The sequence below is a fragment of the Vibrio ishigakensis genome (genome assembly GCF_024347675.1).
GTDB classification, from domain to species: Bacteria; Pseudomonadota; Gammaproteobacteria; order Enterobacterales; family Vibrionaceae; genus Vibrio; species Vibrio ishigakensis.
In genome coordinates, this window is record NZ_AP024882.1 from 1,611,657 (window position 1) to 1,669,327 (window position 57,671).

General features: G+C 46.6%; 54 protein-coding genes and 1 riboswitch (1 of these 55 only partly in view). Of the genes, 18 read left to right on the plus strand and 36 right to left on the minus strand.

Annotated elements, in window-relative coordinates:
- The 4 genes in view from Pcarn_RS21240 to Pcarn_RS21255 are tightly spaced (each overlapping or abutting the next) and all read left to right on the plus strand, a layout consistent with a single transcriptional unit that may run on beyond the window.
- On the plus strand, positions 1-374 hold the 3' end of the coding sequence (locus Pcarn_RS21240) for a FecCD family ABC transporter permease (RefSeq protein ID WP_261836322.1). Its footprint begins 598 nt before the window's first position; 374 of the gene's 972 nt are visible here — the last part of the coding sequence; the start codon falls outside the window, past its left edge; its stop codon occupies positions 372-374.
- The gene (locus tag Pcarn_RS21245; RefSeq protein ID WP_261836323.1) at positions 374-1,339 is read left to right on the plus strand and encodes a FecCD family ABC transporter permease; all 966 of its coding nucleotides are present in this window, start codon (positions 374-376) and stop codon (positions 1,337-1,339) included. Before Pcarn_RS21240 ends, Pcarn_RS21245 begins: the two co-directional genes overlap by 1 nt.
- Positions 1,339-2,133 carry an ABC transporter ATP-binding protein gene (locus tag Pcarn_RS21250; protein WP_261836324.1) on the plus strand — a complete coding sequence of 265 codons (795 nt, stop codon included), beginning with the start codon at positions 1,339-1,341 and terminating at the stop codon, positions 2,131-2,133. The genes Pcarn_RS21245 and Pcarn_RS21250 overlap by 1 nt, the downstream gene beginning before the upstream one ends.
- Complete coding sequence (locus Pcarn_RS21255) at positions 2,133-2,987, plus strand: (2Fe-2S)-binding protein (RefSeq protein ID WP_261836325.1); 855 nt, start codon at positions 2,133-2,135, stop codon at positions 2,985-2,987. The genes Pcarn_RS21250 and Pcarn_RS21255 overlap by 1 nt, the downstream gene beginning before the upstream one ends.
- A gap of 199 nt (positions 2,988-3,186) precedes the next feature.
- Here Pcarn_RS21255 and Pcarn_RS21260 read toward each other — a convergent pair whose 3' ends face one another.
- Positions 3,187-4,617: a coniferyl aldehyde dehydrogenase gene (locus tag Pcarn_RS21260; RefSeq protein WP_261836326.1), complete on the minus strand. Its 1,431-nt coding sequence runs from the start codon at positions 4,615-4,617 to the stop codon at positions 3,187-3,189.
- A 139-nt stretch (positions 4,618-4,756) separates the two neighbouring features.
- On the opposite strand from Pcarn_RS21260, the gene Pcarn_RS21265 reads away from it, so the two are divergent.
- Complete coding sequence (locus Pcarn_RS21265) at positions 4,757-5,110, plus strand: DUF1428 domain-containing protein (protein ID WP_261836327.1); 354 nt, start codon at positions 4,757-4,759, stop codon at positions 5,108-5,110.
- Here Pcarn_RS21265 and Pcarn_RS21270 read toward each other — a convergent pair.
- The 6 genes from Pcarn_RS21270 to Pcarn_RS21295 are packed head-to-tail and all read right to left on the minus strand — an operon-like array spanning position 5,107 to position 11,285.
- Positions 5,107-6,015 carry a LysR substrate-binding domain-containing protein gene (locus Pcarn_RS21270; protein ID WP_261837333.1) on the minus strand — a complete coding sequence of 303 codons (909 nt, stop codon included), beginning with the start codon at positions 6,013-6,015 and terminating at the stop codon, positions 5,107-5,109. The two genes, Pcarn_RS21265 and Pcarn_RS21270, sit on opposite strands and share 4 nt — an antisense overlap.
- A gap of 20 nt (positions 6,016-6,035) precedes the next feature.
- The gene (locus tag Pcarn_RS21275; protein WP_261836328.1) at positions 6,036-7,469 is read right to left on the minus strand and encodes an ABC transporter ATP-binding protein; all 1,434 of its coding nucleotides are present in this window, start codon (positions 7,467-7,469) and stop codon (positions 6,036-6,038) included.
- Positions 7,462-8,250: an ABC transporter permease gene (locus tag Pcarn_RS21280; RefSeq protein WP_261836329.1), complete on the minus strand. Its 789-nt coding sequence runs from the start codon at positions 8,248-8,250 to the stop codon at positions 7,462-7,464. Before Pcarn_RS21280 ends, Pcarn_RS21275 begins: the two co-directional genes overlap by 8 nt.
- Entirely contained in the window at positions 8,247-9,194 is a 948-nt protein-coding gene (locus Pcarn_RS21285; RefSeq protein WP_261836330.1) for an ABC transporter permease, read from the minus strand. Before Pcarn_RS21285 ends, Pcarn_RS21280 begins: the two co-directional genes overlap by 4 nt.
- On the minus strand, positions 9,184-10,710 hold the full coding sequence (locus Pcarn_RS21290) for an ABC transporter substrate-binding protein (protein WP_261836331.1): 1,527 nt from the start codon (positions 10,708-10,710) through the stop codon (positions 9,184-9,186). Before Pcarn_RS21290 ends, Pcarn_RS21285 begins: the two co-directional genes overlap by 11 nt.
- Positions 10,710-11,285: a HupE/UreJ family protein gene (locus tag Pcarn_RS21295; RefSeq protein ID WP_261836332.1), complete on the minus strand. Its 576-nt coding sequence runs from the start codon at positions 11,283-11,285 to the stop codon at positions 10,710-10,712. Before Pcarn_RS21295 ends, Pcarn_RS21290 begins: the two co-directional genes overlap by 1 nt.
- A gap of 225 nt (positions 11,286-11,510) precedes the next feature.
- On the opposite strand from Pcarn_RS21295, the gene Pcarn_RS21300 reads away from it, so the two are divergent.
- The 3 genes from Pcarn_RS21300 to Pcarn_RS21310 are packed head-to-tail and all read left to right on the plus strand — an operon-like array spanning position 11,511 to position 15,758.
- Positions 11,511-12,362 (plus strand): peptidylprolyl isomerase, encoded by an 852-nt coding sequence (locus Pcarn_RS21300; protein WP_261836333.1) that lies wholly within the window; start codon positions 11,511-11,513, stop codon positions 12,360-12,362.
- Position 12,363: 1 nt separating this feature from the next.
- Entirely contained in the window at positions 12,364-13,362 is a 999-nt protein-coding gene (locus tag Pcarn_RS21305) for a HupE/UreJ family protein (protein ID WP_261836334.1), read from the plus strand.
- A gap of 20 nt (positions 13,363-13,382) precedes the next feature.
- Complete coding sequence (locus Pcarn_RS21310; RefSeq protein WP_261836335.1) at positions 13,383-15,758, plus strand: purple acid phosphatase family protein; 2,376 nt, start codon at positions 13,383-13,385, stop codon at positions 15,756-15,758.
- Between the two features lie 61 nt (positions 15,759-15,819).
- On the opposite strand, the gene Pcarn_RS21315 is transcribed toward Pcarn_RS21310, so the two are convergent.
- From Pcarn_RS21315 to Pcarn_RS21325, 3 genes are all read right to left on the minus strand, one after another.
- Positions 15,820-17,085, minus strand: coding sequence for a metal-dependent hydrolase family protein (locus tag Pcarn_RS21315; protein ID WP_261836336.1), 1,266 nt, complete (start codon positions 17,083-17,085; stop codon positions 15,820-15,822).
- 570 nt (positions 17,086-17,655) lie between these two features.
- On the minus strand, positions 17,656-19,254 hold the full coding sequence (locus Pcarn_RS21320) for an isocitrate lyase (protein ID WP_261836337.1): 1,599 nt from the start codon (positions 19,252-19,254) through the stop codon (positions 17,656-17,658).
- A 20-nt stretch (positions 19,255-19,274) separates the two neighbouring features.
- Positions 19,275-21,437 (minus strand): malate synthase G, encoded by a 2,163-nt coding sequence (locus tag Pcarn_RS21325; protein ID WP_261836338.1) that lies wholly within the window; start codon positions 21,435-21,437, stop codon positions 19,275-19,277.
- A 140-nt stretch (positions 21,438-21,577) separates the two neighbouring features.
- Here Pcarn_RS21325 and Pcarn_RS21330 point away from each other — a divergent pair, with 140 nt between their 5' ends.
- Entirely contained in the window at positions 21,578-23,131 is a 1,554-nt protein-coding gene (locus Pcarn_RS21330) for a DUF3612 domain-containing protein (RefSeq protein ID WP_261836339.1), read from the plus strand.
- 23 nt (positions 23,132-23,154) lie between these two features.
- On the opposite strand, the gene Pcarn_RS21335 is transcribed toward Pcarn_RS21330, so the two are convergent.
- The 6 genes from Pcarn_RS21335 to Pcarn_RS21360 form a co-directional block, all read right to left on the minus strand.
- Entirely contained in the window at positions 23,155-23,628 is a 474-nt protein-coding gene (locus tag Pcarn_RS21335) for a Fur family transcriptional regulator (protein WP_261836340.1), read from the minus strand.
- Between the two features lie 128 nt (positions 23,629-23,756).
- Positions 23,757-24,062 (minus strand): DUF2149 domain-containing protein, encoded by a 306-nt coding sequence (locus Pcarn_RS21340; protein ID WP_261836341.1) that lies wholly within the window; start codon positions 24,060-24,062, stop codon positions 23,757-23,759.
- Complete coding sequence (locus Pcarn_RS21345) at positions 24,062-24,538, minus strand: MotA/TolQ/ExbB proton channel family protein (RefSeq protein ID WP_261836342.1); 477 nt, start codon at positions 24,536-24,538, stop codon at positions 24,062-24,064. Before Pcarn_RS21345 ends, Pcarn_RS21340 begins: the two co-directional genes overlap by 1 nt.
- Before the next feature lie 4 nt (positions 24,539-24,542).
- Positions 24,543-28,361, minus strand: coding sequence for a cobaltochelatase subunit CobN (cobN, locus tag Pcarn_RS21350; protein ID WP_261836343.1), 3,819 nt, complete (start codon positions 28,359-28,361; stop codon positions 24,543-24,545).
- 3 nt (positions 28,362-28,364) lie between these two features.
- Positions 28,365-30,287, minus strand: coding sequence for a TonB-dependent receptor domain-containing protein (locus tag Pcarn_RS21355; RefSeq protein ID WP_261836344.1), 1,923 nt, complete (start codon positions 30,285-30,287; stop codon positions 28,365-28,367).
- A gap of 297 nt (positions 30,288-30,584) precedes the next feature.
- The gene (locus Pcarn_RS21360) at positions 30,585-31,814 is read right to left on the minus strand and encodes a hypothetical protein (protein ID WP_261836345.1); all 1,230 of its coding nucleotides are present in this window, start codon (positions 31,812-31,814) and stop codon (positions 30,585-30,587) included.
- Between the two features lie 241 nt (positions 31,815-32,055).
- Between Pcarn_RS21360 and Pcarn_RS21365 the strand changes: the two genes are divergently transcribed.
- The 3 genes from Pcarn_RS21365 (at position 32,056) to Pcarn_RS21375 (ending at position 34,826) form a co-directional block, all read left to right on the plus strand.
- Positions 32,056-33,279 carry a membrane dipeptidase gene (locus Pcarn_RS21365; RefSeq protein WP_261836346.1) on the plus strand — a complete coding sequence of 408 codons (1,224 nt, stop codon included), beginning with the start codon at positions 32,056-32,058 and terminating at the stop codon, positions 33,277-33,279.
- 136 nt (positions 33,280-33,415) lie between these two features.
- On the plus strand, positions 33,416-33,745 hold the full coding sequence (locus Pcarn_RS21370; RefSeq protein ID WP_261836347.1) for a hypothetical protein: 330 nt from the start codon (positions 33,416-33,418) through the stop codon (positions 33,743-33,745).
- Positions 33,746-33,860: 115 nt separating this feature from the next.
- The gene (locus Pcarn_RS21375; RefSeq protein ID WP_261836348.1) at positions 33,861-34,826 is read left to right on the plus strand and encodes an aldo/keto reductase; all 966 of its coding nucleotides are present in this window, start codon (positions 33,861-33,863) and stop codon (positions 34,824-34,826) included.
- 31 nt (positions 34,827-34,857) lie between these two features.
- Here the strand turns inward: Pcarn_RS21375 and Pcarn_RS21380 are convergent, their stop codons facing one another.
- Positions 34,858-35,712, minus strand: coding sequence for a LysR family transcriptional regulator (locus tag Pcarn_RS21380; protein ID WP_261836349.1), 855 nt, complete (start codon positions 35,710-35,712; stop codon positions 34,858-34,860).
- Positions 35,713-35,880: 168 nt separating this feature from the next.
- Between Pcarn_RS21380 and Pcarn_RS21385 the strand changes: the two genes are divergently transcribed.
- From Pcarn_RS21385 to Pcarn_RS21405, 5 genes are all read left to right on the plus strand, one after another.
- On the plus strand, positions 35,881-36,816 hold the full coding sequence (locus Pcarn_RS21385) for an NADH:flavin oxidoreductase (RefSeq protein WP_261836350.1): 936 nt from the start codon (positions 35,881-35,883) through the stop codon (positions 36,814-36,816).
- A 140-nt stretch (positions 36,817-36,956) separates the two neighbouring features.
- Positions 36,957-37,727, plus strand: a complete 771-nt coding sequence (locus tag Pcarn_RS21390; RefSeq protein ID WP_261836351.1) for a glutathione S-transferase family protein — start codon at positions 36,957-36,959, stop codon at positions 37,725-37,727.
- A 72-nt stretch (positions 37,728-37,799) separates the two neighbouring features.
- A complete protein-coding gene (locus Pcarn_RS21395) occupies positions 37,800-38,585 on the plus strand; it encodes an arylamine N-acetyltransferase family protein (protein ID WP_261836352.1) in 786 nt (261 codons plus the stop codon).
- 96 nt (positions 38,586-38,681) lie between these two features.
- Entirely contained in the window at positions 38,682-40,037 is a 1,356-nt protein-coding gene (locus Pcarn_RS21400; RefSeq protein ID WP_261836353.1) for an NfeD family protein, read from the plus strand.
- Between the two features lie 21 nt (positions 40,038-40,058).
- A complete protein-coding gene (locus Pcarn_RS21405; protein ID WP_261837334.1) occupies positions 40,059-40,832 on the plus strand; it encodes a slipin family protein in 774 nt (257 codons plus the stop codon).
- A 34-nt stretch (positions 40,833-40,866) separates the two neighbouring features.
- Here Pcarn_RS21405 and Pcarn_RS21410 read toward each other — a convergent pair whose 3' ends face one another.
- Complete coding sequence (locus Pcarn_RS21410) at positions 40,867-41,037, minus strand: hypothetical protein (RefSeq protein WP_261836354.1); 171 nt, start codon at positions 41,035-41,037, stop codon at positions 40,867-40,869.
- Positions 41,038-41,148: 111 nt separating this feature from the next.
- Complete coding sequence (locus Pcarn_RS21415) at positions 41,149-42,096, minus strand: LysR family transcriptional regulator (RefSeq protein ID WP_261836355.1); 948 nt, start codon at positions 42,094-42,096, stop codon at positions 41,149-41,151.
- Positions 42,097-42,198: 102 nt separating this feature from the next.
- Between Pcarn_RS21415 and Pcarn_RS21420 the strand changes: the two genes are divergently transcribed.
- Positions 42,199-43,371, plus strand: coding sequence for a multidrug effflux MFS transporter (locus Pcarn_RS21420; RefSeq protein WP_261836356.1), 1,173 nt, complete (start codon positions 42,199-42,201; stop codon positions 43,369-43,371).
- 61 nt (positions 43,372-43,432) lie between these two features.
- Here the strand turns inward: Pcarn_RS21420 and thiE are convergent, their stop codons facing one another.
- The 17 genes from thiE to Pcarn_RS21505 form a co-directional block, all read right to left on the minus strand.
- Positions 43,433-44,053, minus strand: coding sequence for a thiamine phosphate synthase (gene thiE, locus Pcarn_RS21425; protein WP_261836357.1), 621 nt, complete (start codon positions 44,051-44,053; stop codon positions 43,433-43,435).
- 14 nt (positions 44,054-44,067) lie between these two features.
- Positions 44,068-44,859, minus strand: coding sequence for a hydroxyethylthiazole kinase (gene thiM / locus Pcarn_RS21430; RefSeq protein ID WP_261836358.1), 792 nt, complete (start codon positions 44,857-44,859; stop codon positions 44,068-44,070).
- 9 nt (positions 44,860-44,868) lie between these two features.
- Complete coding sequence (gene tenA, locus Pcarn_RS21435) at positions 44,869-45,534, minus strand: thiaminase II (protein ID WP_261836359.1); 666 nt, start codon at positions 45,532-45,534, stop codon at positions 44,869-44,871.
- A gap of 12 nt (positions 45,535-45,546) precedes the next feature.
- Positions 45,547-46,491 (minus strand): ABC transporter substrate-binding protein, encoded by a 945-nt coding sequence (locus Pcarn_RS21440; RefSeq protein WP_261836360.1) that lies wholly within the window; start codon positions 46,489-46,491, stop codon positions 45,547-45,549.
- Positions 46,492-46,532: 41 nt separating this feature from the next.
- The gene (locus Pcarn_RS21445; protein ID WP_261836361.1) at positions 46,533-47,471 is read right to left on the minus strand and encodes an ABC transporter substrate-binding protein; all 939 of its coding nucleotides are present in this window, start codon (positions 47,469-47,471) and stop codon (positions 46,533-46,535) included.
- Between the two features lie 33 nt (positions 47,472-47,504).
- The gene (locus Pcarn_RS21450) at positions 47,505-48,293 is read right to left on the minus strand and encodes an ABC transporter permease (protein ID WP_261836362.1); all 789 of its coding nucleotides are present in this window, start codon (positions 48,291-48,293) and stop codon (positions 47,505-47,507) included.
- Positions 48,286-49,035, minus strand: coding sequence for an ABC transporter ATP-binding protein (locus Pcarn_RS21455; protein WP_261836363.1), 750 nt, complete (start codon positions 49,033-49,035; stop codon positions 48,286-48,288). Before Pcarn_RS21455 ends, Pcarn_RS21450 begins: the two co-directional genes overlap by 8 nt.
- The gene (gene thiD, locus Pcarn_RS21460) at positions 49,035-49,850 is read right to left on the minus strand and encodes a bifunctional hydroxymethylpyrimidine kinase/phosphomethylpyrimidine kinase (RefSeq protein ID WP_261836364.1); all 816 of its coding nucleotides are present in this window, start codon (positions 49,848-49,850) and stop codon (positions 49,035-49,037) included. The genes Pcarn_RS21455 and thiD overlap by 1 nt, the downstream gene beginning before the upstream one ends.
- An 88-nt stretch (positions 49,851-49,938) precedes the next feature.
- Positions 49,939-50,045: riboswitch (TPP riboswitch) on the minus strand.
- Between the two features lie 54 nt (positions 50,046-50,099).
- On the minus strand, positions 50,100-50,756 hold the full coding sequence (locus Pcarn_RS21465) for a cupin domain-containing protein (RefSeq protein WP_261836365.1): 657 nt from the start codon (positions 50,754-50,756) through the stop codon (positions 50,100-50,102).
- 31 nt (positions 50,757-50,787) lie between these two features.
- Complete coding sequence (locus Pcarn_RS21470) at positions 50,788-51,342, minus strand: 4Fe-4S binding protein (RefSeq protein ID WP_261836366.1); 555 nt, start codon at positions 51,340-51,342, stop codon at positions 50,788-50,790.
- 8 nt (positions 51,343-51,350) lie between these two features.
- Positions 51,351-51,938 carry a molecular chaperone TorD family protein gene (locus Pcarn_RS21475; RefSeq protein WP_261836367.1) on the minus strand — a complete coding sequence of 196 codons (588 nt, stop codon included), beginning with the start codon at positions 51,936-51,938 and terminating at the stop codon, positions 51,351-51,353.
- A gap of 72 nt (positions 51,939-52,010) precedes the next feature.
- Positions 52,011-52,784 (minus strand): dimethyl sulfoxide reductase anchor subunit family protein, encoded by a 774-nt coding sequence (locus tag Pcarn_RS21480; protein ID WP_261836368.1) that lies wholly within the window; start codon positions 52,782-52,784, stop codon positions 52,011-52,013.
- 3 nt (positions 52,785-52,787) lie between these two features.
- The gene (locus tag Pcarn_RS21485; protein ID WP_261836369.1) at positions 52,788-53,405 is read right to left on the minus strand and encodes a DMSO/selenate family reductase complex B subunit; all 618 of its coding nucleotides are present in this window, start codon (positions 53,403-53,405) and stop codon (positions 52,788-52,790) included.
- Positions 53,406-53,416: 11 nt separating this feature from the next.
- Positions 53,417-55,849: a DMSO/selenate family reductase complex A subunit gene (locus Pcarn_RS21490; RefSeq protein WP_261836370.1), complete on the minus strand. Its 2,433-nt coding sequence runs from the start codon at positions 55,847-55,849 to the stop codon at positions 53,417-53,419.
- Between the two features lie 427 nt (positions 55,850-56,276).
- The gene (locus tag Pcarn_RS21495; RefSeq protein ID WP_261836371.1) at positions 56,277-56,747 is read right to left on the minus strand and encodes a hypothetical protein; all 471 of its coding nucleotides are present in this window, start codon (positions 56,745-56,747) and stop codon (positions 56,277-56,279) included.
- Positions 56,747-57,154, minus strand: coding sequence for a hypothetical protein (locus tag Pcarn_RS21500; protein WP_261836372.1), 408 nt, complete (start codon positions 57,152-57,154; stop codon positions 56,747-56,749). The genes Pcarn_RS21495 and Pcarn_RS21500 overlap by 1 nt, the downstream gene beginning before the upstream one ends.
- Positions 57,155-57,207: 53 nt before the next feature.
- Complete coding sequence (locus Pcarn_RS21505) at positions 57,208-57,660, minus strand: hypothetical protein (protein WP_261836373.1); 453 nt, start codon at positions 57,658-57,660, stop codon at positions 57,208-57,210.
- Positions 57,661-57,671 lie beyond the last annotated feature (11 nt).

Sequence of the window (57,671 nt, forward strand, 5' to 3'; positions counted from 1 at the left end):
TTGCCTTGTTAATCGTGAGCTATCGTCAGCGCTCGTATCTTGAGCTTGACGATGAAGTGGCTAGAGGCTTGGGCATCCCAATAAACAGCTACCGCCTGCTGTTCGGTTTTATCTCAGTAATATTGACTGCCGCTTCTGTTGGCGCTTTCGGTCCTGTTGGCTTTATCGGATTGGTCGCTCCTCACTTAGCACGCATGCTAGGTCTTGGCCTTATCGGCTCAGCGGCAATCGGGGCAAGCCTAGTAATTACCGCAGACCTTCTCGCGCGCACGCTACTTATGCCTCTTGAGCTACCCATCGGAGTCCTAACCGCTATGATTGGCGCCCCTTGGTTTCTGTATCTTATCCTTGGCAAACTATGGATGGCCCGCTAATGGTTCGTAGCCTTCCTTTCTATCTGATCTGCAGCTTAGTGCTCTTTGCTCCATTGGCTTACATCGGAACCTCGCAAGAGCTGATGAGCTCCGGACTCGCGTTTATCGAGCGAGGAACCTATCATCCGTTTTGGTCTTTGAGCTTACCAAGAATCATCCTCGCGTTACTGGCAGGTTTTATGTTGGCTGCGTCGGGTTATCTGTTGCAAACCACATTGAAAAACCCGCTTGCGGACAGCGGTATCTTGGGTGTTAATGCAGGTGCTTCATTGGGCGCGGTTTGCGCGCTACTGTTACCTAGTTGGTTTGGCTGGTCTATTTCAGCGGAGAACGCGCTCATCGCCTTTTCTATGGCAGGCGGCTTACTCAGCTCAGTTCCAATTCTGATCGTAAGCAGATTATCGAGCTCGTCCTTAACCCTGCTTACCGGTGTTGCCGTTACCGCTATTTTGAGCGCCTGCTCTTCAGCACTCATTTTCACTATAGGCCAAGGTCGCACCGATCTTGCTCTACAATGGATGGCCGGTGGCTTGTATGGCCGAGGCTGGGAGCAAGTGCTGTATCTTCTACCTTGGGCTATCTTCGCCCTTGGTTTTATTGCTCTAATGTTTATCCCGTTAAAGTGGGTTCGATATGATGATTCAACCCTCAGAGGGGTGGGCATCAAAGGGCCTCAGCTCAGGGTTATTATTTTGATCGGCACAGCGCTGATCACTGCCCCTGCAGTTTCCGCCATAGGTCCAATAGGCTTTATTGGGCTGGTAATTCCGCATATGGCAAGGCTCATCTGCAAGAATAGTCCTGGTCAATCTCTGGTTCTCACTCTGGTACTAGGCAGTTTGTTTCTTGCCGTATCGGATCTTTTAGCAAGAACGCTACTCTATCCAACAGAGATACCTGCTGGTGTGATTACAGCGTTGTGCGGCGTACCTTTCTTCCTATTTCTACTAAGGAAAAACTCCTGATGAATTCAAATACATTACAGGGCCAAGGCCTAGTATCTGGCTATCAGGACACCATTATTTTAAACGGTGTCGACATCAAGATTCAGGAGGGCAAGGTTACCGCATTCGTAGGTCCAAATGGGTGTGGTAAATCGACATTGATGAAGACCCTTACCGGAGCAATCAAAGCACGCTCGGGAAACGTCAGCTTCAAAGGAAAACCCTTTAGTGATTGGAAACTCAAAGAACTGGCCAAACACATCGCTATCTTGCCTCAGCATCCAACTGCGCCGGAAGGGGTTACCGTTGAACAGCTCGTCGCTTTAGGGCGCGTTGCTCACAAAAAGTGGTATCAAGGTAACAGCTCACGAGATATTGAAGTGATCAAAGAGTCGCTTTCGAGTGTTGGATTAGCCGGATATGAAGACCGCGTTGTGAGCACCCTTTCAGGTGGTGAACGTCAGCGTGTTTGGCTTGCAATGTGTTTAGCACAAGAAGCGCAATGGCTGCTGTTGGATGAACCAACCAGCTATCTTGACCTTGGCCATCAACTAGAGCTTTTAGAGGTGCTACAACAACTAAACAAGAGTCGCAATCTGACCATAGTGTATGTCTTACACGAACTCAGCCAAGCAGCACAGTTCTGTGATGAACTGGTACTGATGAAAAAGGGTAAGATCCTAAAGCAAGGTTCGCCACTTGAGGTGCTTACCGAAGAAACCCTTGAGAGCGTATTTAAAGTTAAAGGCAAAATGGCCAATATCGATGGCTTCACCTATTGTTTGCCACAATCCTATGTTCGAGAGGAGGCATAGTGGAACAGCTTCAACAACAGTTACTGCAATGGCTTGATCTGCCTGCGGATTCCTCAACCCTCACACTGGCTCAGCAGCAGATGCTTCTTAACAAGCATGAACCTTTCTTTCGTCTAGTTATCAGCGATAAGGTCGTTGGAACGGATGCTGAAACTTGGTTTAAAGGCTGTGCTGAAGAAACTTTGCAAGCGTACGCAGATTCCCTGGATACCAAAACCGCCTTTTCCGCCCCTATCTGGCAAAAAGTGTATAACGCTATTCTCTTTACCTCACTAGTAGGTCATCGTTTGGTGTTCAATCGAGTGCCAAAGCTCTCACTTAAAGACGTTGGGTTAACGATTGGAGACGACCACAGGGTTTCGAATGTATCTATCTCAAGCGATAACCTATTCTTTTCGCTCGATGACACCGGAATAAAGGTTGGTTCACAGCAGGAACTAGACCAAAAGCTTGTCGAAGTAATTTTAGAACTGTCTACGCCCTTAACTCAGTTCTACAAGAGCCAAAGAGTAAACCCGCGAGTCTATTGGGGTAACATCCTATATGCCTGCAACCTTGCATTTTCAAAGTTGACTCATCAGCCTATCTCAGAAGATAACAGCCTAGATACCTCCCTTCTGCAAGAGTGGCAAAGTGCTGTATTTGAGCAAGCACTGCCTAAAGGTGGCCAGCTCAATAAAATCAAGGAAGTGAGCTTCAACGGCTTTAAGAAGATCTATGTAAGGCGTGAGACCTGCTGTCTAAAGTACAAGATAGAAGGTAAGGCTAAGTGCACAACCTGTAATCTGCATTCTGAGGAAGAGCAAACAGAGTTGGTGATAAATAAGCTGAAGAAGTTGCTTCAAACTGCTTAAGACTGGCCTCTTACAGCGGGGGTTTATTGTACATCTATACAGAACAAACATTCCCTCACATCGCTCCGTCATCCCGGAATGTCGAAGACATATCCGGGATCTTTAAGAACCTCTGAAGGTTGAAGATCCCGGATATTCGCGAAGCGAATTACGGGATGACGTCTGCTTTTGAAATCTAAATGATTTCAAACACCAGACGTCACTTCACAAACAACTTGCGAATCATCTTCAACGTCAACTTTCTCGCCTTCAACATATAAGTCGCACGTGGAAGCCAAGTTGGGGTCTTAAATACGGTTCTCGCATGACTAAAGGTTAAGAAGCCTTCTTTACCGTGATAGTGACCAAGCCCAGATTCCCCTATTCCACCGAACGGCGCATCTTCCGCGCCTACATGCAAAATAGTATCGTTGACTGCCACGCCGCCGGAGTGGGTGCGTTTTAGGATGAACTCAGTGCTGGCGTCATCTTCTGACATGATATACAGCGCCAGAGGTCTCTCCCGCTGATTGATAAATTCAACCGCATCTTCAAGCTTTTGATAACCGACGATAGGTAGAACAGGGCCGAAGATCTCTTCAGTCATAACCTTGAGTTCAAGGGATGGGTTGATGATTAAATGTGGCAAGATACGTCGATTAGAGTCGCTTAAGCCATATTCACTCACAGGCACCACTTGAGTGCTCTGGTCTTTTTCTGCTTCTTCGATTGCGGCTTTTAATCTCTGATATTGGCCATTGTTGATGATATGGGTGAAATCATTTGGATTCTCACCGTAAAGAGTAATAAAGCGCTTTACAAACAGCTCTGCAAAAGCATCAATCTTGTCTTGCTCTATCAGTACATAATCAGGTGCGACGCAAATCTGACCGGCATTCACACACTTACCAAAGACGATTTGATCTATCACCGTATCTAAATTAGACGATGGCGTGACGACCACCGGCGATTTACCCCCCAACTCGAGAGTGACTGGGACTAGGTTTTTGGCTGCGCTCTGAGCGACCAAACGTCCCACTTGAGTAGAACCGGTAAACAGCAAATGGTCGAATCGAAGACCGGAGAAGATCGAGGCGACACTAGCATCACCTTCAACAAGATAGATGTGCTCCTTCAAAGGCTCGATGATCTTTCCAACCACTTCGTTAGTATGCGGCGTGTACTCGCTCAGTTTCAGCATCACCTTGTTGCCCGCAGCAAACGCTGTTGCTACCGGTGCGAGACTTAAAATAATCGGGAAATTCCAAGGAGAGATAATGCCAACAACGCCAACAGGCTGATATTGCACCTCGACCTTAGACGGAGCCATCAACAGTCCAGATGAACGCTTTGAAGGCTTCATCCATGACTTTAGGTGTTTAAGGGTGTAATTGATATGAGCTACGGTCGGCATGATGTCGGTCATAGCAGAATCAAATTCACTTCGAAGCTCAAAGTCATCGCTAAGGGCTTTAACCAGCGCATCTTGATGCTCAAGCAAAGAGTCTTTCAGTGACAGCAACAGTGCTTTTCGCTCTTCGAGGCTCGGAAACTGATTTTGCTCGTAGCCTGCACGCAACTGATGTAGCGCTTTGTGCAATCGCTGTTCTTCCTGTTCAAGGTCTTTAGTGATGAGATTAAGTTGCGTCATATTCGAATCCGTTCTTTGAGGCTCACTGTTAGCTTACGAAATTTTAAAGTAATCATGCTAACTCTGCGTCACAACTCACTGAAAGTCTTTGTTGTTTGGCTAAGCTTTAAGCACTAAATACAAAAAATAAGGCTAAAACATGCAATACGTCGATGGCTTTCTAGCTGCAGTGCCCACTGACAAAAAACAGGAATACATTGAACATGCCTCTATGGCAGCTGAAGTATTCCGAGACTATGGCGCCATTCGCCTAGTTGAAAATTGGGGTGATGATGTTCCAGACGGAGAAGTAACCTCAATGCCGATGGCAGTCCAATGTAAACCTGGTGAAACCGTGGTGATGTCTTGGATTATATGGCCGTCCAAAGAAGCTAGAGATGCGGGCATAGAGGGCGCGATGAAAGATCCAAGATTAGATCCTGCAAAGAACCCTATGCCCTTTGACGGAAAACGTCTCATCTATGGTGGCTTCGAAACCGTGGTTGACGTTTAGCTCAAGCTCTCCAGTAGCCATTGTTTAAACTGATTTACCTGATACAGGTTCTCACGGTTTTTATTCACGATTAGATAGTGATGACTGTGGCTACTAAAGCTGTTTTTATGGGCGATCACCAGATCGCCCGCCTTTATCGAATCCTCAACCAAAATCCTTTTTGCCAACAACATACCGAGTCCCTGACAGGCGGCCTCCATCGACAGTTGGGTACTATCAAACTCCAGTACCGGTAGCGTATAAGGCATTCCACTGGAATGTACGTTGAACCAATCCCGCCACCCCTCGCTATAGCCCATGGTTGCTATCTTCGGATAACTGGAAATAGTTTCTATAGCCTGAGAAAAATCATAGCGTTTTATAAAGCAGGGGCTTGCTACAACCACCCACTCTTCGCTCTTCGTAAGTTGCAACGCATCCTTATTGTGCCAGTTTCCATATCCGTTAATTATCTCGATGTCACACGTCTGCTCGTTGGACGGATACAGGTTTACCGTTGAATAGAACTTAATATTTAGGTTTGGATTCTGTCTTTGGAAATCAGCCAATCTGGTCAACAGCCATGCACAACAAAAGGATTGGGAAATACGTACTGTCAGTGTCTGCTGAACATTCTGCCCAAACAGCCCTTGGGTGCCCATTTGCAAATTATCGAACATAGCTGTTAGCAAAGTCAGAAAATGGATTGCCGGGTCGGTCAGATTAAGCTGTGAGCCTTGCCTTAAAAATAGAGGCTCATTTAGATGGCGCTCCAATAATTTTATCTGTTGGCTTATGGCGCCCCTGCTGACATTAAGCTCACTCGCCGCCTTAGACAGGCTAAGATGGCGAGCGGCGGCTTCAAAGGCTCGTAATGAGTTTAACGGTGGTAAGGAACGATTTACCACCTTATCACTGCGATACATATTCACTATAAGGCCTCAACTCAAACAACTGGTAGAGGAACAGATCGTGGAGCTAAGCCGCTAGGCGAAAAGTCCGAGATCTTCACAACTTTGTGACTGACCTGCTCCACCAGCTTCAGGTCATGGCTGATAAGCACCAGAGAACAGCCAATGCGCGCGGTTTGTTCCAGCAGTAGCTTCATGGTCGCGTTAGCAACAACCGGATCCAGCCTTGAGGTCGGCTCGTCCGCAACTAGAACCTTAGGCTTCATTAGCAGCACCCTAAGAATCGCGAACCTTTGTAACTCCCCACCTGAGATAGCATCTGGTTTTCTCTCTAGCAACTCAGAGCTCAAACCAAGATCTATCATTAACTGAGGTATGGATGTGTCATCGAGATTATGCAGCTTACATAGATCCGCAAGATTTTGACTGAGCGTAATGCTTCGACAAAAAGAAGCAGGTGGGTCTTGATAAAGCTTCAACATAGCTGGCTGGCCGAGCTCTTGATGATGAGTGATACTGCCTTTGTCGGCTTTTACTAACCCTAGGAGTATGTCTGCAAGGGTCGACTTACCTGCCCCGCTATCTCCTACGATGCCAAGCACCTGCCGTTGATTGAGCTTAAGGTCTAACTCGGAAAATAGAGTGACTCCTCCGCGGGATTTTTCAATCTTGTTTAACTCTAACAATGGCTGTCCATTTGAACTGGACTCTTCGTGCTGATACTCCAAGTGACTTGCTGAAATGAGAGCCTTAGCATAGTCAGACCTAGGTGTACGCAATACAGATTCACAATCACCACGTTCAAGGATTTGGCCTTTCTTCATCACCAGAACTTGTCCACCTAGCTCCTTTGCCACCTCCACATCGTGGGTGATGGTCAAGAGTGACCCAGTGCGACTGTGATCTTTTAATAACCGAATAAGCTGATGCTTTCGACTTGAGTCCAAGCCCTTTGTTGGTTCATCGGCAATCAAGACTTTTCCACCTGCTGCTGTTGCACAGAGGTAAGCGAGTCTTTGCGCCATACCGCCGGATAATTGACTCGGTACTTTTTGCTCCGAACCCTCCAAACCAAACGATTTTAATGAATCTCGTGCGATAGACTCAGATTTTGGTTTTTCAAACAGTCCCACCAAACGTTTCACAAGAGAAACCTGTTTTTGAGAAGGCATGATCGGGTCTAAAGAGAGCCATGGTTCCTGTGGCAGCATGGCTAGTTCTTTACCCCAGAGCGCTTCAAGTTCGCCCTGTGAGGTCACTACTTTGCCAAAGATAGAGATCTCTCCTTGGGTAGATAGACCTTTAGGCAAGGCCCCCATAATGGCTTGTGCGAGAAGACTTTTCCCTGAGCCGGTCTCGCCTAGAATTGTGATTGGAACTCCCCACTCCAACTCCAAGCTTAACTCTTCAACGATAGAGGCCTGCTCAGACCAAATAGACAAATTGCGAATTTCAATGACCTTATTCACTCTTGCCTCCCGCAATCAGATGAAAACCTAAAACCATAATCACTACCGCAATCAGAGGTTGTAGCAGTACCCAAGGAGCGTCGCTGTAATAAGGAAATAACTCCACCATCATGAGGCCTAATTCTGCATGAGGTGGCCTCAAGCCTACATAGACAAAGCCCACCGACGCCAACGCAAGAACCGAGGTGCCCGCACCAAAGCAGGCCAAGGTGAATACATCTTTTTTAAATGATGGCCACAAGGAACGCTTAAAAATATGCCAAGACCCAAACCCAAATAGCTGGGCCGCTTCAACCTCTGGTTGGCGAATCAAATACAAGGTTTTAGCTCGAATCACTCGAAAATACTCAACCCACAACACCATGGAGATCGCCACATAAAGGATGAAGAAAGAACCCGGCACCAAAGCACCGAATAACAAGATCAAGATAAGCCCGGGTAGCGCTAATATTACGTTCACCAGAGATGATAGAGCCCTATCAAACCAGCCTTGCTTCCATCCCGCCAATACTCCAAGCAATACCCCAAGTAGGGCTGAAGTAAATACGCAAGCCAAAACCATGAAAAGAGATGTCTGTAATGCACTTGATAGCCTTGCTAGGTTACTTCGGCCAAACTGATCTGTTCCCAAAGGGTCTGCAAGGCTTGGCAGGGCAAAGATGTTGTCGAGGTTTTGCAGTGCAGGATCGTGCCCCCAAAACACGCTTTCTAATCCGACGATAGCAATCAACATTGCCAGTAGTATTGCACCCAGTTTTTGGGTAACGGTTAGCTGATTCATGCGTACGCCTCCTCTCTTTGTCTTGGGTCCAAGAGGTAAGCCATGCAATCGACTATGGTGTTTATCATTACGAATAACAGCCCCATAACCAAGGCAGCACCTTGGATCATAGGTACATCCCTTCCAAAAATTGCGTGCGCCAATGCATGCCCAATACCCGGCCAAGAGAACAGGGATTCAATCATGACAATGCCTTCAATCAAAGCGACCGACTGAATGCCGATAAAGGCGATGACTGGCAGTGCGATATTTGGCTGCGCGTGGTGTTCAAAGGCCTGTTTTGCTGTCAGGCCTTTGAATCTTGCGAACCGGTAATAGGACGAACTCAAAACATCTTGAGTAGAGTTTCGAATAATTCGACTGGACATAGCCGCCATAGAAAGCGCTAAAGCGAGCGCAGGAAGAATTAAATATTCACTGCTTCCAAAGCCAGCTACCGGCAATAACTTAAGGTTTAATGCGAACACCAATACCAAGATAAGACCAATAACGAACACGGGTTGCGACCTCAATAGTACCGAGAAGAACATTGATATTTGGTCACCGGCTTTACCCGCTTTTTTACCCGCATAGATGCCAACAGGTATGGCAATCAGGAGCGAGATAAAGGTAGCAAATATAGCCAATTTCAAGGAATGACCCAGTTGATGATACAGCTCTTCGGTCACCGGATTACCGCTCACCAAAGAATTACCGAGGTTAAATTGAGCCAGGTTAACCAGCCAATCGAAATATTGTACTAATGCAGGCCTGTCTAGGCCTAGCTCAAGTCGCACCGCATCTGCAGCAGCTTGAGTTACATAGTCATAGCCATACCTACCTGCAGCGATTCGATAGGCGAAATCACCGGGTAATAGCCGCATCAATATAAAAGTAAGCGTGCCAACAGCCCAGGCAACAAAACCTGCCTGCGCCAGTCGCTTGTATAGGATCTTACTGAGCAAAGTACATCTCCGATACGCGATAGTTATTTTCAAAAGGGTCAAATTGGAAGTTCTGAACACGCTCGTTTACCGAAACCTGTTGGGTATAGAACACCACTGGTATCACCGGCATCTCTTCGGCCAGAATAGTTGACGCTTTCTGTGCCAGTTCGCGGTAAGACGCGTCATCGCTTCGCATCATTTCACCAAGAACTTGATTCAATTCTTGGGATGACCAGTTCATATGCCCCCAATCACTGCCTTTGTGCGTCTTTGCATCATCGACCAGTATCGCCAGAGGGTCAGATATGGTGCCAAAGCTCCTTGCTACTAATGCGAGCTCGAGGGTCTGGTCATGATGCTTAGACGGTATCGCACTTGAATTGTCGACACTGACCTCTATCGTTATTCCCACCTCTCTCAGCTGCGCTTGAATTGCTGTGGCAATAACCGTCAACTCTGGTCTGTCGGCATAGGTCACCAAAGTCAACCCAAACACTTCACCGTCTCTTTGCAAAAGATTGTCTGAATTTAGTATCCAGCCCTGGGACTTCAATAGCGCACTAGCTGTGTCTAGGTTTCTGTCATTAGTATTCAAATCTTCTAGGTGCCAATCAGACAAGGCTGGCGGAAACAGTTGATAGGCCTCCGAGTTTTCCACGCGAACTATGTGCTGTGAAATGCCGGTTCGGTCTAGTGCAAGACTGATTGCCTGTCGTGTTCGATCTGAATCTAGGAATCTATGCTCATTATTGAGCTTAAGCAGCACGGTGCGTGGAATCGACTCACTATGCACCCTAAGATTTTCCGCTCTATTTAGAAGGTCAATACTGGCTGGATCTAGGGTATAGATAAGATCCGCTTGTCCACTTTGAGCCTGCAGCGCACGGCTTTCCGCTCTATGGCCTGTTAGATAATGAACCTCTTCTATCATTGGTGCTTCGCCCCAATAATCCGCGAACTTACGAACGTTTAGCTTATGTGGAGGAGCGATGACCGAGGCTTTATAAGGGCCCGTTCCTTGGATGTCGACAACCTGCCCCTCTGCATCAAACGAACCTGGCGCGAGTATGGCAGCGCTAAAATGAGACAATACCGCCAGTAAAGGTCTAAACGGCTCAGAAAGCTCTAAAACCACACTTTCTTGTTCTGCATACAAATTTTTCAGTGGGATCTGATTTAATACACCCGGCTTTTGCAGAGCATAATTAAGGGACGTCACTACGCTGTCGGCATCCAACAACTGACCGTTATGAAAACGAACGCCATCGCGAATCTTAAATCTCCATATCAGGCCATCACTACTTACTTCAGAAGATCTAGCTAACTTGGGCTTTAACGCTCCGTCAGGCTGAACCTCATAAAGAGACTCCGCAACCTGTAATCGGGTATAGATATAGCCATCCTTAGATAGGTCCTGACTAGTAAACTCAAACGGCCCCCCTATGACTAGGGTGTTATCCTTATCGATTGCCTGATAACCAAGAAACAGCCAAGCCAGAAGACCCACAGATATTGCAAAAAATACGTTCTTCATCACAACCAACCTACTGACAAACCAATAACGCCAACACTTATGTAGCCCAGCCCACTTAATCTCATTGCTTTATGAAACCGGGAGTAATTTTGTGGCACCATTCCTAGCATGACGCCAACTACGTGAATTAAGACCGAGCCCATAAAGAAGCCTTTTCTGAAGCCTTCAGGGTTTATCAAGCCTCCTATCTCAATGCCGTGTGCATATCCATGAAACAGACCGAATATCAGAGCAGTCCCCCCCATGAACAATAAGTTTGGCGTAGACGACCTGAGTAGTAATGCCCCAAGAAGTAGAAGTGAAAGTGAGATACCGGCTTGATAGTAAGCAAGAACAAAACCTGTCTCACCTAGGTAAAGGCCAATCAAAAGTGAAGCGATGAAGAGTGCTGGGATTTGCCAGATAGTCGCCCCGCCAAAGCGGCTGCTCAAGATACCGACTGCGACCATGGCCAGCAGATGTTCCAAGCCACTCATTGGGTGTATCACACCCTCGAGAAATCCTGCGGTTGATTCCGCACTGTGTGCATAGGCACCGGATGAAAATAATAGTGAAAATAAGATGACAAGTTTCATTATCACGCCCTGAAATAAACTCCAGGCTAAGATAAAGCAGTAATATTATAATTTCATTTCAATCTGGACTAGACCTAAATAAAATATATTCTTACATATAGATACATTTAGCAACCTAGAACAATTTATCTCAAGGCCGTTTAGAAAATCTATACACGCATTAATTTTTCAGTCATAAATATCGCCTAGCCTTTTCCCCAGTTATTTAAATACAGAGAAAAGGTCATGAAGCATTCGACATTTAAATCTCTAATTAGTTTCACCAAACACCCACTTATTATTTTCTTTGTTATCTCTATAGGTATATTGGCCATAGACAACACCCTCTTTTACGATAGACAGAGTAATAAAGTACTAGTCAATAAAGACACGCTTAGAAAATTCGTTAATGTCCAGTATGGCATTGATAACGCAGACATGATTAATGGTTATATCGACTCGTTAGATGAAGAGAAGAAAAAGACCCTTATTGATGAGTATCTAACCAATGAAGCCTTATATAACTTCGCAATGAACCGTTCTTTGGATAAGAACGACGAAGAGCTGAAATCAGTTATTACGGCTAAGTCTAAAAATATCATCGAGATGATGGTCAATGCCGAGCAACCTATTCCAAGTATTAAAGAAGCTAAGGCCTATTTTGAAGCGGGAAATCATAACTACCAGATGCAAGAAACCTATGATCTTGTGCTGATAAATAAGAAAAACCGTGATGCTAGCCTTACTGGTCTTCTAAGAGAGCAGAAACCTACACTACGCCAACTCGTACAGATGTCGGACATAGCACAGTTCGACAAGGTATTAAGGCAGGCAGACAGAAGCGACTTGGAAGCACGCTTTGGCGCAAAACAGGCTGCGCTGATCATCAGTCAACAAGATGGTACTTGGGTTGGACCTTATGCGACAGAGCTAGGTTTTCATTGGATGAAGAAACAAACAAGACCTGCGGTTAATCCGGACTTCGAATCCATCAAAGACCAAGTCATTGCCGATTTGTATCAGCTGAAAATAGATGAGCGTTATCAACAAATTATTGATGAGCTTATCGGTCAATTGAGCGTGAGAAAAGAGGTTTAAGATGCGTTATCTAAAGCAGGTAGCCAGCTTATTCTTGATGGCGATAAGCTCTTTGTTTTCGACTCATTCTATGGCTCATGGACTCGAACCCATCTTTATTTCAGTCATCACCATGGAGAACAACCAATACAGAGTTGAACTGAGATTGCCAGATGAATTCAAGGAAGAGAACAGCCCTTATTTCATATTTCCAGGCGACTGTTCAACCACTCAATTTAACTCGCTTATCTCAACGATTAACTGCCAAGAACCCCTAGTCGGTAAAAAACTTGATATCCGTTTTGACTACTATGTGCCGCAGATCTCTACCTTGGTGAACTACTATGACCTTGACGGCAAAAACGAGCTGGTGGAGATAACGGACCAACAGTCTTGGACCATGCCTGGAGAGATAAGCGCTAGTAGCAAAAACCTACGATACCTCAGCGTTGGCTTTGAGCACATATTAGGTGGATTTGACCATGTGTTATTCATCATTTGCTTGTTGATGATTATTAAGTCTAGAAGGAAATTAATACAAGCCATTACCGGTTTTACCATAGCACACTCTATTACCCTTTTTATAGTAAGCATCGGATTAATAAAGCCAGCCATAGAGCCGATTGAAATAATTATAGCTATGAGCGTTCTTTTATTAGCTTATGAAGTATTAAGCAACAAACAGAGTTTTACATCGCAATATCCAGTAATTGTCTCTTTCTTTTGTGGTTTATTACATGGTGTCGGATTCTCTTCTGTCCTATCCGAAATCAACACCGCAAATATTATAGAGTTATCTAGCATTCTATTTTTTAATATCGGCGTAGAAATCGGGCAATTACTCATCGTATTTACCTGGCTATTAATAAGCACAATTACACATAAATTTAATTTTGACCAAAAAGAACTTTACAAGGCCAGAGTGCTTTCCATCTATCTTACTGGTGGCCTTGCAATGTATTGGGTACTTGACCGCTTCATTTTATGGTTCGAAGCGCGAAGCATTCATTTATTCGTTTAAACCAAACTATAGGAAATAACATGAAAAAGTCGCTTTTATACAGCGCAATGATTGCACTGCCTCTGCTTGCTGGTTGTAACTCTTCAAGTAGTGACAACAAACCAACCGAACCTAACCCTGGGGAGCCTGTAAATCCTATAGAGGGTGTGTATGACCGAGCTGGTCCTATTGCAGATTTTCTAGCAACTCCATACCTGCAGCATCCAGCAACGGATGGCATGACCGTGATGTTTGAGCCAGAGTCTCTGACGTCCACAGATTCTGTCGTTTATTATCGCGAACAGGGCCATCTAGGACCATACAAGTCGCTGGTAAGCCACAGCACAGATTACGACGAACTTGGTTTGGTTCAGCGCGTTCGTATCGATGGCCTGAAAAGTGATACCAAGTATGATTACTTTGTGCGCACCGAACAGGGTGACTCTAAGGTCTACAACTTCCGCACTTGGCCCACTGCTGCTGATATCGATAACCACAGCGAGTACACCTTTGTGGCCATGTCTGACACACACGCTAGCGACCGTGATCGCTGGGGTGAGGGCCTGACTGGCCTGCGTGACATATATGACAACGGTATTATCCGTCACGAGTGTTTCGGTGATGTAGAGAATTGTAATGACCATATCTCAGGCATCATGGTAGCGGGTGACTTGGTCTATGCGACCAACGTGCGCAAAGCTTATCGCGATTTCTTCAATTCTTCTCAAGAACTTGCCGCTTACGTCCCTATCCTACCGACTCCGGGTAACCACGAGCATGACGGTGGCAACATCGAAGGCTACGATATTTATATCGACTGGCCAGCTCAAATGGGCTGGGAAAAGGCTCGCTACACCTATTCTCTTGATTTCCTAAACACTCGTATGTTCTTCTTCGATAGCTTCGTTAAAACCGATGGCGGTCAAGAATATCAATATGATTGGACTCAACAGGAGCTTGAAAACACTGTCCATGATGGCAGCATCGACTATGTATTGGGTATCACCCACGCGCCGTGCAAATCTTCTATGTGGCTATCCGGTGAGTCGTGGAAAGCGTGTGAGTTTGTTGACCTGTTGCAAGAGTACTCTGCAAATTCAGGCAAGCTTTCAGGGCATATGTTCGGTCACACCCACTCTTATACCCGTGGTAACGACAAGAACACACCACACGTAGCACTGAACGTGGCTACCTCTGTGGGTCGTCTCGACCACTTCGCTGAATTTGCGCAGTATGATTACGACACCGTTGCCCTTTCTAACGATGAAAACGGCTACAACATCTTCACCATGACAGCTGAAGGTGACAAGCAGATCACTATGACGCGTCGCAATGGCGGTAGCTTCTATCGTGGCTTCCAACACGACTTCCCTGTGTATGAAACTCAGGTTTATCGCGTTCACAATGGTCCAAGCCAACCTGTAATTCAAGAAATGGGCTTTACTGACCCTGGCGTACTTGCAATGAATGCTTCTTCATTCGATGGTCAACCAGAAACCGAACACTATGAGACGCATTGGCAGCTGTCTAGCACCTCTGATTTCAGCGAAGACGTGAATGATATCTGGGGTAACACAACTCGTGCTTACAACTGGTGGTATAACGAAGATGACTTCTTAGATGAAGACGGTAACCGTGTGGTGACCGAATGTAATCCTTATGCTGACAAGGACGAAGAGTGCGAGTCAGACCGCAAACACACCTTCCCTGTAGATACACAAGAAGGCGTTGATATCACCGCTTACGAAACCGTATCCACTGCAGTACCAGGTAGCACTATTTTCGCCCGAGTTCGTTATCGTGATAACAACCTGAACTGGTCTGAATGGTCACCTGTTGAAGAGCTTGACTACGCAGGTGTTGCAACCGATAACCTAGTTATCAATGGTGACGCAGAAGCGGGTAATGAAGATGGCTGGGATCACTATCCTAAATCGGCAGATCCAACGTGGAATGCGCTTAAATCTCTAGAGCGCGGTGCATGTGGAATTCCTGATTCAAACGGTAATCGAGTCTTCCAACTAGGTAACCTAGGTAATGAGAGTTGCAACGGCTACGGCGAAGGGTTCGGTGGTGTTGCGAGCCAAACCGTCAACGCTATTGAAAGTCTTGAAGGCTATACCGGTGTTGAGCCACTATACGCAACCTACTCTTCATACATGATGAACTGGGGCGGCGCTAACGATGACCCTATTTGGATGTATGTTGAGTTCCTAGATGAAGACGGTGAAGTCATTGGCAAAACTGACGATATCAAAGCTAACTCATCTAAGAAGCTAACCAAGTACATGGGTACTTCTCTAGCACCAACTGGCACCCATCACGTGCGTATTGTGATGGAGTCAGAGCACCAGTCTGGTACAGATACAGACGCTCAATTTGACGACGTTGAGCTAATCCTGTCTATGCCTGAGTAATTGAATCATTGTTTTTAAACGACAAAGCCCGGCTAGATTAGCCGGGCTTATTGTTATTCAATTAAAGAGTGTTCTTGTACACCTGACCATCTTTCATGATGACTTTCTTAGCGTCATCACTCATCACCACATCCACACCTTTAAGAGGGTTACCGTCGATGATTAGCAGGTCAGCATAAGCACCTTCAACGATTTGGCCTAGCTTACCTTCTTGGTAAGGGTGCTGATAAGTCGACATTTCGAACAGGCGACCGCAGTTTGACGTAGCCATGCGAAGTGCTGTGATGGTATCGAAAGTCTTCTCGATTGCGCCTAGCTCTTGCATCTGAGTCTCATGCACGTTAGACGTACCTACACAGTCGGTACCAAATGCGATGTTTTCAATTTCGTACTTCTTGATTAGGTCAGCAGACTTAAACATCGCCTTACCCACTCGTTCAGTCTTGCGGTATGTCTCCTCGTTTGGAAGCGGGATCTTACGCTCAGCAATCAGTGATGATGTGAAGTACGAAGGTACAACCCAGATACCTTTATCTTTGATGGTTTGAGCAATCTCCTCATCCATAATAGTCGCGTGTTCGAAACACATTACGCCCGCTTCTGCTGCGCGTTTCATCGCAGGTGCCGTGTGAATGTGCGCCGCAACATAAGTACCGTAGTCAGAGGCTGCCTCTACCGCAGCTTTCATTTCATCTAGTGTGTATTGCAGTGTATCTAGCGGGTCAAAAGTCGATGATGCACCGCCACCAGCCATGATCTTGATTTGTGAAGCGCCCATGAACAGCTGCTCACGTACCGCTTTCAATACCTCTGAGCGACCATCGGCTACCTTGAAGGTACCTGTTTTCATGATAGGTGAATCTTCATGACCATTCGCTAGGCGTTGTTGCGCTTGGTTTTGACGATAGTCTGAGTGACCAGAGGTCTGTGAAATCGCAGCTTGAGATGGGAAGATACGAGGACCGTTCGCATAGCCAGTATCGATAGCATTCTTAAGGCCTAATGTGTTACCACCAACATCACGACAGGAAGTAAAGCCGCGCATTAGCATCTCTTCTGAGATTCGAGCTGAGCGGATTGCCATCTCGTTTGTTGTCATTGCGTCTAGTTCACTGAATCCTGCTGAAAGCGTGATATGAACGTGCGCATCGATAAGGCCTGGCATCACCGTGCCGCCTTTCGCATCAATAACTTCGTCTACTTGGCTTGCATCGATATCTGCATCGATTTTAGTGATTAGGTTATCTTCGATAAGAACCGACACGTTCTTGATTAGCTTGTCATCAGTGCCGTTAAAAACGTTCGCGTTAGTAATTAGCTTTTTCATAATCTCTTTCCTCGTATTCTTTACCATGATTGGTTGACGAGATAGATATTACGCCTTGCGACTCATAGATAATTGCCATTTGATGACACTACAAACATAAACCTGATAAATAATACAGGTTCTTCGCGGATTATCGGGGACCACAAAACTCCTTCTGAGCCAGTCACCACCTCCGAGAGATTGATTCACAAGGTCGCGGTGAACCCATCCGTGGGCGCTTGGCGCTCGCTTCCCTGCGAGCGACACCTTGCTCCATCAATCCCTCTCTGGCAGTAGCATCAGTGGGAACCCCAGCATAGCAGGGCTCAAAGTCATAGTTGATATCCCAGAGATTTGAGTGGCAGGCTGTGGTGCAGGCCAAGTGTTTGAGGCAAGGATGCCGAAACCAAGCCTACAGGGAGGTATTTACGGCGGCTTGGCTTGCATCACTGCCAGAGTGAGCACACGAACCTGAAATGGTAATTGTTCGACTAATCCGCGAAGAAACTAAAAAAGAGGCCTAAGTCTTTCGACCTAGACCCCAAAAGGTCATAAACACATTTTTGGGTCAATAGACCCTAGATAAAGGGATTACGCGAACTGATTCATGGTGTTGTTCTCGCCAGAGGCTTTTAGTGCCTGCTCACCAGAGAAGTACTGCTTGTGGTCATCGCCAATGTTAGAGCCTGCCATATCTTGGTGTTTAACCGATGCCAACTCCTGACGGATCTCTTTACGCTGAACACCTTTCACATAAGCAAGCATTCCCATCTCACCGAAGTAGTCTTTGGCTAGGTTATCCGTAGACAGAGCTGCAGTATGATAGGTCGGTAGCGTGATTAGGTGGTGGAAGATACCTGCTTCTTTGGCTGCATCTTTCTGGAAGTTTTGGATCTTGGTATCCGCTTCACGAGCTAGCTCGGTTTCATCGTAGATGCTGCTCATTAGTTTGTCTCGCTCATAAGCCGACACGTCTTTACCCTGCTCTGCCCAAGCATCAAATACCTGCTGACGGAAGCTTAGCGTCCAGTTAAACGATGGGCTGTTGTTGTAAACCAGTTTCGCATTTGGCACTACTTCGCGAATGCGGTTTACCATGCCTGCAATCTGCTGAACATGCGGTTTCTCTGTTTCTATCCAAAGAAGGTCTGCACCGTGTTGAAGGGAAGTAATGCAGTCTAGAACTACGCGATCTTCGCCCGTATTTGGTTTGAACTTAACAAGCCCATTAGGTAGGCGGGTTGGCTTGATATAGCGCTCACCCTGTTTCAGTACCATATCACCACTGGTTAGCTCTTCTAGTGAAGTGATTTCTTCGCCATCGATAAAGGCATTGTACTGCTCTGCTAAATCACCAGATGTTTGAGATACAGGGATCTTCTGAGTTAGACCTGCGCCCAATGAATCGGTGCGCGCCACGATTACACCATCATCAACACCTAGCTCTAAGAAGGCGTAACGAACCGCGTTGATCTTAGCTAGGAAATCCTCATGAGGTACAGTTACCTTACCATCTTGGTGACCACACTGCTTGGCATCTGATACTTGGTTTTCAATTTGGATACAACAAGCACCTGCCTCAATCATCTTCTTCGCTAGTAGGTAAGTTGCTTCTTCATTACCAAAGCCCGCATCGATATCAGCAACAATCGGCACTATATGGGTTTCAAAGGTATCTATCTGTTTTTGTACCGCTTGGGCTGTGATTTCGTCACCCTCTTTACGTGCGTTATCTAGATCTTTATAAAGGTGGTTCAACTCACGGGCATCCGCTTGCTTCAAGAATGTGTATAGCTCTTCAATCAGTTTTGGTACCGCTGTTTTCTCATGCATTGACTGATCAGGAAGTGGACCTAGCTCTGAGCGCATCGCCGCTACCATCCAACCAGAAAGGTACAGGTATCGGCTCTGTGTGGTACCAAAGTGTTTCTTAATAGAGATCATCTTCTGCTGACCTACAAAGCCGTGCCAGCAGCCTAGTGATTGGGTATAGTTCTCACTGCTCTCATCATAAGCCTCCATATCACGACGCATGATCTTTGCTGTGTATTTCGCAATATCTAGACCGGTTCTAAAGCGGTTTTGCAGTTGCATTCGAGCAACGAATTCAGGGTTAATGGCTTTCCAGGTTTCACCTTGAGCTGATGTAGTGCTTGTCGCCGTTTCCAACATAGTTCTGTAGTTATTCATAACAATTCCCTCTCCTAGAATTAGTGCTGTTTTGCGTTGATGCGATATTGGTGTAGTAGTGGTTCGGTGTAACCATTTGGCTGTTCCGTCCCTTCAAAAATCAGTGCCCTTGCGGCTTGAAATGCTGTGCTTGAATCTGTATCCGGCGTCATATCTTTGTAACCAGCCGTGGAGCTGTTTTGCTGGTCTACAATCTCGGCCATCTCGGTTAAGCAAGACTCTACCTGCTCTTGGCTACACACGCCGTGCATAAGCCAGTTGGCGATGTGTTGGCTGGAGATCCTTAGTGTTGCCCTATCCTCCATCAAACCTACTTGGTTGATATCAGGCACTTTTGAACAGCCGATACCCATCTCAACCCAGCGAGACACATAGCCTAAGATCCCTTGAACGTTGTTTCTGATCTCGTTCTCGATCTCTTCTTCAGTAAGCTCTCGCTCCTGGGAAAGCAGTGGGATGGTCAACATACCTTTGCGATAGTTGCCGCTTTCTATCTGCTGTTGCTGTTCAAACACGTTTAGCTGTAGGTAGTGAAGTGAATGCAGCGTGGCTGCGGTTGGAGATGGTACCCAGGCTGTAGTAGCACCGGCTTCCAGATGAGCCATTTTTTGTTCCATCATAGCGGCCATCTCATCCGGCATTGCCCACATTCCTTTACCGATCTGAGCCTTGCCAGAAAGGCCACAATTTAGGCCAACACTTACGTTGTTTTTCTCATATGCATCAATCCAGCGCTGATGCTTAAGCTCAGGTTTTGGCATAAAGGCACCCGCTTGCATGCTGGTGTGGATCTCATCGCCAGTGCGGTCAAGAAAACCCGTATTGATAAAGAACACACGCTGTTTAGCCTGACGAATACACTCTTTTAGGTTAAGAGAAGTACGACGCTCCTCATCCATGATGCCGATCTTGATGGTGTTTTGTTCAAGACCCAGCATCTGCTCAACTCGGGTAAACACATCACAAGCAAAGGCAACTTCCTCAGGGCCATGCATCTTAGGTTTAACGATGTAGATTGAACCTTCTCTCGAGTTACGAGTGCGGCAAGCACTTGGGTTCTTAAACTCAATGGAAGCGATCAATGCGGTTACTACTGCATCTATTAGGCCCTCGGGCGCCATCTCACCGTTTGCCATGGTTACTAGGTCGCTGCTCATCAGGTGACCTACATTGCGGATAAGAAGTAGAGAGCGACCGTGCAAGTTATAGTCTTCACCGCGGCGACCATCGTATGTGCGATCCCCTTCTAAGCGGCGGATATGGTGAACACCACCCTTTTCGAAGTTTGCACTTAGTGACCCTGTCACTAGCCCTAGCCAGTTTCGGTAAGCATCTACCTTGTCTTCGGCATCAACAGCGGCAATAGAGTCTTCCAAATCCATAATGGTTGAAGCGGCTGACTCAACTTGGATATCGTCGATATGTGATAGATCAGATTTACCTATCTTGCCTTGGCGATTGATGATGAGCTCTACATGCAAGCCATTGTGTTTAAGCACAATCGAGGTTGGCTCACGTTCAGGGTCGCTACAGGCAACGTATTGGCATGGGTTCTTAAGACCAGTCGATGAACCGTCCGGGAAATAAGCTAGAAGGTTTTCAAAATAAACTGTGTAGCTTTCTACGTCGTGGTGAGAACCCTCATCTAGTGGGAATATCTCATCTAACATGGTTTTTGCGAATTCAATTACACGCTTACCTCGAGCAGGATTGTATTTCTTACCCGCCTGCATGCCGTGTGTGCTTGGGATTACATCACTTCCATAAAGAGCATCGTAAAGACTTCCCCATCTTGCGTTAGCAGCGTTTAGCGCAAAACGTGCATTCTTGATTGGTACAACTAATTGAGGCGCAGCCATCGAAGTTATCTCTTGGTCTAGGTTCTGCGTCTCAATAGTGAAATCTTCACCTTCAGGAAGTAGATAACCGATATCGGTCAGAAACTCTTGGTACTGCTGAGTGGTAAATGAACGATGGGTTTTGTGGAACTCGTCGATCTGGCTCTGTAGGTAATCACGCTTTGACAAAAGCTCCTGATTACGCGGGGCAAACTCTGCAAGCAAGTCTGTGAAATCGCGCCAAAAGGCGTCGACATCAAGATTGACCAGAGGGAGCACTTCGGTATTTAGGAACTGGGACAAGTGTTGGTGAATTTGGCATTCTTTTGTAAGCGGTAAATTCATAGCCTGTTTCCTCTGGTTGATATAAGTGCTGAGATGGTCACTTCACAAATCTGGTTAATTCCTGATTGGTACAATTTCACTTTAACGAATTATTTACTAAAATTTCACAAATAAAATTTCACAATGTAAATTTTACAAATATGAAGAGTAAAACCAGCCTATTTAGACAGTCTCATTTTCTTGGTACCAAGGTGCGTAATCTACGCAAGCGAAACCACCTGACCTTGGAAGATTTATCCGCTCGCTGCATCAAGCTAAACCCAGAGTCCGCGCCGTCTGTGTCGTACCTTTCGATGATTGAAAGAGGCAAGCGCGTACCCAGTGAAGACATGCTCGAGGTGATAGCTGATGTGTTCCAAAAACCCCTGAATTGGTTCTTAGATGACACTAACGATCAGAGTGAAATTGTTCCTGAGAAATCAGGCAAAGGTGGTGTAAAAGGGATGGCTCTGGAACCTAGCTTTCTCTTTTCTAACGATATTTTGCAGATTGCGATTCCAGAAATGCTGGCACAAACCGGCACCACAGGGCGTCAGTTTGCACACCTTTTGATCCGTGCTCACCAAGAGCACAATCAAAACCATTTCCCCGATCTCGAGCGCGCGGCAGAAGAAATAGGCAATAAACGCATGCCTCTCTCTGTTGATGACCTGCTGGAAATCTGTAAGGAGCTTGGGCTCAAAGTAAAGTGGTTTACTGAAAAGCCCGAAGATGTAGATGGTGACTTTGGGGAGGCTCGACACAGAGTGGTTCGTTCCTATTTTGAAGCCCCTAACCTGATACATGTCAATCGCATCCTCAAAGGCGATAACGTGCGACTCAAATATGATCTGGCGGTCAATATTGGACACATGGTACTGCATCAAGGAGACGGCGAAAAAAGCAAGCTGATTGCAGATAGTAAGCCAAGCTATGGTCTCAGAGATGAAACCCAAACTAATAACTCTGTTGAGCTGGATTCAACCAAGATCCTACATGCATGGCGCGACTTTGAGTGTTCCTTTTTCGCCGGTGCCTTACTCTGCCCTAAAGTGCCATTTCGACAGCTTCTCGACCGACATGGTTATGACATCTCAGTATGTAAGCTGGCCGGAGTTTCAGAGTCCATTGCCATGCGTCGCATGACGGCAGTTTCACCCTACCCGCACTGGCACTATTTTGATGCCTATCACCCAGGCATACTCAAGGCGGTATATCGAGGTAACGGCATTCCGCTGCCTTGGGGCAACATGAAGATGGTGGAAGACCCTTGTCAGCACTGGGCCGTATTTAGAATGGCTAACAAAGACAAAGACTTTAATGAGAGCGTGGCGCAGATATCAATCCTGATGCAAAACGATGTGCCGCATATCTACTGCTGTGAATCGGTAAAGGTAAAAGATTTTGCCGGAAACGCTCATGTTCTATGTAGTGGTCTCGACCTTAATCCAGCCATACAAGCGCAAGGCTTTGATGCCGTCGAGATAGCGAATCAACTTAAGCAGTCGTGCATTGAAAATGGCGGTACTGGACCGATACCAAAAGACATTAAGAATCTTCTTTTGACCGTGGGTCGAATTCTGAATATCAACTGGATAGAGAGAGGAATGGATAACCGAGCTCGGCTGATCTGCTCACGAGGCTCTGTCTGTCCTAGACAACCGCAGTGCGAGCGAGTTAAGAAAGAGAAGGTAATAAAAGTAGCGGAGCTATAGGGTTACCTATAGCTCCGCACTAATTATTTTTCTTTGTCTCTGCACTCTTCACAGAGACAGTTTACTTCTAGCTGATCACTGGCAAACACAAAGCCTGCATCGGTCACATTGCGTTTTAGCTCGTTGACTAAATCAGCATTGATGCTGACCTCTTTCACCTTAAAGCAGCTAGAACAGATCAAGAACTGAGCCGTGTCATGACTGTGACAGCAAGTGATGTGCATGCAAGAGATGTACTTGTTTGCAATCTGCAGCCTGTGTACTAAATCTTGCTCTTGCAAGAAGTCTAAGATTCGATATACCGACATAGCCGACATGTTCTCACCATACTGCTCCTTATACAGGTCAGCGACCTCATAAGCGGAAAGCGCCTTGTCTGAACTTGTCATGCACAACAGGATCTTCTTGCGCTTGTCAGTCAGTTGGCCACCGTTTTGTTTCACCTTTGCAGTGGCATGCTCAAGGATAGTTTCTGGCGTAGTTTGCGGTTCTTGCATAGTGGTTTCGAATCAACTTCTTTTACAAAAATACGGTGGCTAGTGTACTAGAAATCCTAGGATTTTTCCTGTTCTTTCGTGCTACACATCAAGTTACTGATTAAATAACTTCTTTTATATTCAAGAGGCTACTTATCTTTAGCCGGAACATAGACCAATCGTCCATCATCCAGCATATAGGTTTGCCCCGCGATGCGTCCTGTCCCTTCGCCGATTTCATCGGATGTTTCATAACGGGTCATGGTTTCTCCGTCTTTTACCGTGATACGCATGTTCTCTTTGCCTGGGTTTTCAATCAGTACCGAGTCCTCAGGGATCTGCTTACCAGTGACATTCAATATCATCAAAAAGGCCATCACGACTGCAAATAGATCCACTAGGCTCACTACAGAAAGGATAGGATCGTCCAGCTCATCAGACTCTAGGAATCTCATCAACCCTTCTCCTTTACTTCAATAGCGCACAGGTCCTCTAACATCCAGCGGCGACGCACCGTCATGATACTAAAGGTAATACTCGCCGCGATCAGTGCCAAGATAGAGGCAGAAAAGGCTACGATCATCTCTTGTGCCACCTTGTCGATCTCCCCTTCGCCCATAGCCACAAGTGCTGGGCCGATAGCGATCATGGTCGTAACCAAACCAAGCATAGGGCCTGAGCGACTGATAAGTCTTAGTGGCTCTAATTGCTTGATGATCCAAAGCTCTAACTGATCGCTCTCATAGACATTTCGACGCTCGGCATAGCGATGCAGTACAGGTACATGACTCTCTGTTTGTCTTTGTACCAACTCCATAATGAAGCGGCCCAGGGCATACAGGGAGTAAACGACTAAGATAACCACCAGCACCATGATAGGTTGCATAAATAGGGTGGCAAATTGATAAACTAGGGTTTCTATCTGATTCATATTTCTATACTTTTCGATAAATTAGGTGCTGTTTTAATGCACCAAAACTAATAGTGAGTAATACAAAGGCGATAAGCATAAACATCTGCTTATCCTGCAAAGATGGGGGTTCAAAGGCGGGGATCTCTTTCATTACCTGCCCTGAAATCATAGGTGAGCTCGAAGCCTGTCCGGCATCGCCACTTAGGCCAAATCCAATAGCTGCTTGGTCTATGAACTCTTGAGTTACCGCATGGGTTTGGTGGTATTCCACCATAGCTTCTAGCTCTTGATGACGCTCAATAAGAGACTTCATCCTTTCTTCATCGGCTTGCCAATGTCCCTTTCTCACAGCCTCTAGCATCCGTTCTATGATCTGCATCTGCGCGGCAGGCTGATGCCTTTCAAACCATTCATTGATGTCGAGATTGTGCTTATCATCGATATACACCTCACTGAGGCTTTCCCATTGATGATCGCTAACCGTTTCTGGTGCGGTTACCTGCCAACCAAACAGGTTATTAGTGATATCCAACATATTAAGCGCCCCGGCATACCCCTCCCCTTGCATGGCTTTGATCCAAGTAGGATTGAGATATCTAGAATTGAGCTCTTCAGAGATAAACTTGCCTGCGGTTACGGTGCGCCCTTCACTCTGCCTAAGGTCATTCACATAAAGAGACGGGTCCTTACCACTGGCATTGCGAACCGCTGAAGCCAATCCACCAAGATACTCAAACGGATGATCTGTTGAGAGCAGGCCATGCAGACGACTGGTTCTGGTCATCACAGCCGCATCCACTTTACTGAGTTGAGATTCTAACAGATTGGTATCGCCCAGTTTCTCACCCCAAACCTGAGTGCCATAGGCGTACTGAAGCCTAGTAGTAAATTGCTCACCTAGGGCATCATCTCCCTCCCAATCTTGAGATTGTATGGCCAGATCGTTAACACCACTTCCGTAGTCACCAGGCTCGTTACTAAAGATTCGCAGCGCGGATAGCATAGAGGCTTGTTCATTGTCATAGCCAAGCTCCCTTAACTGCTCACTCAGCGCCTTGCTATTTTCAGCGATAGTGTTGCCATCATCGAGGCTAGACAGCTCTTCAATAGCGGCGCTTAGCTTCAACATAAAGCTATCAAACTGATCGCGATACACTGAGGTCGCTTGGATAACAACATCGATCCTTGGTCTGCCAAGTTCCTGCTGAGGAATGATGTTAAGCCTTACTAGATTTCCGCCTCGGTCCCAAACCGGCTCAAGTCCGAGTGCTCGCAGAACTTGTGCTTCCAGCATGCCGAAGTGTCTCTGTGTCTCCCCGGCCCACAATGAAAATGCTATCTTTTCTGGGTAATGCCCATTCTCTTTTAGATGCGCATCAAGCAGGTTTTGCAGTTCTTTCTCAGCCGCTGTATAGGCTTGCTTGCTCGGCACCTTGGCGGGATCAAAACCGAATAGGTTTGTGCCACTAGTCGTAGACGGATTTCTAAGAGGATCACCGCCACTGCCCGCTTCGATAAAGCCACCGTTTAGTCCAGAGATTAGCGCTTGCATCTCACCACTGTTTGCTAGCTTCTGGTATGCCGCTAAAGATTGTTCGGCAAAAGGCATCAATTCTGGATTGGTTTCCTTGTTACCCTCAATCACACCCTCAAGCCACTGCATTGGGGCAGTCTGCTCTAGAAGCTCAAAGTCTCCTTCAAAACGCTTCCAATATGCTTTTGGATCGCTCTCAAACTTCGCTATCAGTTCGTCACCTTGCTGTTGCAACACGGTATACAGAAGCTCACTGTGAGTTTTGGGCTGACCAAATACGTGCAGCCCCAAAGGCACAGACGAAGAAGCCAAGCGATCGATATGCTCTTCAAGTTCCACCACAACAGAATCAAAGTGGTTGTCTAGATCATCCATAGACAGACCTAAGTCTTGGATAACGTTTAGCTCATTCATCTTTTTAATCAGCGAAGCCTTGAGTTCATCACGTACTGAACCCGGCAGTGCGTTTTGGTAGTCACCGAGCAGGCCATTGAGTTCAACGTACTCACCATAGAGGCCAGCAGGACCAAAGGTAGGTGTTTGGTGGCTAATAATGGTCGCTCGCCCGCGACGTTTAGCCTGTATCGCCTCGGCAATATTGTCTTGAATATAAGGATAAAGAACCGGCATATCACCTAGGGTCAGAAACGGAAAGTCATCCTTAGATAGACCTCTAGCCTTGCCGGGCGTCCACTCTTGAGAACCGTGTGTACCCAGATGCACTAATGCATCTAAATCACCCTTGTTATTCTCTCTTTGTAGCCAAAGATAAGCAGCCAGATAGAGGTGACTAGGTGGTTCTATAGTAGAATGTATCGCATGCCCAACCTTGCCAGAGCGCGGAGGTTGTGGAAGTAGCCACAGGTTACCGCGTTTAAGTAGAGGGAACACAAACGCTGGTTGACCATCGATATCCACTAAACCGTCATACTTCATCGGATGACCCCACCAATCGTCGATAAACTGACGTGTCTCGCGAGGCAAGTTTCGATACCAAATGAAGTAGCTTCTTAAAGGAAGTGCGACCGCATAGCCCTCGTCATAAAGCGCTTTTAATTGCTCTGGCTGGTAGTAACCCGAGAGCAACTTTTTAGCATCAGCGATCATCTGCTGTTCTGAAAACTCAGGAACAGAGTACCCCTCTTCAGATAAGCCCTGACCTATGCTTTGAAGACTAAGCGGAATATTCAGATTTGACGCTGAAATGTTCTCCGCTCCCGCCGGTGCATTCCAAAACATTACCGCTACCGATTTGTCCGCGTTGTCTTTAGTTTGCAGTTGATGATAGGCATGAGCACGACCGAACAGCAGATCCAACTGTTCAGGAATAAAGACCTTTTCACCCTCAAGCTCGGCAGAAATAACCAGCGGGTCGGTTAGACCCCAAGTCTCTGTGGTAGACAAAAGCACTGAAGCGCTGCGCTGATCAATCCCAACCTCACTTTCTCGCCAGTCATCTATCGAGCCATCGCGATAATGTACAGTTTGGATAACAGGCCGGTCGATACGCTCCATTTCAGCTTTGCGCTTTTCGCCTTGCTGAAGGTGAGTCATGTTAACGATGACGGCAGGAGCTTCTTCTTTCCACGGCCACTCAAGTCCGTGTCGGTCATCAATGTAATAAATCACCGGAGCTATGCCGTTGGCAACGGCTTGGTCAGTAAGATCATTCAACATCTCAAATTCTTGGTTGATGATCTGGTTGCGGCTGATAACAAAGCCGACCTTGGGCAGCGATGCCAACGCTTGATTCTGTTCTAGATAGGCATCTAGAGAACTTACTGTCTTCTCATTGGCATAAATTCCAAATGTTGGGATCCGCTCTGCAGCAGGGAAACCCGCGATACTCTCAGACTTAGCATGCGCATCGATAAGCCTAAAAAACTGACGGTAATTATTGGTGGTTCTGTTTAGGTAGTACCCCATTAACATACCATTTAGGCGCGGATTTACCTGTTTGGATGTCCTTGGTGGACCGCCTCCTAGCATTACCCATTCGAGCTCATTCGGCAGTGAAGCAACGATCTCTTCGAGCCTTTGTCTATCGGGCATACGAGGGGTATCCGCCACTAAAAAGTCCACCCCGTCCAGCATTGCAGGTGAGAAGCTTCTAGAGTTCAGCCCAACCAGTTCGACTGATTCATCTTCTGCATACTGTTTTAATCTCTCTACCTTTGAGTGAGAAACAAAATCGGTATGAAGAATAGCAACCTTAGTGGTTGGTTTTTCTGACTCAGCGAAAACGGCAGCACTCAAGAACAAAAAGCAGCTAACTAGGCTAGCTGCTTTGATTATTAGCGTACGCATCAATTAGAACCTGTAGGTACCATTTAGATAAACCTGACGCGGCTGAATAGCGTAGCTAAAGAACTCAGACTCATCCGCCAGATAGGTATCGAAGATGTTCTCTACCCCTACAGAAAGGTCTAGACTGCTTAGCTTGTAGTTTGCGGCAAAGTCATACACTTGATATGAAGGCAAGTCGTTGTCTTCATAAGTCTGTTCACCGGTGTGGCGCATGCTTACCTGCGTAGTTAGACGATCGGTCGCTTTCCAGTTCAATGCCACATACGCTTGTGATTCAGGCTTGCTCTCTAGCTTGTCACCCGTTTGCTTGTCTACAGCATCTAGCAAGGTTAAGTTCATGTTCACAAACCAGGCTGAGGTAATGTCGAAATGACCTGACCACTCAAGACCCTTGATCTCAGCTTCGGCAACGTTGAAATATTCGTAGATGGTTGTGCCTGGTTGCGGACGGCCAGAACAGCCCTCAACACACTCGATATCAATCAAGTTTTCAACATCATTGTTAAACAGAGTCAGCGTTGTGCCCCAACGATCACCACGATAGTCAGCCGATACCTCATACGAGCGGTTGATCTCTGGGTCTAGGTTTTCATTACCGCGGATATCGAAAGGACGACCTGTACCTGTGCTGTAATAATCTGGAGACAGCTGCTTAATGGTTGGCGCTTTAAAGCCTTCGCCGTAGCCACCCTTCAAGGTCCAACGCTCTGTTGGAGAATACACAAGATAAGCACGTGGTGAGAAATGACCGCCAAAGTCAGAATGGTCATCATAGCGACCACCAAGAAGCAGCGACAGTTCTTCGGTGATCGCGATATCATCTTGAACAAATACCGCACCCTGCTGAGCTTCATCACCACCACTAGTTAGGTCTTCGCTCGACAGGCGCTGCTCGCTCCACTCACCACCTACGGTGATATGGTGGGCGTCAAAGGCATAGAACTGTATATATCCATCCACCACGTCTTCATCAACATCATTTGCCGTATTTGGTGTACCGATATTCTTTTCATTGGTTTGAGATACACGAGTTCCGTATACACGAAGTTGTGTATCACCAAATCCCCAGAAGCCTGAGTGAGTGACACCGTAGTCTAGGGTTTCAAACATATTGGTACTGCGTGTTACCTGACCTGCGCCATCGCCGCTTGTCGGAACGTAGTCATACCAAGTTTCACTGTCACCGTAGCGCGCATAGAAGTCTAATTCTTGCTGGTCGGAGATAATGCTCTTAATTTCTGCACTAACAAAAGTATTACGGTTACCTGCGATATCCGTTTCGTTTTCAAAGTTACGACTCTCGACCAAACCTTGATATTGCTGGCCTGCTGTCACCTTCATAAGAAGCTTATCGTCTATGATGGCGCCAGATGCACTGGCCTCAATGTTGGCAGTGTTTCCGTCTTCATCGATTAGAGTCGAACCACCAGCACGAACGCTACCATTCCACTCATTAGAAGCACGCTTTGTAATTACGTTGACTACACCACCAAGAGCATCAGAGCCGTAAAGAGCAGACATTGGGCCTTTGATAATTTCAATACGCTCAATGTCGGAAACAGGGATGTTCTGTAGTTCAATGTTGGTATGCCCCATTTGAGCAGACGCACGAGTTGCACGGCGACCATCAATAAGGATCAGGCTTTGCGATACGTCCATTCCACGAATCTCTATGCCTTTACGACCTTGACCAAGGTCAGCAATGTTAACCCCTGCCGTGGTCTTTAGTGCATCCGCCAAATTGTTGTATGGCATTAGCGCTAGATCTTCTTGAGTAATTACCGATACGCTCGCCGGCGCTTTAGAGGCTTGGGTCTGATAAGAGGTTGCGGTTACCACCATAACCTCATCAGGTTTTTCACTATTTGCCGTAGCGGCAACTGAAAAAAGTGTGCTTCCGATCAGAATATAAGTATTTGTCTTCATTATTTTATGTGACATCGTTCTAATAATTAGAGAATGCAATGCTACGTTATAACATCACTAAATTTGGAAGCGGCGATACTATCCCAGCCAACTTTTCCTATCCTCACGGCGACATAGGAAACGTGATCAATATCACAAACACAGTTGGAATAATGAAAATTAAAAATAGTGAAAAGTTATTGAAACAATTGGGGGATTCACCCAAATTTTGATTAAGACGGAGCTTAAGAGAAGGCCTCCAAGGAACTGGAGGCGCAGTAAAATACAATGTAGGATCTGAGGCAGTTTCAGGCTGGGTTAATAGCGAATGTCGTCTAGGATGTGTTGAACTTCCGCCCTGACCATCATCTCTGTATCTGTTAAGAATCGCGGCTCGTGCTTTAACACACTGAGTATATTTACTTCTCTGTGCTTGGGATCCCCGCCGATTTTTTCAAACAGCCTATTTAGTAAAACCATAGAGTTAGACATGAGCTCCTCACTCTCTTCACAACTCAATATCGAAGGCTTACCTAGACCTAATGCATGCAAGATGTCGTTAAAATGCATTCTGTATCCAGCACCGGATACATCGAAGGTTTGTAGTCCTGAGTTTGAAACCCAAAGATACGGAGGGTGCTTTAGGGTGCCAAATCCGACTGCAATCACGTCGTCGTCAAAGTGAAGTTCTAGTCGTCTATCCCAGATATCTCCGGCTTTACCGCCTTCGATAACCAATTCAATAGATGCGCTCTCATGTTGAAGTAGTGCATTAGCATATAGGTGGGTTTCTGTGCCTTCTTCAAACTCAAGCTGTGGATGTTGCACTCTTTCAGCTACCACATCTTTTATCACTAGCTTTGTTTTCAAGAGTCCGGACTGTTGTAGATACCGAACTAAACCTGCAACAGCGTGGATTCCCATATCAAAACCAAAGCCTGCTCCCCCACTCACACTCGGTGATAAGAGCTTTCTTTCGTTTAATGCCTGAATACGATTGGTAAAGCAAAACTCTTCCTGTTCCGGCGCTATCTCAACTGGGTTATCTGTGGCTAGTGCGACTATCTTGTGCGGAAGTCCTCTATCTTTCAGTAATTCAGAGCGCAGAAGTGCTTGCATCGAAGGAGTGACTAAAGCGGTATCAATAAAATAAAACCGAGCGCCACGATTTTTCAGGCTAGGCACTACACACCCAAACCCTTCCTCTATTTCATTCAGTGAAAACGAAGGCTTTTCAACCACAAACAGAAGATCGTCTACCGGTATAGTACTTGATAAGTCTCGGATGATGGTGAGGTGACTGCCGACTGGAGTAAGAATAAACGCAGCGGATACCTTGGCATCAGTGTGAGCTTCAAAATAGTCCGATAGTGATGAAAAACACTTAACGTAGGGAAAATCAAACTGTTCAACAGCAGTATCCAAGGCTGGATCTATCGCAATAATATCGAAGTGAGCAGACAAGGTATCAAGCAGGCCTTGGTACAATCCAACTACCGACCTACCCGGTTGTCCGAGCCCGCCGAACACTAGCACCTTGTTTCTCATCTGGTTGACCCTTTTTCATCCTGCCTTATTCCGATACTTTAACTAACTATCTACAAATTACTACTACAATCAATAAGTTGGCTTATTAATTATTCCTAACAAATAGGTAAACCCGATGAATATCACTAAGTGTCGCAAAATGCACATTTAGTAAATCTGGATAGGCAATACTTAACTCATCAAAACAAGAACGGCATTCCACCAGATGTCCGGCGTTCCTAAACAAGAGTGAGTAATCTGTATGAAAAAACTTGTCCTAGCTGTAGCAATCTTAGCGTCTACTTCAGCTTTTGCTTCTATTGAAACCAAAGATTGGCATGACCAAGCGACCCCAGAAGCGCAACAGTTTGTTATGGACAACATTGCTATCGATTTTTATGCATCTCCTTTCCAAACGGGTTGGGATAAAGACTCTGACGTAGCCAAATATATCGACCTTGCTCATTCACGCGGTATCACTGGTGCGTCTATTACTCTGGCTGCTCCTCACACTCCAAACTGGCTGGCATTTGAGTCTGAATACCAAAAGTGGAACCATGCTGCCAACTCTGCTGACGTAAAAATCCGTATCGTTAAAAAACCAGAAGACTTCGCGCTTGCCCATAAGAACGGCGAATACGCCATCATGTGGAACGCTCAAACCACCATGATGCTAGAGGGTGACACTAGCAAAGTTAAAGCCGCGGCCGATATGGGTATCAAAACCATGCAGCTTGTTTATAACGGTAAAGAAAAAACCGGTGTAGGCGTTATCTCTAGCATGAATGGCGACCAATCAGGTCTTACCGATTACGGTAAAGAGGTGATCGATGAGATGGTAAAACACGGCATCACTGTAGACCTGTCTCATACCTCTAATCAGACCACCAAAGACATCACTGATTACATGAAGAAGAACCACCCTGGAGTGCCGGCGATTTACTCTCACTCCCCTGTTGCTTCTACTTACGGCTGCGAGCCACACGAGACCCTTGAACAAACCAAGGCTCGTATGGAGAAAAAAGGTCTAAAACCGGGTGATGCAGATTACCGTCTAGCGCCTTGCTACCGTCTGATCTCAGACGAGCAAGCGAAAACTGTGGCAGAAATGGGTGGCGTAGTCTCTGTAACCGGTACCGAGTTTATGATGGACGGCATCTGGCCAGAAGACATTACTCCAAAACAATACGCAGAGATGATTGATGGCGCAGTAAAAGTGGTCGGTGTGGACCATGTGGGTATCGCTACAGACGACATGATGACGGTTGAAAAGGTAGTTAAGTTTGCCAAAAAACACGCCGATAAGTACGCTGACAACGGTTACATGATCAACGCCTTTAACCAAGGTGCAACCGGCTGTGCTGAGCTTTCGAAACACCTAGCAGCTACCGTTGATGAGCTTTGGAAGATGGGTTATTCAAACGAAGACCTTAAAAAAATCTTTGGCGGTAACCTAACTCGCGTATACCAACAAACTTGGATTTAATCCTACTCAATATACACAAACGGCCCTAGCGGCCGTTTTTTGTAGGGTACAATCCATCATCCGCGATTAATCATCAAACACAATCTCCAGTAATCTTCTGCTCAAACGACAAGATTCAATTTTTCGGAGATTAACAATGAAGCTACTAAGCCAAATCAAACCTAGCCATATGGCGCTACTTACCGTTGTTCTATTCAGCGCTTCTGTATTTGCAGAAAACGGTGAGGAGTCTACTGATATGGAGCGCGCTGAAAGCCATGTCCATGAGCAACTGAGCCAACAAGAGATGGACGAAATTCGAGCCCAGAGACAAGAGCTACTTAAAAACCTGGAACTGACCGGCAACACAGATCAAAACACCCATCTTCATACTAATGCTAATCCGGGCCACCTAATGGTGAAATCAAACGTATGCCAAAACACGGCTATCCCTCTGGGCGCTAAAACAACCGTTGGCTGCATCTAAGAGCAATTTCCTGCAAAACGCAGAGCAAGAATCTTCAATCTCTCCTTCAGCATTTCGACTAATCTAGTACCAAGTCAGAACGAACACTAGATATCAACTGCTAAGGAGAGACACCATGTCTAACAGCAACTTTTCAGCAATCAAACAAATGGGTTACGGCGCTATGGGCCTTGAGGGCTACTACGGCGAAAGCGATGACAGTGCTGCGGTTGATACCCTAGTGCACGCTATCGAGCATGGCATGATGATAGATACCGCGGATGCTTATGGTGCAGGTCACAACGAAGACCTTATCAAACAAGCCATCGCAAAAACCGATGCGAAACCATTTATTGCGACAAAGTTCGGCATAGTGTTTGAAGAGGGTCAAACCGGCAGCCAGTTAGATACTGGCTGGGGTTTCCCCCTTACCATCAACGGCACCAAAGAGTACGTTGCACGGGCTATCGATAACAGCCTTGAGCGTTTAGGGGTTGAACAAATCGACCTAATGTACGCTCACTACCTAGATCCAAATACACCTCTGGAAGAAACCGTTCAAGCTATGGCGGATGCAGTAAAAGCAGGCAAGGTAAAAGCCATTGGTCTTTCAAATGTAACTGCACAGCAGGTGCTAAAAGCAAACGAAATCCACCCAATCGCAGCGGTTCAATACGAGTATTCCCTGTTTAGACGTGAAGCGGAAACTGACATCCTTCCTGCAATTAACAAGATTGGTGCAGCGCTAGTTTGTTGGTCACCGCTAGGGGCAGGCTTTTTGACTGGTAAGGTTCAAGAGCTAGATAAAAACGATTTTCGTAACAACAACCCTAAGATGCAGGGTGACAACTTTGTCAGCAACCTTGCACGCCTAGAAAAGATCAAAGCGATTGCGGCCGAATATGACATCTCTCCAGCTCAACTGGCTCTAGCTTGGCTAGTGGCCCAGGGCGATAACATCATCCCAATTCCAGGCAGTCGTAAAACCAGTCGCATCGATGAAAACTTGGGTGCTCTGGATGTAACACTCAGCCAAGAGACGCTAGCTAAGCTCGATGAGATAGCCCCAATCGGTGCCTTCAAAGGGGCAACTTTGGTTTAACGTTGAAAGGCCCGATTCTGCGGACCTTTTTCTATTCAAACACCTGCATCCAATGGGCTGACAGGTGTTTGTTTCGACACAACCATACGGTTTGTTCACAGGTATAAGGGCACCCACTTACCTCGAGAATTTGCAAACTATGCTCTTTCGCTAGATAGTCTGGAACATAGGCTAGCAAAGGCTGGGACTTAACCAAAGATGTCAACATGGAAGTAGTGTCCACCCTTGCCATGATTCGACGATTAAATTCTTCGTCAAACCAACCATCCAAACTTCGATTCGTTGCCATCTTTCCGTAAATAGGCTTAGACGGAATAACAAATGGGTATTCCAACACTTGGTCTATAGATAAATGCGCGCCGTGCTCAATTAGCATTGGGTGAGTATGAGATGCGACCGTCACAAAATTAATCTCTTGCAAAGCCTGATACTCAACTTGCCTATCCTGAGGGTGCGTTCCCTGCAGGCTGGTTACCAGCGCGAGGTCTACCTCATGCTTTGTCAGCATTGCTAGGTCTTCCGACTGCTTCGTCTCTAGAGTCAGTTGTTGCTGACTCAACTTTGTCATCAGGCTTGGAACAAAATGCGCTAGCAAGGACTCAGAGCCACTTACTCGAAGGTGGGGTCTACGAGGGCTCCCCAACTCACGTTCGATCTTGTCGCCGATAGACAGCATCTCTATCGCGCGATGAAACAGCATTTCTCCGGCCGAGGTTAGAGCCCACTGTGAGCCCTTTCGCTCAAATAGGGCCTGCTGATAATGGGATTCGATACGCTTTATTACCTTTGAAACCGTCCCAGGTTGCATATTCAAGGTATAAGCCGCCTTTCTTAATCCAGAAGCTCGCGCCACTTCCACAAAAATAGCCAGATCATCCAATCTCATATTGTTGCCTTAATGGAAACATAAATCGAATTAATGTTTCTTAAATTTAGATATTGACTAGCTTAAAATAGAACACCTAGTTTGAAAACCTCAGCAACGACTATGAACCGATTCTCAAAAATCCAAGCCGGACAAACCACACTGAAAAATCGTTTAGTGGTGCCTCCTATGGCCTCACAAACCGCCTCCACCGATGGCTTAGCAACCACGACCACCATTGAGCACTACGCCAATCTAGCAAACTCAGGCGCCGGACTGGTGATAGTCGAATACAGCTATGTGATGCCTTCAGGTAAAAGCGAACCCAATCAGTTAGGGGCTCATGATGACAAGTGTATTCCAGGGCTGCAGCAAATCGCGAGAGCTATCCACGAAAAAGGCGCAAAGGCTGGGTTTCAACTGACACATTGCGGTGGTAAATCTCAATTAGATGTATGCCCGGACCTTGAAGCCCCTTCTGGTATTACGGTTCCTGCCTACGACCGAGTATTACCCAAGCCACAAGCAATGACCTTAGATGATATGTATGCCTGGCGAGATGCCTTTGTTCAAGGTGCTATTCGGGCTGAAAAAGCCGGTTTTGATTTTGTTGAGCTTCATTGCGCTCACGGTTATGGCCTAAATCAAGTGCTATCACCAGTGACCAATAAGCGCACCGACTTCTATGGGGGAAATCTACAAGATCGAGCTCGCCTGATGATTGAGATAGTGCAGACAGTAAAAAAAGAAACGAAACTCAACATTATGGTGCGAGTGCCAGGTCAAGACCTTTATCCTGATGGATTATCTCAAACTGATATGGCTGAGGTATGTCGTCTATTGGTTGAGGCTGGCGTAGGTATCATAGATGTCTCTTCTGGCATAGGAGGATGGAACCGTCCTAAAGATAGGCGCGGTGAAGGCTACCTAGTCTCCGAATCTGCATATCTGAAAAAAGCAAATCTCGGGGTACCTATTATCGGGGTTGGCGGCATAGAAACCCACGGCTACATCGAACAAGCACTGCAAAACCAGTGGTTCGATCTCGCGGCAGTAGGGCGAGCAGTGCTACAAGGTCCGCAGCAATTCCAGCAAAGAGTAATGAAAGAGCCCCTACCCGCATAGATCACCAACTTTCACTAAGGCCTGTACATTCAGGCCTTTTTTATACTCCCATCAAATATAATTGACAATATCAACTATCGTAATTATAGTTGCATTTATCAACTAAATTCTGATTAGTTAAAAATTATAGAGGTAGTAAGATGGGCATCATTAATCCAACCAACAAAACCGTTTTAGACCTTAAGGGTCTGCACCTGTATCACACCGGCTTTTCTAACTGCGCAATGCGAGTAAGACTAGCCCTTGAAGAGAAAGATCTGGGCTGGGAAAGTCACCCAATCAGTCTTATGAAGGGTGAGCAACTGACCAAAGAGTACATTGGCATCAACCCAAATGCGGTAGTACCTACCCTAGTAGATGACGGCGTAGTCATCATAGACTCAGCCGACATCATCGATTACATCGATAGCAAGTTCGTATCAAACTCGCTTCGTCCTGAGTCCAAAGCTGAACAAGAGCGCATGTTCGAATGGATGTATCTCGCCAGAGATAACCACCTGTCTATCAAAACCTATATGTATTCCAACACAGCAAGTAGCGACAAGATGAAGCGCTCAGAAGAAGTGATGGCGGATTATCGTAAAAACCAAACCTTCGACAAAGCCTTGCTGGAATTTCATGAAAGATTTAACTCGAACGAAGGTTTCTCTGAGCAAGATGTAATTGATGCAACCTCGGTTATCGATGCTTGCTTCGAGAAGATGGATGAACGCCTTAAAGACCACAAATGGCTAGCAGGTGATGACTTTTCATTGGCTGACATCGCTTGGGTACCACAATTAATTGTACTCAAAGTTGCCAACTATCCATTTGAGAACTACAAGCACCTAGAGGCTTGGAAGAACGAGATCATCAAGAGACCGAGCTTTAAAAGTGCCATCCTTGATTGGTTGCCAGCAATGGGTAAATAAATTAGAGCACGGCACTGTCCGTGCTCTTTTCCTATATTCGATCATGGCTTTATGACACACTGACCGCCCCCTTTGCTAACTCCCTATTCGACCATGATCCGCCTTACTGCTGAACACCTTATCCTGTTGGAAAACCGCTTAGGTATTGCTCTTCCTTCTAAAGCCAGCAAGCGCAATATAGAACAAATCACTGAGGCCATGGTCAATCGCATCCCATTTGAAAACCTAGATGTGTTAGTTGGGCTTCCAATACAAGATGCCTTTGAGGATGTGTTTTCAAAGTTGATCGTCAAAGAGCGCGGTGGGCTCTGTTTCGAGATGAATGCGCTACTTCTGAAAATACTCCAGCACCTTGAGGTACCTTGCTATCGTATCGAAGCACAAATGGTTGTAGAGGGAGACTTGAGAGAGCAAGCCAATCACCTCGCGCTTATTGCAGAGATATCAGGAAAACCTTATTTGGTCGATATTGGTGATGGTCGCGGTATTTGGGGTATCCTTCCCCTAGATCACAACGAGCCTAATCGTCAACTAGGTACCGAGTACTGGGTCGATGACATTGGTAATAACACCTACCAACTCCAGTTTAAAAACTCCGATGGTATACAAACTCGCTATCAGTTTATTAATCAACCCATTGAACGAAAGGCATTCGCGAGAGCAAAGGCGTTTATACAAAGCGATCCACAATCTGTGTTTCATAAACGTTTGATCGTATCTCGAATTGATAGTGACGCTCGAATCACTCTATCTGAACACGAACTTATCCAATCCACGCCTCAAGGCAGAGACGTTCATGAATACCCAATAGAACAACGCGAGCAGCTTCTTTTACAGCACTTTGGAATTAAGCTTTAAAGTCAGGAACTTTCGTTCCTCGGATCTGATCCGCCCCCTGAGCCGTAACTATACTTAACATTAGATGTTCATCAGACTCTCCAAAGGGGGCACTGCATGACTCGTTTTCGTCTATGGTTCGCAGCGCTGCTGTTATTTTCAAGCCAACTACTTGCTAACACTGTGTGGGTCGTACCCGTCAAAGGCCCTATCGGCCCTGCCGTCAGTGACTATCTTTCCAGAGAAATCGCCGAAGCTGAGGCGCAGGGCGTCTCCATGGTCGTCCTTAAAATGGACACGCCCGGCGGGCTAGATAGCGCAATGCGCGATATCATCAGCTCAATCACTGCCTCGAGCGTACCTGTGGCGACTTGGGTTGGCCCATCTGGTGCGCGAGCTGCTAGCGCCGGTACCTATATCCTTCTCGCCAGTCATGTTGCGGCCATGGCCGATGCTACTAATCTTGGATCCGCGACACCAGTTTCTATGGGAGGTCCACCCACACAACCCTCTTCAAGTGATGATGAAGAAAAGCCTGAGCAAGAACCGAGTAACAGCGAAGAAGTGCCGGCTAAAACCGCCATGGAGAAAAAGGTTATCAATGATGCCAAAGCGTACATCAAGGGGCTCGCCAAGCTGCATGGTCGAAACGCAGAGTGGGCTGTAAAAGCAGTAAGTGAAGCCGCCAACATTGAGTCAGAGGAGGCGTTAGAGCTTGGCGTTATCGACTTTATTGCTAATTCCACAGAAGAGCTCACTCAACTGGCGAATGGCCGTGACATTAATCTGAATAACCGTACCGTTACCCTTAGCATAGAGAATCCAGTGATTATTGATAGAGTGCCGGATTGGAGAGCCGAGCTTTTGGCTGTGATCACTAATCCTAACGTGGCCTACATCCTGATGCTAATCGGCATCTATGGTTTACTGTTAGAATTCTATAACCCTGGCATTGGCTTACCCGGCGTGCTCGGTGGTATCTGCCTACTGCTTGCCATGTACTCGCTACAAATGATGCCCGTCAACTATGCAGGCCTTGCATTGCTACTACTCGGTATTGCTTTGATGGTGGCAGAAGCCTTTAACCCCAGTTTTGGTATTTTGGGCCTGGGCGGCGTAGTCGCCTTTATACTTGGCTCAATATTCCTAATGGACAGCGACCTACCCAACTTCCAGATTGCCATCCCTCTCATCGTGGGCGTTGCCATCTTCTCAGTCGCACTGATCCTAGTCACTGTGGGACTGCTACTGAAAGTGCGTCGACGCGCCGTTACAACAGGTGTTGAAGCCTATTCTGGAAAGGTCGCTGTCGTTATTGACGATTTCGTGGGTGGCACAGGTCGAGTCCAGATGGATGGCGCGCTTTGGAAAGCTCACATATCTGGCACAGAATCACTCAAGAAAGGTGACAAGGTAACGGTCACCCACATCGATGGATTAACACTTACCGTAATACCCGATTCCGATAACTAGGAGGTACTTATGCCTATCCCTATGTTTTATACAACAGCTGTCGTCCTCGTCTTAGTCATCGCACTTGCGACGCAAATCTTTAAAGTGTTGCGTGAGTATGAGCGTGGCGTGGTCTTTTTTCTTGGCCGATTCCAAGAGGTAAAAGGCCCAGGTCTGATTATCTTGATCCCTATCGTGCAGCAGATGGTTCGTGTGGACCTGCGTACCGTGGTGTTAGATGTGCCAACACAAGACCTTATTACCCGTGATAACGTCTCTGTTCGAGTAAACGCTGTGGTTTATTTCCGAGTAGTTGACCCTCAAATGGCCATCAACAACATCGAAAGTTATAACGATGCCACCAGCCAATTAGCACAAACCACCTTGCGTTCTGTGCTCGGTCAGCATGAGCTTGATGAGCTACTTTCAGAGCGCGAAAGGCTCAATAAGGATCTGCAAGGTATCCTAGACCAACAAACCGATGACTGGGGAATAAAAATCGCGACTGTAGAAGTGAAGCATGTAGACCTTAATGAAAGTATGGTTCGCGCCCTCGCCCGCCAAGCGGAGGCTGAGCGTAATAGACGTGCGAAAATCATTCACGCGACCGGGGAACTGGAGGCTTCGAGCAAGCTTAAAGAAGCAGCCGAGATGCTTAACGAAGCGCCCAACGCGTTGCAACTTCGCTATATGCAGACGCTCACCGAGATAACCTCAGATAAGACCTCCACAATAGTGTTCCCTTTGCCTATCAATCTAGTGGAAGCCGTTTCTGATATCGCAAAGGCGGTCAAAAAGGATGATAAAAAGGAATAAAGGATGGAGCCAAGCTCCAAAACTGTGTTTCATCCTATTTCGCTGAAGTGGTTAACTCTTCAAGCGGGTTTTCCTCTTCAGCTCGCTCTAACCGCTCTTGTCTTTGCCTTTCATGCATGGCTTCAATGAGCTCTCTATCCCGAGCAGCGAAGAAGATATCCTCGGCAGCCTTCTCTCGTAAGCGTAGTTTTTCTGTGAAATCCATAATCCCTACCTCCTACTTTATCTGTTATTTAAAGTATAGGTAGCAAGAGCTCTAGGCCGTTTTGCCAATTAAGATGGAATTGATCTTGGTCAATTCTTAATCAACCAAAATCTAAGCTAGATCACTACAGCACTCCGCTATGAGCTCGCGCAACCATTGGTGAGCCGAATCTCGCTCAAGCATGGTCGGCCACAACATCCGATAACTTACAGGTTTAAGGTCAAACGGCAGAGGCAAGACTTTCAGGGAATATTTGTTTGCTAATTGGTTAGCAAAGATAGAGGTACAAACCAACATCATGTTCGAGTGTTGTGCAAGAAGTGCTGCGCTGTGAAAATCTGGAACCTTGGCCTTGTCATTTAGCCTATATCCCTGCTCTGACACCACTCTGTCTAACAGCCAAAACTCACTGTCATCCACAAAGATCCTAACCAGATCCGTATCTAAAAACGCCTTCGCATCCCAGTTGTCAGCATTAATCGCATGAGACTGACTTACCAAACAAATATGCCTATCACGATAGAGCTCAAGATTAGGTTGGTCGCCAATGTCGGAGATATGAAACGATGCCTGAGCGCGCCTATCAGTATCTTTTGCCGTAATTAAGAGATCCAGTTCTCCCTGATTCAAATGACTCAGACTCTGTTTAGTTTTCGGTACAATACTGAGCTGCATATTTGGCGCAAGCGAGTTCAGTTTTGGCATTAAACGCGGAACAATAACCGGGAATGCAGTCTCACAGATACTGATGGTAAAGCTTCGCTCATCGGTTGCAGGATCGAACGATTCGGGCAACAACATAATGTGTGAGTCTCTTAACCACTGACGCAGTGGTTTTTCTAACTTGGCCGCCCTAGCCGTTGGCGTTAACCCCCTACCGGTTCGGATAAACAAAGGGTCTTCCAATACCTCACCCAGTTGCTCCCTCAAGCGAGTCAGTTGTTTACTCACTGCAGATTGACTGAGATTTAGCCGTGTTGCCGCTCGGCTTACACTGCCATCTTCAAGCAAGATCAGCATCAAACGAAGCAAATTAAGGTCGATATGGTCTAGCTTCACCAGATATTCCAAAATAGAAATTATGGAATGACAATAATTCAATATTTCTCATAATTCAACGCTGTTACTATCCTTTCCATTAGCAACACCTTGAGAAAAATAATGAGCCGCAAAGCCCCACTTTATCTATTTTTATTGCTTATCGTAGTTAGCCCAATGGGCATCGATATCTATCTGCCAGCACTTCCTCAAATGGCAGAAAACCTAAGCACTCCGATGGCGAATATTCAGATCACCATCACTATATTTCTAGCTGCGCTTGGTTTAGGACAACTTCTTGCGGGACCTTTAGCAGACCGATACGGACGCAAACCACTTATTCTAAGCGGCCTTGCGCTATACATTCTAGGTTCTGTGGTTGGCTCATTAGCGCTTCAAATTGAAATTTTGTGGTTCGCGCGTGTACTTCAAGGTCTAGGAACCTGCGCTGTTTCGGTAGGCGTAATGTCAGGCGTGCGCGACAGCTATAGCACGGAAAAAACAGCGTCTATCTATAGCTATATCAATGGTGTTATCTGCGTTATCCCGGCCCTTGCTCCTCTTGTGGGTGGCTGGCTGAGCGAAACCTGGAGCTGGCGAGCGACCTTCTATTTTATGGCAGGTTATGCCCTATTGGTGACCTTCATTGCCACCCTTAAGCTTCCTGAAACACGACCATCGAATACTATTGCTAGTGACAAGCTTATTAACTGGGAGCAGTACAAACCGATCTTGCAGAACTCTACATTCCGTTTCAACGCAGGTCTTGTAATGCTGGCTATGGCTATCATCATCGCCTTTGTCAGTGTTGCACCGGTACGCCTAATGGTAGAGCTAGGCATGAGCCCAACCGCATTCTCTCTGTGGTTTGGTAGCAACGCCATTATCAATATTCTGGCCTCTTTCGTTGCTCCAATTGTGATTAACCGTATCGGTCAGTCGAACTCTTTGAAGCTTGCGATTGCAATGTGTACCACCGCAGCCATCCTTATTGTGGCACTGCAAAATGTGCATCACCCATTTGCATTTATGGGTCCTGTGTTTATCGCAAGTACCGGCTTTTGTTTTACCCTAGCTATCTGTAGCAGCTCAGCCCTAGCGCCATTCTCAGAACGCGCAGGTACAGCGGCGTCTCTACTTGGTTTCTTTCAAATGGCTGGAGCGTCAACGCTAGTTGGACTAGTGAATCTGCTCCCTATGGGCTCGCTACAAGTAATGGCCTTTATTATGGCTCTGCCGTTAGTGTGGTACGGCGTGAGTAAGCTCATCACAAAACCCAAGCTGTGTGAAAACTAACCACTGAAACGAAAAAAGCCTACCCCTAGTAATAGCGGTAGGCTTTCTAATATCAATCGAATCAGGCTAAACGCATAAGCTTAAGAAGCTCTTCAGACGCAAGCTTTGGATCTTCTGCTGCCGAAATTGCTGAAACCAACGCGATACCATGAACACCCGTTGCAGAAACAAGCTCGATATTAGAGGTATTGATACCACCGATCGCCACCAGCGGCTTATTCGAGGTTTCAACCGCTTTGCGCAGACCTTCAACTCCCCAGTGCTTAAGGGTATTGGTTTTAGTTGGAGTAGCAAAGATAGCGCTCACTCCAAGGTAGTCCACATCAAAGCTCTGCGTTTCAATGAGCTGCGCTTCACTCTCAACCGATAGACCTAGTATTTTATCCTTGCCTATCAGGCGTCTTGCATCGGCAACGGGCATATCTGACTGACCCAAATGAACACCACATGCATCGACAGCAAGTGCTACATCTACGCGATCGTTGATGATCAAAGGCACATTACTGCCTTGCATTACCGTTTTTACTGCGCGCGCTCGCTCAATAAAGGCGCGAACATCGCCATGCTTTTCGCGAACCTGTACCATGCTTACGCCGCCTTCGATGGCTTGTTCAACCACTTTGCAGAGGGCACTTAGCTCTTGGTGTTCATCGGTAACAAAGTAGAGTTCATAAGGGTTCATATTACATGCCTCGATTATGCTTTGCTGATCTTAAGACGCTTAGCGATAGTCGCTTCATCCAGTTCATACAGGGTATCTAGCAGATTCATTTGTAGGCTACCTGGGCCTGCTGATTTCTCAGTAGCAATCTCGCCAGCAACACCCAGGATAGCCGTTGCAGCAACGCCTGTTAGCTCGCCTATGGCAGCAAAGGCGCCGGTAATCGCCGTGTGTGAGCAGCCCATGCCAGTAACATAAGGCATCATCTCACTGCCATTTTCTAGCTTCACTACGCCCTCTTTACTTACTACATAGTCCGCAGCACCAGAGATAACTACCGAAGCGCCATACTCATTGACCAAGTATTGAGCTGCAGCTACTGCTGAATCACTGCTGTCCAAGGCATCTACGCCCTTAGACTGTGCTTGTTCACCGGCAAGGGCAATCACTTCTGAAGCATTGCCACGAATGATTAGAGTCTCAGCCTGCTCTGCAATCTGACGAGAAACTTCGGTACGCAGTGTACTGGCGCCGCAACCTACAGGGTCTAGTACCACAGGCTTACAGTTAATATTCGCTTGCTCAACCGCAAACATCATGCGCGGTACCCACTGACTATCTAAGGTGCCAATGTTGATCACAAGTGCGCCAGCAAAGCTCATCATCTCTGCCATTTCACGAGAAGAGTGCGCCATAATAGGTGATGCACCCACCGCCAGCAGTGCGTTAGCCGTGTTATTCATCACCACATAGTTGGTCACATTAACAACCAGCGGCTTATTCTCACGCAGTGTTTTTAGGGATTCGATAATATGTGAGGTTTCCATTTTTTATCCTTATTTGGCGGCGTTTAGGCCTTGCTCCCAAAACGCAATTTCCATGCGTGTTGCGGTGCGGAATACTTCGATTAGCTCTTTGGCGCGAGCACTGTCTGGTTCGATATCAACAAGAAGGTTGTCTAGGTTCTCTATGCACTTCACCACGCCCTCTTGGAACTCCTCTGAGGCGTACATGGTTAGCCAGCTTTGATATGGGTTGCCTTCTTGAACAGTTGAATCTCGCTTGGCAAGGTTAGCACCGATCTCGCCATAGCCGATAGCACAAGGCGCTAAAGCAACGTAGAGATCAACTAAATCACCCTGACTGCCGGTATCTAGTACATAGCGAGTGTAAGCCACAGTGCCGAAGTCTTCGGTCTCGGCTTCCATCTCGGCTTCACTTACGCCCCACTTCTCACAATATTCAACGTGGTGACCGATCTCTGAGTCGAGCAAATTGTGCAGGCTCGGCAGTGCATTTCGCATTTGCTCTAAGCTCTTCGCTTTATAGATAGCCAGTGCATACGCTCGGGTATAGTGCTTCAAAAACAAGAAGTCTTGTTTTAGATAGTGCAAGAATGCTTCATGTTTTAATGAGCCATCGGCCAGTTGATGAACGAAGCTGTGCTCGATATAGCCTTGCCACTCTTCGCGACACGCTTCGATAAGTTGAGATACTTTCATGATGACTCCGATTTATAGAGAAGGTACGTATTTTTCGCTGTTTGGTACGCTGTTGATGATCTTATTCTTATGCATGAACTCGGCGTAATCGTCGTAGCGTTGGTGATCAACCGCTGCAGGACGAAGTGCAAAACGAGTTAGGGTATCTTCCCAAGCGCGGCGGTTAAGGTCGTTGTTAAGGGTATCTGGGTTATAAGCAACAAACTCTTTCCACGCCTTGTCTGGGTGGTTAACGATATATTGGGTCGCCAGCTCAATAGCGCGGTTAAACTTCTTGATCTTTTCCGTGTCGTAACTATTAGCATTCGCCACAAACACTAGCTCGTCATAAGCGGGCACACCGTGCTCTTCTGGGAAGAAGGCTTTCGCTTTATAGCCCTCGATTGCTAGCTGATTGGTTTCAAAGTTACGTAAACCACCCCAGATGGCATCGACTTTGCCAGACGCTAGAGAAGAAGAAAGAGCCCAGCCTACATTGATGATCTGCACGTCTTTAAAGTCCACGCCTTCGCTACCCAACATGGTACCAATAGTAGCCTCTTCGTTACCCGCAATGGCAATACCGATCTTTTTGCCTTTCAGGTCAGCAAGAGAATTGATCTTACCGTTATCCAGCACCATCAAGGTATTTAGGGGCGTTGAGATAAGCGTGCCGCTACGAATCAGTGGCAGACCTGCCGCAACATCTATGGTTAGAGTTGGCTGATAAGATACAGCCATATCAATCTTGTTTGCCGCTACCAGCTTTGCTGGAACACTCGGGTCAGCTGGCTCTTGGATCTCTACCTCAATACCTTGCTGCTCAAACAGACCTTTCTCCTGAGCGATAACAATAGGACCGTGGTTCGGGTTTACAAACCAATCCAGCATCAAGGTAAGCTTGTTGTCTTTAGCGAAAGTCGCTGGACTGATGGCAAGCGCGCAGGTTGCGGCCAAGCCAAGTAGTGTTTTTTTCATGATTCTTCCTTTTTACCCTCACTCAAGGGTAAAGCATGCTTTTAGTGAATAAAGTAGATGTCTTTGTTTGGAACGGTTTTGATGATGCCAAGCTCATGCATAAACTTGGCGTAATCATCATAACGTTCCACGTTTTCAGCCGACGGACGCAGTGCAAAACGCGTAAGCGTGTCATTCCAAGCTCTATGGTTCAGCTCGTTATTTAGAGTATCTGGGTTGTAAGCAACAAACTCTTTCCAAGCTGCCTCTGGGTGATTGATGATGTAATGGGTGGCAAGCTCAAGTGCCTTATTGAAGCGGGCTATCGCATCCGCATCGTGGTTTTTAGCGTTCGCCACATACATCAGCTCATCATAAGGTGGGATGCCATGCTCTTCAGGGAAGAAGGATTTAGCTTTGAAGCCCTCTAGCTCAAGCTGATGAGACTCAAAGTTACGCATACCACCCCAGATCGCATCAACTCGACCTGATGCTAGAGAGGTAGACAGTGCCCAACCAACGTTTACTATCTTAACGTCGCTAAACTTAATGCCTTCGCTTTGCAGCATCTTACTGATGATCTTCTCATCACTTCCAGAAACGGCTACGCCAACGGTTTTTCCTTTCAGGTCCGAGAGGGTTTTGATCTTGCCGTTATCAAGTACAGATAAGGTATTAAGCGGCGTTGCGAGCAAGGTGCCTGTCCAAACCAAAGGCAAACCTGCTTCCACATCAATAATGAAATTAGGCTGATAAGAGATAGCCATATCCACACGCCCTGCAGCTACCAACTTTGAAGGCACGCTTGGGTCTGCAGGCTCTTGTATCTCAACTTTAAGTCCTTGCTCGGCAAAAAAGCCTTTTTCTTGAGCAATGATAATTGGGCCGTGGTTTGGGTTTACAAACCAATCCAACATTAAGGTAAGAGTTTTTTCTTGTGCCAGTGCTTGACCACTTAGCATCAGCAAAGCAGTGGCGAATAGTGATTTGAGTAGTTTCAAAGTGTCTTCCGTGAGTAATAAGGACTAATAGCCCTAATCAAATTGCCAAGGGATAAACTTGTTTAATAGCTTATCGGTTATGAAATAAAGGGTGACCGAGATAAGCGCCAGTACAAACAGCGCAGCAAACATCTCATCAATCATCATGCGTGCGTTAGCTTGTAGCATCAGATAACCAAGTCCTGCGCTTGAGCCAACCCACTCACCTACCACAGCGCCGATTGGAGCCACAACAACAGCTACGCGAATACCGGAAGCAAGGGCTGGCATGGCAGCTGGCAATCTTACTTGCGTCAGCATCTGCCAACGGGTCGCGCCCATGGTTTTCGCAAGGTCCAAATAGCCGCGAGGTGTATTTCTCAGGCCGTCGTAACAGCAGGTGGTTACAGGGAAAAAGATGATGAGCGCAGCCATCACCACTTTCGAGGCAATGCCATAGCCAAACCAAAGCATTAAGATTGGTGCTATTGCAAAAACCGGTATCGCTTGTGATGCAATCAGTATCGGCAGTAGCCATCGACGTAGGGGCTCGAACAGCAGCATTTGAAGCGCAAATAAAAGCCCCATCGACAAGCCGAGGAACAAGCCCAGCACTATCTCTTGTGAGGTAATAAAGGTGTGATGCCAAAGTACGTCCCAACGAGTGTGCAACCTATCCATTACCGCTAAGGGTTCTGGCAAAATGAAACTAGGCAATTCAAACAGCACCACCACCGCTTGCCACAAACCCAGAACCACAACACAAGAGATAAGCAGTCTCACCACATGTGATGACTGGTTTTTCAGACGCTTAGACAAGTCTTGCTGAGCCAAATTACTCATGTTCAGCCCCCAACTTTTCAATAATGCTTTGCTGAATCTCTGCCATCTGAGCATCTAGAGCACGTGGCGTTTTAGACTCTGGCACTGGGATCTGAGTCATTTTCACTGGTGTCGACTCCATTAAGTAAACCGCGTCACTTAGGCGAAGGGCTTCTTGAGGGTCATGGGTGATCAGAACGACGGTTTTATCCTTTAGCATCTCAGCCGCAAGATTCTGCAGTTTATAGCGGTTTACAGCATCGAGCGCTGAGAAAGGCTCATCCATCAATACTACTGGCATGTCTTGCATTAGGGTACGAGCGAGGGCTACCCGCTGCTTCATGCCACCGGAAAGCTGTCTCGGATAGTAAGACTCTTTGCCTGCCAAACCTACCTGAGCGAGAAGTGCTTTAGCTTCATGCTCTCTGGTTTGGATATCAACAGATTTACTATCACCAAAACGGTCACTAAAACAGACGTTTTGCAGCACCGTCAGCCAAGGCATCAACAGGTCTTGTTGCGCCATATAAGCGATGTTGTCACTGAGCTCTCCTTGACCAAAGTGAATATCACCTTGCCACTGCGCAGACTCAGACAACAGTCCGGCCATGAGTCTGAGCAAAGTGGTTTTGCCACAGCCGCTTTGCCCTAAGACAGTGACCCAAGAGTTAGCTTCTATATCCAGATTAAGCTGCTCAAAAAGAGGCGTTTCTGCATCGTTAAACTGCAAACGCCCCTTTGAAATAGAGATGCTGGTTGGCATTATTTGTTTAGCTTGTAGAAGTGATGTACAGGGCCGTGACCTTTACCTACGTTGAGCTCATCGGCGTGCGCAATAGCCTGTGAGATGTAGTCTTTACCTTTAGCTACCGCCTCAGTTAGAGATTCAGATTGTGTCAGGTAAGAAGCAATTGCCGAAGATAAGGTGCAGCCAGTGCCATGTGTGTTTTGTGTATCCACACGCTTAACCGTAAAGCGCTCGACCGCGTCTTTAGTAATTAGCAGATCAGTACTGTCAGCTTCAGATTCTAGATGACCACCTTTTAGTAGAACCGCCTTACAGCCCAGCTCGCGCAGACCATCAATCATGGCATTCATTTCTGCTTCCGTAGTTGGCACTTGTGTGCCAAGCAGAGTCGCAGCTTCTGGAAGGTTTGGCGTGATCACATCAGCCAAAGGGAGAAGCTCGGTTTTTAGGGTTTGAATGGCCGAAGATTGTAAAAGCAAGTCGCCACTGGTCGCGACCATTACTGGGTCGACAACAAGGAACTTAGGCTGATATTGCTTAAGCTTTTTCACCACAGATTCAATGACTGAGGTTTCAGCCAGCATGCCAATTTTAACCGCTGAAATGTCGATATCGGAGAACACTGCATCAAGCTGCTGCTCGATAAATTCTGGTGAAACAGGATAGATACCGGTAACGCCTTGAGTATTCTGAGCGGTCAGTGCGGTTAACACTGAGCAAGCAAAACTGCCCGTTGCTGAGATAGCTTTGATATCGGCTTGAATACCTGCACCACCACCGCTGTCAGAGCCAGCAATAGTCAGTACATTCGCGATTTGATTTTGAGACACAGGCGCGTTCCTTCTGTTTAATTGGATACCCAATTCAGACAGACGTGCGAAACCAAAGCCTATGTAGCTGGAAGAGATAGATCTATAGCTTGTGTGGCGACTAGTTCCCTACGTCAGTGCTAGCTGAATCAGGTTCAACGGGTTCGCTTACTTAATTCAACGATCTCAGCCCTAAAGGCTCCCCGACTAATACGATTGACCGGATACTAACAAACAAACATTTGTTGTGAAACAATAATTAGGTAAAACTCAGGCGCGACGCAATAAATGGCCAGTTTTCACGTAGATAATGGTCTCTTGTTCCACAAATGGGAAATGTTTGCTCATGTGAGGGCTACGTAGCCAAGAGTATTGTGGATACTGCCCGTATTCATCTTGAAACTCACCACTAAGAACCAGTATTTCCTCACCTCCAAAATGAGAATGAGGCTGAAAGCGCTCCCCTTGTGGCCATTTGACCAAGGCAACGTTTTCTTCTTCAAAGCCATGAAGCGGCATCACCTCTAGTCCACCAATGCCCGGTTGCCAAGGAGTGTTAAGCGTGTCCACACGAACTGTGGTCTGGTCCTTTTTATCAAACTGATTGAGTTTTACGAACAAGGTGCAACCCTGCTCACTAAACGGCGAGTGTTTGCTACCAGGATGGTTACGAATATAAGTGCCTGCTGGATAGTCACCATCTTCATCGGAAAACACCCCTTCAAGAACGAAGATCTCTTCTCCAAGCGGATGGCTGTGCTCCGAGAACCTTGAGCCAGCTTCATACTTCACAATAGACGTCACCAAACCTGTCTCGGCAGCTTCCCTCTCTAGAGGCTTTCGCCACACACCTTTGGCTGGGCTGGCTTGCCAGTCCTCGCTTGCGGTGTGAATAACCAGTTTTTCAGAGACATCCATGTTAATCATTTTCATTTCCTAGGTTTGTTTTTTTATAAGTTTAGCCTTTCATTACCATATCGATGGCCATTGCAGGACAAGCCTCACGGCACTGGCCACAGCCACTGCAGGAGTCGGAGTTTACCTCAACGCCTTTGTTAAGTAGAGAAAGAGCATCATGCGAACACACCTGTACGCACTCTTCGCAGCTTGGGCTCATTCGACGTAAACAATTACTCGAAATACTAGCTATAGCTCCGGTGCCGATAGAGTGAGCGGAGATAGCCAATGTCGGGCAAGCGCGAGCACATTCACCGCACTCACTGCAGCTATTGTAATCCAGTGATAGCTCCGGAAATCCACCAACCATAGAGATAACCTGCTGAGGACAAACCTGCTCGCACTGGTTGCAATCCTCACTGCACAGCCTTGCAAAGATAGACTCCTCAGCAGAGCCTGGTGGCCTAGGTACAGAGCGTATCTGATCCTGGGTCTTAGCTTGCTTAGTGGTCGCGTTTACGCCAGAAAACAAACCGCGAAACAGTCCGCGCCGACTGACAGACTTGTGTTCTAACACTGCGCGGTAATAGCGTTCATCTTTTTCGCTGTGAGTCATCTTCTTTCCTATCGAAACAGTGGTCGTGCGACTGGCACAATCTCAAACGCCTCTTTCAATTCATTCAGATAGATATCCGCTAGCTGTGCAAGCTGACTATAGAAAGAATCGTTTTCAGCAATCAAAAGCTCCAGATACCTAGGAGCCCAAGGAAGCAGGTGCACTTGAAGTAACTCGGCGGCGGCCTCATAAGATTCTAACTCCATAAGCTGTGCAAAGGTCATCAGCATCAAACCGAATTGATCTTCAGGTTCATTCATCTCCGTGGTCAGTTCAATACCATTGATGGCGAGAAACTGCCGAAAGTCTACGGTCGACTCGCCCATGACTATACCCTCAGAGTCCAAATACACAGAGCCCCAAGGCGGCGCAGTCAGTTCACCCAAACCAACAAACAACTGATTGTAACGCTGTTCAAGCTCGTCTCTATTTTCATTCACGTTTATCTGACTTACCAGAGCCGATGCCGCGCCTTGGTTATCTTCATCGAGAGCCTGAGGCAGGTTTGGTAACAGATTTAGCGCTTCGCTATAACCATCTTTAGTTGGCGAATAGTAAAACAGGTAACCTAGTACTCTAGGAATCATAGTAATCATGCTTTTTTCCAAATAAAAAAGAGGGCTCAACGTCCCTCTTTTAATCATCATCCTTGTAGCTGAACCCAGAGGTTACATAGGGATTTGCCACAGATTGTAGAATGCCACGCGACCAACAAGCTCACCAGCAATAACTAATACCGCCGCACCGGCCATCAATGCCTTTGGTGCATCCTGCTTAGTCACGCAGAAGATGCCTGCGACCAAAGCAATCACGATAGCCAGAACTTGGAATGCCCACAGCATATATTGGCCTGATGCCAATGCTGGTGCTTGCTCTACCACAAATCCAACGTAATCGGGCTTAGCCGCTACAGACACCAAAGCGCCCACAATTAGGGTAAAGAGTGCAATTCGTCCAGAGCCAAAGGCTACTGCTAACGCACTACCTGCGACCACAACCGTCATCCACATTTGTAGCGAGGTGTGTACTGTATTCCAAGGCGCTACGGTTTCAAGCTGGTATACCTGAGGGATGGACCAAGCGAATGCCAAGCCAGCCAATACTGTCGCCACGTTTGCAACACGAGCCAGTGCTTCACGTCCAAGATGGGTAAGCACAACCGTTGCACCCGCTAGACCCATAAACAGACCACTTAGAATAATCTCATTACTCATAGGTGAGCGGCCCAAGCCGTAGATTAGGTTAAGCGCTCTTAGAGGTTGTCCCATATGCAGACCACCAATCGCCGAGCCTACAAAGATCAGAATAGCCGCAACTAAGTTGGCCTTTTTCAGCGTATTTGCATCAATCTTGCCAAGCTCTTTAGCAATCAAAGCCAGTGCAAACAGACCAACAGAGGTTTGACCAAATACGGTAAAGAATACCAGTGGTAATTCATGCATGACTTATACCTCCATTGGGTTTAGAACGCTACCAGTCTCATCGCCTGTTGGACGCCAGTCTGAGTGCGGACGAACGACTAGGTTTGGATTGGTGTAGCTTGGATCCGCCAAAGGCGCTACAGCTGACTGAGTGCCGTATTTCTCGCGCAAGATATGGATCTCATCAAAGTCCAATGCACGCTGCGGACAAGAACCAACACACACTGGCTTCATGCCTTGGGCTACGCGTTCATAGCAACCGTCACACTTCGACATGACTTTCTTTTCTTCGTCAAATTGCGGCGCGCCATAAGGACAACGCATTTCACAATAGCGACAACCTACACAGGTGCTTTGGTCAACAACCACTAGACCATCTTCTTTACGCTTGTGCATAGCGCCCGTTGGACAGCCCTTCACACAGGTTGGATCGCTACAGTGGTTACATGCGATAGATAGGTAGTAGTTGAACACGTCTTGTGTCCAAGTATCGCCATCTTGCTTCCAGATACCGCCACCGTACTCATACACTCGACGGAACTTAGGACCCAGATTGGTATCTTTTTCATCTTTACAACTCACTTGGCAGGTTTTACAACCTGTGCACTTGGCGGAGTCTACGAAAAAACCGTATTGTTTCATTTAATGTCTCCTTAGACTCGCTTGATTTCAACCAAGTTGGTGTGTTGCGGGTTACCCTTAGCCAGAGCTGTTGGACGGATAGTGGTCAAGCGGTTGATACAACCACCGATATCCACACCCTCTTTGTTGGTCATCGCCCAACCACCTTCTGGCATTGCCACGGTACCCGGGATGATTCGAGGGGTAACCTTAGCGGCAATACGCAGGCGGCCACGAGCATTGAACACTTCTACTAAATCGCCATTCTTGATGCCACGTTTAGCCGCATCTAAGTCGTTCATCCAAATCATATCCGGCGCCGCTTCTTGAAGCTGTGCCACCGAGGTATAGGTTGAGTGAACGTGGCCTTTAACGTGGAAGCCCGTCATCTGTAGCGGGAACTCACCGGTGCGAGAAACCTCAAAGCCTTCAACGCTTGGCACGTATTCAGGGATAGCGCAGATCTTGTCACCTTCCAGAACTGGGCGCTCTTTCGCCAGCTGCGCCAGTGCCTCAGAGTAGATCTCAATCTTGCCTGACGGGGTGCCTAGAGGGTTCGCTTCTGGGTTATCACGGAAGTCTTTCAGTGCAATGTGTTTACTGCTATCGGCCAAACGACGGTCGATGATGCCCATACCGTCCGTTTGTTCAAACGGTGGTAGTGATGGATTGCCTTTACGAGTTTCGTTGTAAGCGTGCTCAATCCACTCTTGGTAGGTGCGACCCTCTGTAAACTGGTCTTTGATACCCATCTTGTCAGCAATCTCAGCTAACACATCATACGTTGGGCGGTTTTCCCACATAGGCTCAATCGCTTTTTGCAGGCGAACGATGTAGTGATAAGCGCCAGACTGATAGGAGTTGTTGATAAGATCATCAGACTCTAGGGTTGCTACGTCAGGAAGCAGTAGATCCGCATAACGCGCTGATGCCGTCATGTGGTTATCCCATACCAGGTTGAACTCAACCAGAGACTCATCTTGCATGATCTCATGCACCTTATTCAGGTCTGAGTGCTGGTTGTTGGTCACGTTACTGGCGTAGTTCCACAGCATCTTGATATTCGTAGGTAGACGATCTGTACCCTTAACGAAGTCTGCTTGTGCAGTCATCTCTGTGCCACGAGTAATGGCATCGGTCCACATAAAGCATGGAATTGACGCCTTAATAGGGTTACCGATAGACAGGCCCGATACTGGGTAAGGTACGCTACCACCCCAGGTTCCCACGTTAGTACCAGGACGGCCAAACTGACCCGTCATCACTGGAAGCATAAGAATAGAGCGCGCAGCTTGCTCACCCTGCTGTGTGCGCTGTACACCCCAACCTTGTGAAATCCACGCAGCGTTTGCACCTGCAATCTCACGAGCCAATTGCTTAATACGCACCGCCGGAATGCCGGTTAGCTGGCTTGCCCACTCAGGGGTTTTCTCAACGCTATCTTCACCCAAACCTAGGATGTAAGACTTGTAAGAGCTGTTTTCTGGTGCGCTTTCAGGCAGCGTATTTTCATCCCAACCCACCGCATAGCGGTTGATCATCTCTTCATCGACCAAATCTTCTTTGATCAAGGTATGGCCGATAGCTGCAATAAGAGCTGCGTCAGTGCCTGGACGGATTGGTAGCCATTCCGCATCGAACGCGGTCACGCTGTCAGTACGGCGCGGGTCAATCAAGATAACCTTTGGCTTGCTCTGCTCAATCGCATCATAGATTTCAGCAATCTGACCACCGCCAGACATGCGAGTCTCAGCCAAGTTTTGACCGAACATCACAACCAGATCAGAGTTTTTGATCTCAGAGAATAGCGTCTGCTGCTCAGTACCATAGATGTTACCCGCTTTACCAAATACGTAAGGTTGGATAACGTTCAGTTGGCCTTCAGAATAGGTGTTGTGAGCATTGAGATAACCACCTGCTAGGTTTAGCAAGCGGCGACAAGTATTGCGGCCTTGCAGGTTTGCACCCGTTGTACCAGAACCATATTGATAATAGATCGCTTCGTTACCATAGGTATCTATAATGCGACGAAGCTCTTTAGCCACTATGGTGGTTGCTTCATCCCAGCTGATCCGCTTGAACTTACCCTCGCCACGCTTACCCACGCGTTTCATTGGGTATTTCAAGCGATCAGGGTTGTAGGTACGAAAACGTGCAGCACGACCGCGAAGACACGGACGGATCTGATGCTGACCGAAGATAGCTTCATCCACACCATCTTCAGGTGAGATTTTAACTGCTACCCCATCCTTCACATGTACCTTGAACGGACAGCGACTGCCGCAGTTCACAAGACATGCGCTAAAACTGATGGTTTCATCGCTATTGGTAACTTGAGCTTTTGGACTCGCTTGAACGGGGATGGTAAGTGCGCTGGCTGCAGCAGCACCAGTGATAGCAGCAGAACCCTTAACGAAGTTCCTACGGCTAACAGAATAGGCTTTTACTTTATCGACAATGCTCATTGAGTAGACCTCTTTATTTATGAGCGAACTATCCGATTTTTACCTAATTGTTAACATGATCGAGATCAATACAGATGCGCAGGAAAATTTACGGTGTGACGTACCCATCGATAAAGCACCGAAATACAAAGCAAATGGCGTGCTACAGATACAACTTGTTACACTTTATATCTACCACTAAAGGATAATGGTTCTCATTAATGCAAGCTATTGATATTCATGGCTTTAGTTGCTTCCTGAGAATTCAACATTTGCCCAAAAACTGAGACTAGAATTCGCAGGTTCAGTAACAATCTAAAAGTGGCAGAAATAGGTGGGATATGAGCGGTATTTGACTCAGTAGAGATGAAAGCGTGCCTAGCCAGAAATTAACTTTTTAGTTACAAAGAAATGTCCAACGTCAGCGTGGGCCATTAACTTAGATTAGCTAGTAACATTCGATTTGCCAGCGAGTACGAACTTCATAGTCTCCAGCTTTCAATTTCATCTTCGGTACTGCGATCCGAGTCTGAATCTCGATTTCTTTATCTCTCGAAAGTTCATCGATAGATAACTCAATGCCACGTCGCCAATAGTTAGCGCTACCTTCATACCTATCAGGCGCATCAACTTGAAAATGAATGGCCTGCAAGCCTCGGCGCACTGCTACTTCGTTTACTTCTATATCTTCAAGTTTCAACTTTATACGACGCTTTCTATCGTCTACATGAAGCCGAAACGTATTAGCCGTTTCTTGATAATTGTTGCCAAAAGAGATCATGCCATTGCTTGATAAAACCTCTAAATGACACATTCCAACCGTTGGACGTGGCCTTGGTGGCACCGGCTGAATCTGAGCATCCGCATTAGCATCTTGCAACAACAGGATATTGATAAAAATAAAGATCAGGCGAGACATTAGTTGACCATCACACGAACAATAAAATCAGTTACTGCTTCATCAGTGATCTGAGTGTTAGAGACGGTCTGCTTTTCTTTCATCAATACTTGAAAAGAGGTATTTAGAGCTATTTCTTTATCATCGTAGATATAGTTTATTACCATGTCACAGGTAATTATTTTATCGTGTTCTTCATCAAGAATAGTCTCGGTATAGTTTAGTCTGCTCGATGTATCGACCAAACTAATTTCGTCCCATGCTATATATTCAGAGCTTGAAATAGCATCAAACACACGACGCTCATGATATTCTGCGCCTTGGTGACAAAACTCTTCTAATTGTGCTGCTTGTTCTTTTACCATTCCTTCTGCGAAGGAATGATTTGATAATAAACATGCAGTTAATAAAAAATAAGTTTTTTTCATGCTAAATCAAGCTCTAATCTTTAATTATAAATATAATCTATGCTTAGATATTATTAATCGTCATCACATACAATCGTGAACGTTGCTTCAACTCGATGATTTGGATTAACAGGGTAATCGTACTGAGAGCCAGTCATTTTGGCATAGAATTGAAGAAGACCTGGCTGCACATCCTCAAAGTCTTCATTTTCTTGAGTGGATGCACCTGACGACCCTAGCCTAATTCTCACATCCTCTTCTACAAGACCCTCACTCAAGTGAGTAATCTCATAAGACATAGAAGACTCATCTTCATCACTATTATTGATAAACATAACAGAAGCAGGCTTTGAGCCCCAATCACCAAAACCAAGGTCACCAGGATTAGCCTCATTACTAGACCAACCGCAGGCAGAATCGATAGAGCCTGTCCAGATAAGTACTCCCGAGCCAGTCAAATCACCATCAGCTAGTACCGGTACAGACACTAGAGATGCTACTGCAACAGCTAGCAGTTGTTTTTTCATTTTCGTTTCCT

Bases quoted from the DNA above. Each gene is read 5' to 3' on its own strand.
- Pcarn_RS21450 (WP_261836362.1), bottom strand. From the start codon at position 48,293: ATGAGTAATTTGGCTCAGCAAGACTTGTCTAAGCGTCTGAAAAACCAG.
- Pcarn_RS21355 (WP_261836344.1), bottom strand. From the start codon at position 30,287: ATGAAGACAAATACTTATATTCTGATCGGAAGCACACTTTTTTCAGTT.
- Pcarn_RS21335 (WP_261836340.1), bottom strand. From the start codon at position 23,628: ATGCAAGAACCGCAAACTACGCCAGAAACTATCCTTGAGCATGCCACT.
- Pcarn_RS21485 (WP_261836369.1), bottom strand. From the start codon at position 53,405: ATGAAACAATACGGTTTTTTCGTAGACTCCGCCAAGTGCACAGGTTGT.
- Pcarn_RS21405 (WP_261837334.1), top strand. From the start codon at position 40,059: ATGTTTTATACAACAGCTGTCGTCCTCGTCTTAGTCATCGCACTTGCG.
- Pcarn_RS21455 (WP_261836363.1), bottom strand. From the start codon at position 49,035: ATGCCAACCAGCATCTCTATTTCAAAGGGGCGTTTGCAGTTTAACGAT.
- Pcarn_RS21320 (WP_261836337.1), bottom strand. From the start codon at position 19,254: ATGAATAACTACAGAACTATGTTGGAAACGGCGACAAGCACTACATCA.
- Pcarn_RS21315 (WP_261836336.1), bottom strand. From the start codon at position 17,085: ATGAAAAAGCTAATTACTAACGCGAACGTTTTTAACGGCACTGATGAC.
- Pcarn_RS21290 (WP_261836331.1), bottom strand. From the start codon at position 10,710: ATGAAGAACGTATTTTTTGCAATATCTGTGGGTCTTCTGGCTTGGCTG.
- Pcarn_RS21305 (WP_261836334.1), top strand. From the start codon at position 12,364: ATGCGTTATCTAAAGCAGGTAGCCAGCTTATTCTTGATGGCGATAAGC.
- Pcarn_RS21500 (WP_261836372.1), bottom strand. From the start codon at position 57,154: ATGAAAAAAACTTATTTTTTATTAACTGCATGTTTATTATCAAATCAT.
- Pcarn_RS21440 (WP_261836360.1), bottom strand. From the start codon at position 46,491: ATGAAAAAAACACTACTTGGCTTGGCCGCAACCTGCGCGCTTGCCATC.
- Pcarn_RS21385 (WP_261836350.1), top strand. From the start codon at position 35,881: ATGGCCTCACAAACCGCCTCCACCGATGGCTTAGCAACCACGACCACC.
- Pcarn_RS21505 (WP_261836373.1), bottom strand. From the start codon at position 57,660: ATGAAAAAACAACTGCTAGCTGTTGCAGTAGCATCTCTAGTGTCTGTA.
- Pcarn_RS21345 (WP_261836342.1), bottom strand. From the start codon at position 24,538: ATGAATCAGATAGAAACCCTAGTTTATCAATTTGCCACCCTATTTATG.
- thiE (WP_261836357.1), bottom strand. From the start codon at position 44,053: ATGAACCCTTATGAACTCTACTTTGTTACCGATGAACACCAAGAGCTA.
- Pcarn_RS21310 (WP_261836335.1), top strand. From the start codon at position 13,383: ATGAAAAAGTCGCTTTTATACAGCGCAATGATTGCACTGCCTCTGCTT.
- Pcarn_RS21400 (WP_261836353.1), top strand. From the start codon at position 38,682: ATGACTCGTTTTCGTCTATGGTTCGCAGCGCTGCTGTTATTTTCAAGC.
- thiM (WP_261836358.1), bottom strand. From the start codon at position 44,859: ATGGAAACCTCACATATTATCGAATCCCTAAAAACACTGCGTGAGAAT.
- Pcarn_RS21470 (WP_261836366.1), bottom strand. From the start codon at position 51,342: ATGACTCACAGCGAAAAAGATGAACGCTATTACCGCGCAGTGTTAGAA.
- Pcarn_RS21280 (WP_261836329.1), bottom strand. From the start codon at position 8,250: ATGAATCAGCTAACCGTTACCCAAAAACTGGGTGCAATACTACTGGCA.
- cobN (WP_261836343.1), bottom strand. From the start codon at position 28,361: ATGCGTACGCTAATAATCAAAGCAGCTAGCCTAGTTAGCTGCTTTTTG.
- tenA (WP_261836359.1), bottom strand. From the start codon at position 45,534: ATGAAAGTATCTCAACTTATCGAAGCGTGTCGCGAAGAGTGGCAAGGC.
- Pcarn_RS21325 (WP_261836338.1), bottom strand. From the start codon at position 21,437: ATGAATTTACCGCTTACAAAAGAATGCCAAATTCACCAACACTTGTCC.
- Pcarn_RS21380 (WP_261836349.1), bottom strand. From the start codon at position 35,712: ATGAGATTGGATGATCTGGCTATTTTTGTGGAAGTGGCGCGAGCTTCT.
- Pcarn_RS21300 (WP_261836333.1), top strand. From the start codon at position 11,511: ATGAAGCATTCGACATTTAAATCTCTAATTAGTTTCACCAAACACCCA.
- Pcarn_RS21265 (WP_261836327.1), top strand. From the start codon at position 4,757: ATGCAATACGTCGATGGCTTTCTAGCTGCAGTGCCCACTGACAAAAAA.
- Pcarn_RS21250 (WP_261836324.1), top strand. From the start codon at position 1,339: ATGAATTCAAATACATTACAGGGCCAAGGCCTAGTATCTGGCTATCAG.
- Pcarn_RS21295 (WP_261836332.1), bottom strand. From the start codon at position 11,285: ATGAAACTTGTCATCTTATTTTCACTATTATTTTCATCCGGTGCCTAT.
- Pcarn_RS21375 (WP_261836348.1), top strand. From the start codon at position 33,861: ATGTCTAACAGCAACTTTTCAGCAATCAAACAAATGGGTTACGGCGCT.
- Pcarn_RS21475 (WP_261836367.1), bottom strand. From the start codon at position 51,938: ATGATTACTATGATTCCTAGAGTACTAGGTTACCTGTTTTACTATTCG.
- Pcarn_RS21390 (WP_261836351.1), top strand. From the start codon at position 36,957: ATGGGCATCATTAATCCAACCAACAAAACCGTTTTAGACCTTAAGGGT.
- Pcarn_RS21410 (WP_261836354.1), bottom strand. From the start codon at position 41,037: ATGGATTTCACAGAAAAACTACGCTTACGAGAGAAGGCTGCCGAGGAT.
- Pcarn_RS21270 (WP_261837333.1), bottom strand. From the start codon at position 6,015: ATGTATCGCAGTGATAAGGTGGTAAATCGTTCCTTACCACCGTTAAAC.
- Pcarn_RS21365 (WP_261836346.1), top strand. From the start codon at position 32,056: ATGAAAAAACTTGTCCTAGCTGTAGCAATCTTAGCGTCTACTTCAGCT.
- Pcarn_RS21330 (WP_261836339.1), top strand. From the start codon at position 21,578: ATGAAGAGTAAAACCAGCCTATTTAGACAGTCTCATTTTCTTGGTACC.
- Pcarn_RS21465 (WP_261836365.1), bottom strand. From the start codon at position 50,756: ATGATTAACATGGATGTCTCTGAAAAACTGGTTATTCACACCGCAAGC.
- Pcarn_RS21340 (WP_261836341.1), bottom strand. From the start codon at position 24,062: ATGAGATTCCTAGAGTCTGATGAGCTGGACGATCCTATCCTTTCTGTA.
- Pcarn_RS21370 (WP_261836347.1), top strand. From the start codon at position 33,416: ATGAAGCTACTAAGCCAAATCAAACCTAGCCATATGGCGCTACTTACC.
- Pcarn_RS21490 (WP_261836370.1), bottom strand. From the start codon at position 55,849: ATGAGCATTGTCGATAAAGTAAAAGCCTATTCTGTTAGCCGTAGGAAC.
- Pcarn_RS21245 (WP_261836323.1), top strand. From the start codon at position 374: ATGGTTCGTAGCCTTCCTTTCTATCTGATCTGCAGCTTAGTGCTCTTT.
- Pcarn_RS21360 (WP_261836345.1), bottom strand. From the start codon at position 31,814: ATGAGAAACAAGGTGCTAGTGTTCGGCGGGCTCGGACAACCGGGTAGG.
- Pcarn_RS21495 (WP_261836371.1), bottom strand. From the start codon at position 56,747: ATGTCTCGCCTGATCTTTATTTTTATCAATATCCTGTTGTTGCAAGAT.
- Pcarn_RS21260 (WP_261836326.1), bottom strand. From the start codon at position 4,617: ATGACGCAACTTAATCTCATCACTAAAGACCTTGAACAGGAAGAACAG.
- Pcarn_RS21480 (WP_261836368.1), bottom strand. From the start codon at position 52,784: ATGCATGAATTACCACTGGTATTCTTTACCGTATTTGGTCAAACCTCT.
- Pcarn_RS21420 (WP_261836356.1), top strand. From the start codon at position 42,199: ATGAGCCGCAAAGCCCCACTTTATCTATTTTTATTGCTTATCGTAGTT.